General features: G+C 39.2%; 52 protein-coding genes, 2 pseudogenes and 1 other annotated feature (1 of these 55 running past the window's edge). Of the genes and pseudogenes, 12 read left to right on the top strand and 42 right to left on the bottom strand.

Annotation, left to right across the window (positions count from 1 at the left end):
- Together J7E38_RS00270 and J7E38_RS00265 are read left to right on the top strand one after the other, a co-directional pair.
- A protein-coding gene (locus J7E38_RS00270) for a response regulator transcription factor (RefSeq protein WP_214704611.1) crosses the window boundary here: on the top strand, nt 1-602 show its 3' portion. The gene continues 70 nt to the left of window position 1, outside the view; 602 of the gene's 672 nt are visible here — the last part of the coding sequence; its start codon lies off the left edge, out of view; the stop codon is at nt 600-602.
- A gap of 78 nt (nt 603-680) precedes the next feature.
- A complete protein-coding gene (locus J7E38_RS00265) occupies nt 681-1,037 on the top strand; it encodes a group I truncated hemoglobin (RefSeq protein WP_214704612.1) in 357 nt (118 codons plus the stop codon).
- Nucleotides 1,038-1,067: 30 nt separating this feature from the next.
- Here J7E38_RS00265 and J7E38_RS00260 read toward each other — a convergent pair whose 3' ends face one another.
- From J7E38_RS00260 to J7E38_RS00245, 4 genes are all read right to left on the bottom strand, one after another.
- Nucleotides 1,068-1,628: a helical membrane plugin domain-containing protein gene (locus J7E38_RS00260; RefSeq protein WP_214704613.1), complete on the bottom strand. Its 561-nt coding sequence runs from the start codon at nt 1,626-1,628 to the stop codon at nt 1,068-1,070.
- Between the two features lie 14 nt (nt 1,629-1,642).
- Nucleotides 1,643-2,779 carry an NAD(P)/FAD-dependent oxidoreductase gene (locus J7E38_RS00255; protein ID WP_214704614.1) on the bottom strand — a complete coding sequence of 379 codons (1,137 nt, stop codon included), beginning with the start codon at nt 2,777-2,779 and terminating at the stop codon, nt 1,643-1,645.
- A gap of 111 nt (nt 2,780-2,890) precedes the next feature.
- On the bottom strand, nt 2,891-3,130 hold the full coding sequence (locus J7E38_RS00250) for a sulfurtransferase TusA family protein (protein ID WP_023627220.1): 240 nt from the start codon (nt 3,128-3,130) through the stop codon (nt 2,891-2,893).
- A gap of 119 nt (nt 3,131-3,249) precedes the next feature.
- Nucleotides 3,250-3,651, bottom strand: a complete 402-nt coding sequence (locus tag J7E38_RS00245) for a DsrE/DsrF/DrsH-like family protein (RefSeq protein ID WP_214704615.1) — start codon at nt 3,649-3,651, stop codon at nt 3,250-3,252.
- A gap of 273 nt (nt 3,652-3,924) precedes the next feature.
- Between J7E38_RS00245 and sigK the strand changes: the two genes are divergently transcribed.
- A complete protein-coding gene (sigK, locus tag J7E38_RS00240) occupies nt 3,925-4,647 on the top strand; it encodes an RNA polymerase sporulation sigma factor SigK (protein ID WP_144476121.1) in 723 nt (240 codons plus the stop codon).
- A 509-nt stretch (nt 4,648-5,156) separates the two neighbouring features.
- Here sigK and J7E38_RS00235 read toward each other — a convergent pair.
- The 3 genes from J7E38_RS00235 to J7E38_RS00225 all read right to left on the bottom strand — a co-directional run bounded on the left by J7E38_RS00235 (nt 5,157) and on the right by J7E38_RS00225 (nt 6,821).
- Entirely contained in the window at nt 5,157-5,294 is a 138-nt protein-coding gene (locus J7E38_RS00235; RefSeq protein WP_214704616.1) for a YrzI family small protein, read from the bottom strand.
- Nucleotides 5,295-5,687: 393 nt separating this feature from the next.
- Nucleotides 5,688-5,942 (bottom strand): YrhC family protein, encoded by a 255-nt coding sequence (locus J7E38_RS00230; RefSeq protein ID WP_214704617.1) that lies wholly within the window; start codon nt 5,940-5,942, stop codon nt 5,688-5,690.
- 174 nt (nt 5,943-6,116) lie between these two features.
- A complete protein-coding gene (locus tag J7E38_RS00225; RefSeq protein WP_214704618.1) occupies nt 6,117-6,821 on the bottom strand; it encodes a 5'-methylthioadenosine/adenosylhomocysteine nucleosidase in 705 nt (234 codons plus the stop codon).
- 184 nt (nt 6,822-7,005) lie between these two features.
- Here J7E38_RS00225 and J7E38_RS00220 point away from each other — a divergent pair, with 184 nt between their 5' ends.
- The gene (locus tag J7E38_RS00220) at nt 7,006-7,212 is read left to right on the top strand and encodes a YrzA family protein (protein ID WP_214704619.1); all 207 of its coding nucleotides are present in this window, start codon (nt 7,006-7,008) and stop codon (nt 7,210-7,212) included.
- Nucleotides 7,213-7,296: 84 nt separating this feature from the next.
- Here the strand turns inward: J7E38_RS00220 and J7E38_RS00215 are convergent, their stop codons facing one another.
- The 22 genes from J7E38_RS00215 to cymR form a co-directional block, all read right to left on the bottom strand.
- Entirely contained in the window at nt 7,297-8,448 is a 1,152-nt protein-coding gene (locus tag J7E38_RS00215; RefSeq protein ID WP_214704620.1) for an acyltransferase family protein, read from the bottom strand.
- A gap of 453 nt (nt 8,449-8,901) precedes the next feature.
- Nucleotides 8,902-9,573 (bottom strand): YrrS family protein, encoded by a 672-nt coding sequence (locus J7E38_RS00210; RefSeq protein ID WP_214704621.1) that lies wholly within the window; start codon nt 9,571-9,573, stop codon nt 8,902-8,904.
- An 85-nt stretch (nt 9,574-9,658) separates the two neighbouring features.
- Entirely contained in the window at nt 9,659-11,440 is a 1,782-nt protein-coding gene (locus J7E38_RS00205; protein ID WP_214704622.1) for a peptidoglycan D,D-transpeptidase FtsI family protein, read from the bottom strand.
- A gap of 57 nt (nt 11,441-11,497) precedes the next feature.
- Nucleotides 11,498-11,974 (bottom strand): transcription elongation factor GreA, encoded by a 477-nt coding sequence (gene greA, locus J7E38_RS00200; RefSeq protein WP_144476114.1) that lies wholly within the window; start codon nt 11,972-11,974, stop codon nt 11,498-11,500.
- 204 nt (nt 11,975-12,178) lie between these two features.
- A complete protein-coding gene (gene udk, locus J7E38_RS00195; RefSeq protein ID WP_214704623.1) occupies nt 12,179-12,814 on the bottom strand; it encodes a uridine kinase in 636 nt (211 codons plus the stop codon).
- A gap of 3 nt (nt 12,815-12,817) precedes the next feature.
- Nucleotides 12,818-14,086, bottom strand: coding sequence for a peptidase U32 family protein (locus tag J7E38_RS00190; protein WP_214704624.1), 1,269 nt, complete (start codon nt 14,084-14,086; stop codon nt 12,818-12,820).
- 27 nt (nt 14,087-14,113) lie between these two features.
- Nucleotides 14,114-15,043: a peptidase U32 family protein gene (locus J7E38_RS00185; protein WP_214704625.1), complete on the bottom strand. Its 930-nt coding sequence runs from the start codon at nt 15,041-15,043 to the stop codon at nt 14,114-14,116.
- Between the two features lie 5 nt (nt 15,044-15,048).
- A complete protein-coding gene (locus tag J7E38_RS00180) occupies nt 15,049-15,687 on the bottom strand; it encodes an O-methyltransferase (protein WP_214704626.1) in 639 nt (212 codons plus the stop codon).
- A gap of 284 nt (nt 15,688-15,971) precedes the next feature.
- Nucleotides 15,972-17,123 carry an endolytic transglycosylase MltG gene (mltG, locus tag J7E38_RS00175; protein WP_214704627.1) on the bottom strand — a complete coding sequence of 384 codons (1,152 nt, stop codon included), beginning with the start codon at nt 17,121-17,123 and terminating at the stop codon, nt 15,972-15,974.
- A 752-nt stretch (nt 17,124-17,875) separates the two neighbouring features.
- Nucleotides 17,876-18,163: a DUF1292 domain-containing protein gene (locus J7E38_RS00170; RefSeq protein ID WP_023627201.1), complete on the bottom strand. Its 288-nt coding sequence runs from the start codon at nt 18,161-18,163 to the stop codon at nt 17,876-17,878.
- Nucleotides 18,164-18,178: 15 nt separating this feature from the next.
- Nucleotides 18,179-18,595 carry a Holliday junction resolvase RuvX gene (gene ruvX, locus J7E38_RS00165; protein WP_214704628.1) on the bottom strand — a complete coding sequence of 139 codons (417 nt, stop codon included), beginning with the start codon at nt 18,593-18,595 and terminating at the stop codon, nt 18,179-18,181.
- A gap of 1 nt (nt 18,596) precedes the next feature.
- Nucleotides 18,597-18,866, bottom strand: coding sequence for an IreB family regulatory phosphoprotein (locus J7E38_RS00160; RefSeq protein WP_023627198.1), 270 nt, complete (start codon nt 18,864-18,866; stop codon nt 18,597-18,599).
- Between the two features lie 80 nt (nt 18,867-18,946).
- Nucleotides 18,947-21,580, bottom strand: coding sequence for an alanine--tRNA ligase (alaS, locus tag J7E38_RS00155; RefSeq protein ID WP_214704629.1), 2,634 nt, complete (start codon nt 21,578-21,580; stop codon nt 18,947-18,949).
- A 75-nt stretch (nt 21,581-21,655) separates the two neighbouring features.
- Nucleotides 21,656-21,867: a binding site (T-box leader), on the bottom strand.
- A 65-nt stretch (nt 21,868-21,932) separates the two neighbouring features.
- Nucleotides 21,933-23,012 (bottom strand): AI-2E family transporter, encoded by a 1,080-nt coding sequence (locus tag J7E38_RS00150; protein WP_215038102.1) that lies wholly within the window; start codon nt 23,010-23,012, stop codon nt 21,933-21,935.
- A gap of 238 nt (nt 23,013-23,250) precedes the next feature.
- Entirely contained in the window at nt 23,251-23,385 is a 135-nt protein-coding gene (locus J7E38_RS00145) for a YrzQ family protein (protein ID WP_144476107.1), read from the bottom strand.
- Nucleotides 23,386-23,408: 23 nt separating this feature from the next.
- Nucleotides 23,409-23,600 (bottom strand): hypothetical protein, encoded by a 192-nt coding sequence (locus J7E38_RS00140; protein ID WP_144476106.1) that lies wholly within the window; start codon nt 23,598-23,600, stop codon nt 23,409-23,411.
- A gap of 9 nt (nt 23,601-23,609) precedes the next feature.
- Nucleotides 23,610-24,086 (bottom strand): PRC-barrel domain-containing protein, encoded by a 477-nt coding sequence (locus J7E38_RS00135; RefSeq protein WP_214704631.1) that lies wholly within the window; start codon nt 24,084-24,086, stop codon nt 23,610-23,612.
- Between the two features lie 126 nt (nt 24,087-24,212).
- Entirely contained in the window at nt 24,213-26,651 is a 2,439-nt protein-coding gene (gene recD2, locus J7E38_RS00130) for an SF1B family DNA helicase RecD2 (RefSeq protein WP_214704632.1), read from the bottom strand.
- Nucleotides 26,652-26,684: 33 nt separating this feature from the next.
- Nucleotides 26,685-27,344, bottom strand: coding sequence for a tetratricopeptide repeat protein (locus J7E38_RS00125; RefSeq protein WP_214704633.1), 660 nt, complete (start codon nt 27,342-27,344; stop codon nt 26,685-26,687).
- 397 nt (nt 27,345-27,741) lie between these two features.
- Nucleotides 27,742-28,857: a tRNA 2-thiouridine(34) synthase MnmA gene (gene mnmA, locus J7E38_RS00120; protein ID WP_214704634.1), complete on the bottom strand. Its 1,116-nt coding sequence runs from the start codon at nt 28,855-28,857 to the stop codon at nt 27,742-27,744.
- A 39-nt stretch (nt 28,858-28,896) separates the two neighbouring features.
- Entirely contained in the window at nt 28,897-30,051 is a 1,155-nt protein-coding gene (locus J7E38_RS00115) for a cysteine desulfurase family protein (protein ID WP_215038042.1), read from the bottom strand.
- Nucleotides 30,052-30,106: 55 nt separating this feature from the next.
- Entirely contained in the window at nt 30,107-30,529 is a 423-nt protein-coding gene (gene cymR, locus J7E38_RS00110) for a cysteine metabolism transcriptional regulator CymR (protein ID WP_214704635.1), read from the bottom strand.
- A 218-nt stretch (nt 30,530-30,747) separates the two neighbouring features.
- On the opposite strand from cymR, the pseudogene J7E38_RS00105 reads away from it, so the two are divergent.
- Nucleotides 30,748-31,530, top strand: a pseudogene (locus J7E38_RS00105) (AAA family ATPase); the annotation flags it as partial.
- Nucleotides 31,531-31,661: 131 nt separating this feature from the next.
- Here the strand turns inward: J7E38_RS00105 and J7E38_RS00100 are convergent.
- The 5 genes from J7E38_RS00100 to J7E38_RS00080 all read right to left on the bottom strand — a co-directional run bounded on the left by J7E38_RS00100 (nt 31,662) and on the right by J7E38_RS00080 (nt 39,408).
- On the bottom strand, nt 31,662-32,396 hold the full coding sequence (locus tag J7E38_RS00100; RefSeq protein WP_214704637.1) for a hypothetical protein: 735 nt from the start codon (nt 32,394-32,396) through the stop codon (nt 31,662-31,664).
- Nucleotides 32,389-34,146, bottom strand: a complete 1,758-nt coding sequence (locus tag J7E38_RS00095; protein ID WP_214704638.1) for a hypothetical protein — start codon at nt 34,144-34,146, stop codon at nt 32,389-32,391. The genes J7E38_RS00100 and J7E38_RS00095 overlap by 8 nt, the downstream gene beginning before the upstream one ends.
- A gap of 2 nt (nt 34,147-34,148) precedes the next feature.
- On the bottom strand, nt 34,149-37,112 hold the full coding sequence (locus J7E38_RS00090) for a hypothetical protein (protein ID WP_214704639.1): 2,964 nt from the start codon (nt 37,110-37,112) through the stop codon (nt 34,149-34,151).
- Between the two features lie 2 nt (nt 37,113-37,114).
- A complete protein-coding gene (locus J7E38_RS00085) occupies nt 37,115-38,479 on the bottom strand; it encodes a site-specific integrase (protein WP_214704640.1) in 1,365 nt (454 codons plus the stop codon).
- Nucleotides 38,480-38,556: 77 nt separating this feature from the next.
- Complete coding sequence (locus tag J7E38_RS00080; protein ID WP_214704641.1) at nt 38,557-39,408, bottom strand: hypothetical protein; 852 nt, start codon at nt 39,406-39,408, stop codon at nt 38,557-38,559.
- Between the two features lie 202 nt (nt 39,409-39,610).
- Here J7E38_RS00080 and J7E38_RS00075 point away from each other — a divergent pair, with 202 nt between their 5' ends.
- A complete protein-coding gene (locus J7E38_RS00075; protein ID WP_214704642.1) occupies nt 39,611-40,198 on the top strand; it encodes a hypothetical protein in 588 nt (195 codons plus the stop codon).
- Nucleotides 40,199-40,295: 97 nt separating this feature from the next.
- Here the strand turns inward: J7E38_RS00075 and J7E38_RS00070 are convergent, their stop codons facing one another.
- Nucleotides 40,296-42,983, bottom strand: a complete 2,688-nt coding sequence (locus J7E38_RS00070; protein WP_214704643.1) for a DEAD/DEAH box helicase family protein — start codon at nt 42,981-42,983, stop codon at nt 40,296-40,298.
- Nucleotides 42,980-44,704: a site-specific DNA-methyltransferase gene (locus J7E38_RS00065; RefSeq protein ID WP_214704644.1), complete on the bottom strand. Its 1,725-nt coding sequence runs from the start codon at nt 44,702-44,704 to the stop codon at nt 42,980-42,982. Before J7E38_RS00065 ends, J7E38_RS00070 begins: the two co-directional genes overlap by 4 nt.
- Before the next feature lie 630 nt (nt 44,705-45,334).
- Between J7E38_RS00065 and J7E38_RS00060 the strand changes: the two genes are divergently transcribed.
- Nucleotides 45,335-46,177 carry a DNA-methyltransferase gene (locus J7E38_RS00060; protein WP_214704645.1) on the top strand — a complete coding sequence of 281 codons (843 nt, stop codon included), beginning with the start codon at nt 45,335-45,337 and terminating at the stop codon, nt 46,175-46,177.
- Nucleotides 46,178-46,282: 105 nt separating this feature from the next.
- Here J7E38_RS00060 and J7E38_RS00055 read toward each other — a convergent pair whose 3' ends face one another.
- Entirely contained in the window at nt 46,283-47,896 is a 1,614-nt protein-coding gene (locus J7E38_RS00055; RefSeq protein WP_214704646.1) for an ATP-binding protein, read from the bottom strand.
- Complete coding sequence (locus tag J7E38_RS00050) at nt 47,874-49,268, bottom strand: SIR2 family protein (protein ID WP_214704647.1); 1,395 nt, start codon at nt 49,266-49,268, stop codon at nt 47,874-47,876. Before J7E38_RS00050 ends, J7E38_RS00055 begins: the two co-directional genes overlap by 23 nt.
- 147 nt (nt 49,269-49,415) lie before the next feature.
- On the opposite strand from J7E38_RS00050, the gene J7E38_RS00045 reads away from it, so the two are divergent.
- Complete coding sequence (locus tag J7E38_RS00045) at nt 49,416-49,985, top strand: lasso peptide biosynthesis protein (protein ID WP_214704648.1); 570 nt, start codon at nt 49,416-49,418, stop codon at nt 49,983-49,985.
- Nucleotides 49,986-50,343: 358 nt separating this feature from the next.
- A complete protein-coding gene (locus J7E38_RS00040) occupies nt 50,344-51,051 on the top strand; it encodes a hypothetical protein (RefSeq protein WP_214704649.1) in 708 nt (235 codons plus the stop codon).
- A 246-nt stretch (nt 51,052-51,297) separates the two neighbouring features.
- Here the strand turns inward: J7E38_RS00040 and J7E38_RS00035 are convergent, their stop codons facing one another.
- Nucleotides 51,298-52,110, bottom strand: a complete 813-nt coding sequence (locus J7E38_RS00035) for an ATP-dependent DNA ligase (protein ID WP_215038100.1) — start codon at nt 52,108-52,110, stop codon at nt 51,298-51,300.
- A gap of 149 nt (nt 52,111-52,259) precedes the next feature.
- Here J7E38_RS00035 and J7E38_RS00030 point away from each other — a divergent pair, with 149 nt between their 5' ends.
- Both J7E38_RS00030 and J7E38_RS00025 read left to right on the top strand, forming a co-directional pair.
- A complete protein-coding gene (locus tag J7E38_RS00030) occupies nt 52,260-52,463 on the top strand; it encodes a hypothetical protein (RefSeq protein WP_214704651.1) in 204 nt (67 codons plus the stop codon).
- Nucleotides 52,464-52,581: 118 nt separating this feature from the next.
- Nucleotides 52,582-52,848 (top strand): hypothetical protein, encoded by a 267-nt coding sequence (locus J7E38_RS00025; RefSeq protein WP_214704652.1) that lies wholly within the window; start codon nt 52,582-52,584, stop codon nt 52,846-52,848.
- 35 nt (nt 52,849-52,883) lie between these two features.
- Here J7E38_RS00025 and J7E38_RS00020 read toward each other — a convergent pair whose 3' ends face one another.
- A complete protein-coding gene (locus J7E38_RS00020) occupies nt 52,884-53,930 on the bottom strand; it encodes a hypothetical protein (RefSeq protein ID WP_214704653.1) in 1,047 nt (348 codons plus the stop codon).
- A gap of 124 nt (nt 53,931-54,054) precedes the next feature.
- Nucleotides 54,055-55,359 carry a replication-associated recombination protein A gene (locus tag J7E38_RS00015; protein ID WP_483297152.1) on the bottom strand — a complete coding sequence of 435 codons (1,305 nt, stop codon included), beginning with the start codon at nt 55,357-55,359 and terminating at the stop codon, nt 54,055-54,057.
- 423 nt (nt 55,360-55,782) lie between these two features.
- Here J7E38_RS00015 and J7E38_RS00010 point away from each other — a divergent pair.
- Nucleotides 55,783-56,286 (top strand): annotated as a pseudogene (locus J7E38_RS00010) (AAA family ATPase); the annotation flags it as partial.
- Between the two features lie 55 nt (nt 56,287-56,341).
- Here J7E38_RS00010 and J7E38_RS00005 read toward each other — a convergent pair.
- On the bottom strand, nt 56,342-57,103 hold the full coding sequence (locus tag J7E38_RS00005) for a tRNA threonylcarbamoyladenosine dehydratase (RefSeq protein ID WP_214704655.1): 762 nt from the start codon (nt 57,101-57,103) through the stop codon (nt 56,342-56,344).
- Nucleotides 57,104-57,671: the final 568 nt, after the last annotated feature.

Here is a 57,671-nt window from a genome sequence, read left to right as displayed (position 1 = left end):
CCGGCCATAAATGCATCAAGAAGACATCCGCCAATGAAGCTATTGAATTCCTCGAGAATCATGGAGCTGACCTTGTTATACTCGATCTCATGATGCCCGAGATGGATGGCTGGGAGGCATGCGGCGTAATTCGGAAACACTGGGACATCCCGATTATCATGCTGAGCGCGAGGAGCGAAAAACCGGATATCGTCAAAGGTTTAAAAATCGGAGCAGATGACTATATCACCAAGCCTTTTGATGAAGAAGAACTTCTTGCAAGAATCGAAGCATTGCTGAGAAGACATTCTTCCAAAAGCCAAATGCTTACATTCAAAGGACTTAATCTTAATATGGATTCGTATGAAGTACAACATGACGGTATCCTGATTCCTCTGACACCAAAGGAGTTTTCATTATTAAGCCTTTTTTTGCAAAACAAAAATAAGGTTTTCACAAGGGAACATCTGATTTCAACAATATGGGGATATGGTGTCGCAACGGAAGACCGTACGATTGATTCACATGTAAGGAATCTGAGGGACAAGCTTCGCAAAGCTGGATTTGCCGCTGATGAATACCTCGCTACCGTCTGGGGAGTCGGCTATAAGTGGATTGAATAAGGAAAAAAGTTTCATTCATATTCTTATGGATAAAAAGAGATAATAAGCAAGTCATTCTCAAAAGGGAGGAATATTTGAATGGAAACTTTATACGACCGCCTTGGAGGACAAGATGCAATTACGAAAGTTGTTGATGTTTTTTACGAAAAGGTGCTTGCTGATGAAACGGTCAACCAGTTTTTCAAGGAAACAGACATGGAAAAACAGCGGCGTCACCAGTCTTTATTCATCAGCTGGGCATTGGGAGGACCGAACCAGTATTCCGGAAGAAGCATGGAGCTGGCGCACAAAGGCATGAACCTTAATGATGAACATTTTGGCGCGATCGCCAATCACCTTGCAGAAAGCCTAAGGGAATTCAATGTCTCGGAACAAGATATCGATGGGGTTCTCACAAAACTGACAGAAATGAAAAATGACATCCTTTATAAATAGAAAAAGAGAAGGGATGCCCCTTCTCTTTTTCTATTTATTCAATTGCTTTGGCAGGTTTTGCAGGAAGGAGATCATCAGGGTCATGCCTTCCCTTGTTTCTTTCTGCGTGACAGCCTTCATCAGCTGCATGGAGGATAGAGGCTCTTTATCTTTTGTTTCCTCCTGAGCATGATGGAATGCAGTCAGCATACCGTCAACGAGGTCGATGGCACCAAGCTGGATGAAGGAATCTGCTAGTTCTACACCTTTGATTGCCTTCTCAACCATATCGGTTACCATTGGCCCTGTCATCGCTCCCTTCATGGCAGCAGCCATATCCGCAAGCTGCATAAGCGATTTCAGGACACCTGTTTCTTCCATGCGTTTTACTTCCATTAAAGTCCGCTCGAGGTTCTCGGCTACTTCAGGCAGTGCCTTTAAAAGTGAGAGCGTTTCAGGCTGAAGCAGATCATCGGCCATCTCGACCATCTTGACACCTGTTTCGCCAATGGTCGAGACCATTTCCCCGGTTACTGCATTCATGGCTGCATCCGTAAAGCCGACGAGCTTATGTTGTTCGTTTTTTTGTACTTGAGGTGTTTCTGTAGCCATCTCAACCACCCCTTCTATAAAATCCCTTTGGCATTTAACCAGTAAAGCTCGTTGTATACTGCTTTGAACCAGTGCAGCAGGTCAGAAGTCTCTGCTGGCTGCGGCGGGTTATTGTAGTCAAACGTAATCATGCTGGCATCTTCAAGGCTGTTTTCAAGGAAGCAGGCCACCTTGCCGTTATAGACAGCGGTTTCCGGACGGCCGGATAATCTGCTGATGATATTGGCAACCAGGGATTCAGATTGATAGTGTGCAGTTGATCCTGCTTTGCTGATTGGCAGGTTGGTTGCATCACCAATTACATAGACATCGTCCTGGCCAATCATTTTCAACGTTGTCCGGTTTGTCGGAATGAAGCCGGATTCATCGCCAATGCCGGAATCAATCACAGCTTTTGCGCCAGTATGCGCCGGAATCGTAATGAGCATGTCATACTCATGTTCAGAGCCGTCCATTGTAATTGCGACTTTGCGCTTTGGATCCACTTCTTCCAGATTGAAGAATGTTTCATATTTGATATCCCGTTTTTCAAACTGCGGCAGTCCCCATTCTGCCACTGGAACCAGTGAATGGATCCGTCCGATCGGATAGGCGTATTTGATTTCAATATCCTTGCGTCTGCCATTCTTGCGATAATAGTCATCCAGCATCAATGCCAGTTCAAGTGGAGCAGCTGGACATTTGTGCGGCACATCGATGGTGATCAGGATTTTCCCTTTTTCCATCGCTGCCAGGTCATCACGAAGGCGTTCTGCTCCTTCAAGTGTATAGAAGTTATGCGCACCTTCCCTCAAACCTGGAACACTGTCAAAGTCAGGATGGGATCCTGTTGCGATGACTAGATAGTCATATTGATACTGCTTTTTGCCTTTGACCGTCTTCTTCTCTACATCGATTTTCTCAACATCATCATAAACAAGATTCACATGTCTGTGGACAAGAGTATCCTGCTTCCTGATAAAATGCTCAGACGGTTTTTCATTAAAAGCGATGAATAGGTATCCTGGCTGGTAAATATGCTTTTCTGTATTGGAAATCAAAGTGACTTCGACTTCTCGCTTTTTAATTTCTTCGCCAAGCTGGCGGGCTAGCCTGTTTGCAACCATTGTACCCGCACTGCCGGCTCCAAGAACCACGATTTTTTTTGTCATTTCGTCCACCTCTTTACTGGATTCTTTGATCAAGGCTGTTGTTTTGTTCTGGACTTTTTTACGGCTTGAACTCGTAGTTACCGTAAAGAGCCTGTGTCAAACAGCGATCAATTATTTTACTTTTTTAACTGCGATCTTGAATTCATCGCCTTCATTTTCGAGGTAGGCAATTTCGTGGCCCATTTTATTAACCCATTCAGGGATATCAACTGCTGAACCTTTATCAGTGGAAAGGACTTCCACTACATCTCCAACTTGTGCTGTTTTAATGCCTTTTACCAATTCCATTAATGGTCCAGGGCAATATGCTCCTCTTGCATCGATTGATTTTGTTACTTGTACTTCACTCATGATTTATTCCTCCTGTAAGTTAATGTTTTATGTTAAAATAAGAAAAGATTTTTTATTTTTGCATGAAGGGGAAAGTGTGAAAGGCCTGCACGCCGAATCACTTTTCCTGCTTCTGCAGTTTACATTGTAATGACTGTTGCTCCCTGGGTCATTCCCAGGAATTTCGTTACCCCGATGACGCCATCGAATACATCCAGCATATCTTCTTCTTTCCAATCCATGATGTCCATTGCTAATGCGCATCCGTAAATATTCAACTCACCCATTTCTTTGCCTTCCTGCAATAATGCATCGAATAATGGAATTTTCTTCGCAAGCATTTCCTTGCCGATTGTTCCTGTAATAAAGTCTGTGTTTTCGAAGCTGTCTTTACGGAAAGACTTTAGAGCATTCATTGTCACGAAAACATTGACTGTCATTCCTGACATGGATGCGACTGATCCAACAAGGGCCCCAGCATGCAATTTTTCAAGATCTTCAGATAATAAAATAACCGCTAAAGATGGTGTTTGCTGTTCCATAATTTATTGCCTCCTAATAAATTGATTCGATTGATTTACCTTACACCTGAATTATACCCATACCCCTATAACTATGTCTGTTTCTTTTATGTGAACGTTGTTGGTCTAAAAAGTGACAAAACAAAGTGTTCATAGGGTTATCTATTCCTTCTTAAAAGCAAACTTGTGGTATTAATTTCCAAAACAAAATATTTATTGGGACAGACACAATCCCTTTCATACAGACATAGGAATTTATTATAGGCGAAAGCCTAAAAAAGCGGGGGTGGAAACATGTCTGGCATACTGACAGCACTCGGGTATCTAGTAAAAGAAGTCATCCTTCTTGTTTCGTATGTTAAAAACAATGCATTTCCTCAACCGTTATCTGCTGCTGATGAGCGAAAGTACTTAAGGTTGATGGCAAATGGCGACCCACACGCAAGGAACATGCTGATTGAACACAATCTGAGACTTGTCGCGCATATCGTGAAAAAATTCGAAAACACCGGCGAGGATTCTGAGGATTTGATTTCAATCGGAACAATCGGCCTGATTAAGGCCATCGAAAGTTATTCGGAAGGAAAGGGCACCAAGCTTGCCACCTATGCTGCACGATGTATAGAGAATGAGATTCTCATGCATTTGAGAGCATTGAAGAAAACAAAAAAAGATGTTTCATTGCATGACCCGATTGGCCAGGACAAAGAAGGAAACGAAATCTCGCTCATCGACGTCCTGAAGTCTGAATCGGAGGATGTCATTGACACGATCCAGCTCAATATGGAGCTTGAAAAAGTGAAAGAATATATCGATGTCCTCGATGACCGTGAAAAAGAGGTCATTGTTGGCCGTTTTGGCCTTGATTTGAAGAAGGAGAAAACACAGCGGGAAATTGCCAAGGAACTCGGAATCTCGAGAAGTTATGTATCAAGGATCGAAAAACGGGCGTTGATGAAAATGTTCCATGAATTTTACCGCGCGGAAAAGGAGAAGAAAAAGAATAAAGGCCAATGAGGAAAAACCCGGACTGTTGATCCGGGTTTTCTTAATGTGAAAAACGGCTTCTGGTTTTAGAGATGATCCGATTCGGAAGTCTCTTTGAAAAGGCCCCAAGCTATCACATAAATAAAGAGGGTGCCCAAAAGTTTTATGCATTTGGAACACCCTCTTTTGACCTTCTATTCCACGCTCACTTCTGCAGCAACAACCAAACCGACAGCACCACAGATCACCAATCCCATGACGATTAAGAACATGCCCATCACCCCTTTAACAGACCCATTATTACACCAAATTTATCACATAAATACGGTGTTAAAAGGGTGGGGTTGTGAACATTTTGTTAACGATGGGATTTCTTTTTCCTGAAAACAAGCGTTAACAACAGTATATGCAAAGACATAAATTTACCTCCCAACTCCTTCGTTAGGTGGTGTCCTTCTCCACCCATAAGCTAGCCAGTCTTCTTTGAATTAAATAAATCATTTTCTTTCCACCTTTCTTCGTTAAATTATTCAAATGAATTAAAACAGGCGCAGCATTGATTGACGTGTTTTGTTTTCTTCAACCATCTTATCAACCATTTCATTATGGCGAATTTCTTCTAGAGACATTTGACGTTTGTTAATCGTAATTGTGAAAAACAAGATATTTAAGGTCATAATTGGGTTCACCTCCTTTTGATTCCACCCCAAAAAGCCGCAAGGATTCCTCCCCTGCGGCCTAAATGGGCACAAAAAAGCCACAGGGCACGATTCTCCCTGCGGCCTTGGATGTATTAGTCAATAAAGCAACTTAAATAATCCAGTCCGATCCGGTCGAATGCGCATTACGATATGAAGTTTGTGCGTTTTTCCAGTATCCATTCATGATCATTTCACTCGACCTCCTTCTGAATTATTAACTCACATTGGTAAGTATATCCACTGTTCCATAGTTTGTAAACCTTTTTTGGCCTTTTTTTCCAAAAAAGCGTTCGCCAAATTTCAACAAAAAAACTGCATTCCAAGTTATCGGATTAATCCAATAACCGGAATGCAGTTCAGCAAGCCGATTTATTTCTTCATCAATAATTCCTGGCCTTCCTCTGATTCAATCAGCTGGTTGCGGTATTTTTTCGCAAAAGCAAAGAGTAAGATCGAACCAGCAAGGAATCCCATGGATGCGCCTATAGCAATATATATATCTGTCATCACTTTCGTTTCTGACGGAATGATCGTCCCAAGATAAAAGAAAACTCCCACTGCAAGCAGGATGGTTGCAAACTGTTTGTAATCAACCATTTTTTCATAGAGTTGTTTAGCCTTCATTTTATATCACCTGCATTTATTAGACTTAACCACATCCCTACTTTAACATGTTTTAAACATTTTATTGGTATGTAAATATTGGAAATAGTTTATTCAGATTCTTACTCTATCCTTGATAACACAAAAATAGCGTGGAATGAACGTCCACGCTAATCTCGTATTTGAATTCGGAAATCAAAGCTTCCAGTTCTTCACCATTTCATTGACGATTTCAAAAGAATTCTTTGATGCAAGCTTTGTAAATTCCAGGAAGTTTACGTCTGCTGAACCGTCGGCCTGGTCGGACATCGAACGGATGATCACGAACGGGATGTTGTTCATGCTGCATACCTGTCCGACCGCTGCTCCTTCCATTTCTGTGCAATAACCATTAAGCTCCTCATGAAGGAATTTCACTTTTTCGCGGTCTGCGATGAATTGGTCACCTGATAAAATCCTGCCGCTGACGATTTTCTTATCTTCTACGATTTCTTTGCTTGCTGCTATCGCCAAGTCAATTAATTGCTTATCGGCTTTAAAGACCGAGACTTCTGTATAAGGGATTTCCCCTAGCTTAAAACCCAGTGCCCGAACATCCATATCATGCTGCACACAATCAGTTGAGATGACGATATCGCCAATTCTTAAATCAGGATTCACCGCTCCCGCTACGCCTGTAAAAACGATATTAGAAGCAGCGAATTCATCAATCAGGATTTGAGTGCATACACTCGCGTTCACTTTCCCTACACCTGACTTGCAAAGTACAACATCATATCCGTTAAATGTGCCGATATAAAAAGTAATGCCCGCTTTCTTTTTCTCATCATAATCCTTCATTGCATCAAGAATATGCTCTATTTCTTCATCCATTGCACCAATAATACCAATTCTGCTCATATCTGCGTCCTCCCAAGAATTTTCTCCTATGTATAAAACTTTTACGCATATGCATTACTAGAGTTCGGTGTTCTCCACCCAAATATGCCTGTCGTTTTAATTTATCAAAAAAAGTATCATTTTTATAGAGAATTTGCTATTTTATTGTGTATAGAATATGTGTACGCAAAAGGAGAAAAAATCTATGGATTTCCAATTTGAACTTATTGAAGATAAAGTTGAATTTTTCGAAGCGGTCGATTTGAAAACCCTTGAACAAAAAATCAATAAACAAATCGAGATCAATAAAGCGATCATGCTAACTGTCCATCATGTGTCCCATCAGATGCATTTAGATGATAAAGGCAGGCTGTTCTATTCTGCAGTGGTCCATTTTAAGGCGAAAAAGTAACGGAGCAACCAAGACTCTACATATGCACGAACACCAATAAGCACAAGAAAAAGCTTGGGATATCCCAAGCTTTTTCTACTGCATCTATAATTTAATCGTCTCAGTAGTCTCTCTTCTTATCTCGATTACTTTTAATCCAAACAGAAGCCGGAGAAAGTTAACTCGCTTAATTATAAAATGGTAAATGCACATGATGAGGGCAAATGATGAGGAAACTAATACTATGACCTTTAGCGGTATGGGCCAGTCTATACTATATATGAAATACCCTATTAGAATAATCATCGGTTGATGAAGAACATAAAACGGCATAGAAGCTTCACTTGCATATTTTAATATTGAATTAGAGAAGTTCAAATATTTATCTCCCAGAAAAAGAATAAAGAACAGCGTATTCCATACCAATAAGACACGAACAATCATAAAGATCGCCCAACTCACTCCTGGAACCATCGGAAACCCATAGAAGATAACCCAGGAAAGATAGACCGCTGTGAAAAGGATGCTCAGCGCACCTGCTAAAAGTCCTGTTTTACGGACAAACTGCCTTAATGTTATTCTAGCGAAAAAATAAAACCCTGAAATAAACAACAGTAAATAAAAGATGATTCCCCAACTTCCTAAATTCACAATACTGTTAACAGTTAAGGCAGCGATTGATAGAGCAATAGGAATGAGTAAATACTGTAGGATACTAAATTCCTTTCGCTCTGCTTCCCGCCTTGCTTTCAGAAAAAATGGCAGCGTGATGCCTGAAAAAAGCAGCAGCATTAAAAGATACCAAAGATGATGTCCAAAAAAAGCGAAATTGCCAGTTCCGCCTATTTCCAAATAGAGTCCATCAAAGTAATGGGGAATGAACTTTATGAATGACCCTTTAAATTGATGATTCGTGATTCTTTCAATATACACTTGTGGTGGTGACAATAGAAAGACTCCAAAAAGTAAGGGGATTCCCAATCGTAATAGTCTTTCTTTCATGAAACTTTTAGAATTTCTTCTTTTTAATGCATAATAAGCAGACATTCCTGAAAGCACAAAAAAAATTGGCATAATCCAATTTCCTGCTAAGAGTGAAAAAAACTCAATATATGTATGATTGATTGTGTTGTTCTTTATATGCCAGTCAAATGAATTAAAAAACATTGAACAATGATAAAGAAACACGACCATCATTGCCAATACCTTTATCCAGTCTAAATAATGATGTCTGATTGCTACCGTTTCCTCTTCCATAAATTCCCTCCCTATGTGTTAACTATATAACTTTTCGAAGGAAAATGCACAAAAAAATTAGCACTCTAATACAAAGTGACAACTTCCATTGTCAGGTTGTGTATTAGAGTGCTAATGATTAGCCCTTTTAAAAATTGGCTCTGTTAAAATAGACTGTTGATTTTCGTTCCAGGCGCTTCGCTTTCCGCGGGAAGAATAATGAAAAAGCCCAACACTGCCGGCTTTTTCAAAAGGCAATTCTTCCTGGCTGGCGCTGAGCCTCCTCGTCGCTTTGGTCCTGCGGGGTCTCACCTGACCATCTGCTCCCGCAGGACATTGATTAGCTTCCTGAATCAGCCCACGCACGATGGAAATGCGTTAGCATTTTCGGAGGAGTCTACGCGCCTTCCACTACAATCAGCAGGTGTAAAAACAACATTGGACTTAACAGAGCCTTTAAAAATAATACTGTCTTTATCGTTTATCATTTTGGATCAATTCTTCTACCTTGACCGGTTTCCAGCCTTCGCCATCCACCCATTGAATCGAGACCCTGAATGTCTGGTCGCTGCCTTTTTCAGAAATCGTTCCGACTGCTGAATTGGGCTCGCTGCCTCTTTCATTCCACCATACCGTCATGTTATTTTGATCGATTCCTGTTGCATAGGAATAGGCAAGAATCATTTCCTGCCAATCCACCGCATTTTGGTCGAATACAGGAGTGTGTTCTCCGGATTGGGTCGTGCCAACCGGTTTCCATTCAGGATTTTCAATCGTTTGTTTCACGTTGGCATCACTGCCGCCCTCTGTCACGATTGGTTCTGTCTGTTCATCTGCAGATTCATCTGTTTCTTCCGAATCAGAATGATCTTCTGCGTTTTTTTCGGAGTCATTATCGTCTTTTGAGCCAGCAGCTTTGCTGTCATCTTTTTTCTTTGAAGAGTTTGCGGCCTGGTCCTTTTCTGCAGCTACATCGTTTTGGTCAGCTGCGCCTTCATCATTGCTGAAAAAGATATTAAACGAAACAATGCCAATTAACAAAATCACAATAACAATCAAGCTATTTAAAATAAGGTTCGTTTTTCTGCGCTTCGCCCTTTGCTGTGAGCGCATCCCCTCATTTATGTTGTCATAATCATTCTTCAAAATCTTTCCCTCCCTTTTAAGGTTGTCAACATTCTACCATGACTCGGGGCAAACTTGAAGGATTTTATATTCATCTAATGTGGTCTCAATCGTTTTCAGGACCTTCAGCGGATGTTCCATGGTTGAATTTATAGACCTCCTTTACTATATCTGCAAAAAGAGGGTTCACTCCGCCTTCATCCTCGAAGACCCCTAAATTGACCGTCACAAGTGCATACTTCGGCTTTTCAAAAGGAAAATATCCGGCGAACCATTTATTATGCAATTGCTTTTTGCTCTCATATATCCCCGTTTCAGCAGTACCTGATTTTCCCGCAACATCATATGGCAAGTCCCGGAACCATCTTCCAGTGCCCTCTTCATTCACAACGACCTCTCGTAAAAGCTTTTGCAGCTTCATGGCAGTATAAGGGGAGATCTGATCACCTGGAAGTTTATCTTTCGGGAATTCAGTCATTTTTGTACCATTTTGATATTGAATCGACAGCACGGCCCTGACCATATCTTTTTCACCACCTCTGGCGATTGACGCCATCATGTTGGCGACAGCAAGCGGAGAGACCCTGACTTCATGCTGGCCAATTCCAGACAATGCGGCAAAATTCCTATCCTTCCGAGCTTCATCTGACATGAAAATTCGTCCCTTTTCCTCGTCCTGAAGCTGTCTGAAATCCTCCAAATGAAAAATATTCCCCGTCCATCCTGTACCGCCTGTCATTGAGAGCATTTCTGCATACCTCTCCAAAATATGAGGATCATCTTTTTGTAATTCTTGCGCCACTTCTCCAAATGTCCGGTTACAGCTTACTGCGAAGCTATCTTGGAAATTGAGCATTCCATGTTGATATTTCTTATCTGCCTCCCCATTGATGGTCTTGCTGCAATCAAACTTCCTGGCCGGGTCATCAAGACCCTTATCAATCGCAGCCGCAGCAACCACCGTTTTGAACACCGATCCCGGAATATGCTGCTTGACCATCATATTTTCAACCCCTTCATCCGTATAGGGTTTGGATGGATTTATGACGGGCCTCGAAACCATTGCCAAAATGCTGTTTGTTTCAATATCCAGAAGAACGACTCCGCCTTTTTTAATTTTATGCTGATCCACCTTTTCCTCAAGAATCATTTGTAAATCCTTATCAATCGATGTCTGCAGATTGATTGGATAGAAGGGATTGGCTGGTTCAATATATTTCACATTGATTCCGAATAATGGAGCCCCTTCTCCATCTACATGGTAAACAAGCTTTGACTTCCCTTCCGCTACGAGGAACTCATCGAAGCTTTTTTCCAGACCTGAAACGCCAATCAAGGTCCTGGGCAGAAACTCCTTCTCGCCATACCTCGATTTCAGGGCAGCTTCGTTTTCGCCTATTATACCCACAAGCTGCGCAGCCGGCACTTTTTCCATAGGGTATTTCCGCTCAACAGCAAATACACCGGGAATTTCCAATCCGTTGATGATGTCCATTTGGCGCTTTGTCAAAATCACCGGATCAGGGCTGCCAAAAGCAAACGGTTCCTTGGAATCTTCCACTGCAGTTTTCAATGCGTATTCAGAGACACCAATGGATTGTGCAACCTTATCAGCTTCCCAGTCCATCTTCTTTAAAAACGGAAACAGGACCAACACTGACGCGGTCTCATAGGAGAGTGGTTCACCTTTGCGGTCCAGGAAATTTCCTCTGCCGTTATCCACCACCATTTCCTGTGACCTTTGTTTGACGCTTGCTTCGATTAAATTGATCTCATGCTTTGAAAATGATTCGGTATCGATCAGCTGCAGCTGAGCCAGCCGAAAAATCAACAGGCCAAAGCCTGCAAGACAGATGGAAACCCAGGCCACCATTCTTTTTTTACGCATAAAAAACACCTCGTCAAAAGTGTTGACGAGGTGCGTGAGTTTCAAACATATGGATCATTACTTAATGGAAGTGATGCGGACGCTCATTTCACCGCCAGGAGTTTGGACAGCCACTTGATCGCCCACTTTTTTGCCCATTAGACTCTTCGCAATCGGAGAGTCATTTGATATCTTGCCCTCAAACGGATCTGCTTCTGCACTTCCAACGATTGTATAAGATTCTTCATCGCCATCAGGAAGCTCGACAAAAGTGACCGTGCGGCCAAGGCTTACAGCATCTGTGCTCAACTCATCTTCCTGGATGATTTTTGCGTTGCGGATCATATTTTCAAGAGTCGTGATACGGCCTTCAACAAAAGCTTGTTCCTCTTTTGCAGAATCGTACTCAGAGTTCTCTGAAAGGTCGCCAAAGCTGCGAGCGATCTTGATTCTCTCAACCACTTCTTTTCGTTTGACAGTCTTTAATTGTTCCAATTCTTGTTCCAGCTTTTCTTTCCCTGCCTGTGTCATAGGAAAAACTTTTTCTGTAGCCAAAATACTTCACTCCTTCTAGTCTTCACAAATCCCCAAAATAGATTGTGTAATATTATATTATGTATCCTGAAAAATATACAGGAGCGCGTCCTATATGAGGGCGCGCGATTTAAACAGGGCCATTTCAGGCCATTTATTTCTCTCTGGACAAAAGGAAGCACTTTTTGCAAGTACTTCCATGTCCATATTATCTATGCTATTGTGTCACAAAAATGATTTTTGTTCAAGAATTGTTTGAATTTTTGTTACCATCAGGTCAATCGCAACATGGTTGTGGCCGCCCTCCGGAATGATCACATCAGCATAACGCTTGGTCGGTTCGATGAACTGGTTATGCATCGGCCTGACAACATTCACGTACTGTTCAATGACTGAATCCATTGAGCGTCCGCGCTCCTTGATGTCACGCAGGAGCCTGCGGATAATCCGCAGATCTGCATCGGTGTCGACATAGAGTTTGATATCCATCAGATCGCGCAATCTCTCGTCCTCGAGAATCAAAATTCCTTCAAGAATGATAACATCCTTCGGTTCAACATGGATGACTTCGTTGGAGCGAGTGTGAATTGCATAATCGTAAACCGGCTTCTCAACCGCCTCGTGTTGAAGCAGCTTCTGGATATGTTCTATCAAAAGATCATTGTCAAATGCAAGTGGATGGTCGTAGTTTGTCTTTAATCGCTCTTCCATTGGCAGGTGGCTCTGGTCTTTGTAATAGTAGTCTTGCTCAATCATAAGAATTGATTGACTCTTAAAGCTATCATAAATAGCTTTTGTGACGCTTGTCTTTCCTGAGCCGGAGCCGCCGGCTACACCAATTACAACAGGTTTGCGGTCCATTTCTTACTTCTCCTTCCGCATCATGTTATTTGGGTAGACAGGCTTGTCCATCTTGAACTTGACGATTTGCAGAGGATGGCGGGCAACATCAAGTTCATTGCCATCTTCATCCCAAATCTTTTCAATCACATGAGTGAAGTACTCGATTTCAGGTCCAAAGAATTCAACCTCGTCGCCAGGCTTGAAGTAGTTCCTTTGCTGAAGTGTGACCATTTGAGTCTCAGCATCATAATCAAGCACAAGGCCGGCAAAATCGAAAGTTGTCTTTTTGCTATGGTTTCCAAACATTTGCTCTTTATACCCAGGAACTCCCTCAAAGAAAGCAGTTGCTGTCTCGCGGTTCGCACATTTGTCCAATTCTTCAAGCCATTCCTGCTTGATGACGAAGTTTTCAGGGTCCGCACAATACGCATCAATCACTTTGCGGTAGACGCTGACTACTGTTGCGATATAGTGGATCGACTTCATGCGGCCTTCGATTTTCAGGCTGTCGATTCCAGTTTCGATCATACGGGGAATTGATTCAATAAGCTTAAGGTCTTTAGGGCTCATTGCAAACGGAGCATCACCATCATTGAACAATGGGTTCTCATCGCTTCCTTCGAGCTTATACAAGTCATAGTCCCAGCGGCAAGACTGGCAGCAGCCGCCGCGGTTTGAATCACGTGCTGTCATGTGATTGCTCAGCGTACAACGTCCGGAATAGGCAATACACATTGCTCCGTGGACAAAGGTTTCAATTTCAATGTCAACCTTTTCCTTCATTAACTTGATTTCTTCCGCACCCGTTTCACGCGCCAGTACGACACGCTCAAGTCCTTCTTCCTTCCAGAACTGGACTGCTTTCCAGTTTGATAGGGATTGCTGAGTGCTTAAGTGGACCTCAATTTCAGGAGCTACCCTGCGGCAAGTTTCGATGATGAGCGGATCAGCCACGATGATTCCGTGTACCCCAGCTTCCTTCAACCCCATCATATAGTCTTCTAGTCCATCAATATTCTCATTATGGGCGAAAATATTTGTTGTGACATATATTTTTGCGCCGTATTTCTTGGCGAACTCGACACCTTCCTTCATTTCTTCAAAGGTGAAATTATCCGCATTAGAACGCAAACCATATTCCTGTCCGCCGATGAAGACGGCATCTGCACCGTAGTGGACGGCAATCTTAAGTTTTTCAAGATTTCCGGCCGGCGCTAGCAGTTCTGGTTTTTTCACGATGACACGTTTGCCATCGACAATTTGCGAAATTTTATCTGCTACTGCTGCCATTACGCAACCTCCTCATAGTTCTTCCTGTTAATAAACCGTCTCTTTGAAAAAGAATCCTGTATCCAGCGGGCGATTAGGCGGCTGCAGTTCTTCTGCCGCTTCCAGCAAGCTGTCTTTTTCTTCGTCGTATTGGTCAGGATCTTCCACTGCCAAATCAATGGCTTTGCGGTATAGCTTTGTAACTTCCAATATATATTCTGGGCTCTTAAGGATGCCGTCGATTTTAAGAGAATCGATCCCTGCTTCCACAAGCTCCGTCAGTTCATCAATAATGCAAATATCATTAGGACTCATGATGTGCGTGCCATTTTCGTCTTCGAAAATAGGATATTTATTCTCACGCTCTTTATCGTGAAGGAACATATCACGTTCCTGCTTACGATTTTCTACTTCCAGTGCCTTGCCTTGATATTCAAAATAATGGCCAAGAAGCGGGCGCTTTGACTGGAACATATTCATCATCCCGTGAACCTGGACCTCGATTTCAACCTCGGCATTTTCCTTGATTTCAACGATGGCATCCATATTGATTTCCCTGGCCAGGACAGCGCGCTTTGCCCCTTTCCTGCCCCAATAGTTGCACGTATACCAGTTCGTTCCTGTTGTTTCAGTGCTCCAATGAAGCTTCATGCCGGGAGTATATTCCTTCGCGGCCATCAAAACAGCGGGATCACCAAAAGTGACTCCATCCGCTTTTACATCCTGAAGGAATGTAAGATATTCGCCCAGCAAGTCCACTTTTTCGTTGTGGAACAAAGCGTTCATGGCTACATATACTTTTTTGCCTTTCGAGTGTGCCAATTCAATCGCCTGTTTTACATCTTCACGATTGAACTCACCAGCAAGACGAAGGCCGAACTTTTGCTCTCCAATCAGGAACGCATCTGCTCCAGCCTCTGTCAATGGGATAATATCATTTACACTAGTTGGCGTTACCAATAATTCAGGTTTCTTCATTCCGTTCACCTCTTCTTACTAACCGCTACCCCATCGCCAATCGGAAGGATGATTGTGTCATACTCCTCATTGGCTGCAAGCCAGCGGTTGAATTCGTCTATTTTTTTTACCAGGCTGCGGACTCTTCTGCTTTCTGCTTCCTGGTTATATACAAGCCCCTTAAAAAGGATGTTATCCGTGATGATCATTCCCCCGGGTTTTAAATACCTTGAGTATAGTTCGAAAAAGCGTTTGTACTGCCCTTTTGCCGCATCAATGAAAATAGCGTCAAATGGAGCATGGGCAGCGACTTCCGCTTCAAGCTCAAGCGCATCCCCTTTGATCTGGGTGATCCGCTCCTGCAGGCCGGCCCTTTTAATATACTCGACTGCAAGCTCGTACCGGTCTTCATCACGCTCGAGTGTGATGATTTGAGCCTGCGGCAGTGCGAATGCCATTCTCATTGCGGAGTAGCCGATTGCTGTTCCGACTTCCAGGATTGTGTCCGGCTGCTGGATTCTTAGAAGCTGGAGCATCGTTTCTATGCCAGCCGGCTCCATAATCGGAACACCGTTAAGCTCCGCATACTCTTCCATCTCGGAAAGAATGCCATCCCTGGGCTGTATGAGAGAATCTATATAATTCTGCAGCTCTTCGTTCAGCAAGCTGCCTCACCTCTATTCAAAGGCCTGAAGAAAGCCAGAGTAGATTTTCGCATGACTGTGCAGGCATGAAAAAAATAGCGTTCACAGGTCAAGAGAGAAAACCAAACAGGTCCATTAGCTAAAAAGCTTCAACTCCTTCATCTGCAATGCACGCTATCGAATAAAACCTGATGCCCAAATAGAGCATCCGCCAGACAGTAACATGACTATAAAAAAACACTTGAATTATTTTATCACAATAAGAAGGGAAATGCTAACCTTTCTGCATTTCCCTTTAATTGCTGTTATTTTTTATTGGTGATATGTTCGTTCACTTTTCGATTGTGCTCATCCAGAGTCTTCGAGAAGAGCACCTCTCCTGTGGAGGTCGCAATGAAATACATATCATCCGTGTCAGCTGGAGCCAGAGCGGCTTCAATTGACATGACCCCAGGATTGGCGATAGGGCCAGGTGGCAGCCCCTGAATTTTATAGGTATTATAAGGGTCATCGATTTCAAGATCCTTGAAATACACACGTTCTTTATGTTCGCCGTGTGCATACAGGACAGTTGGGTCTGTCTGCAGCATCATTCCGTCTTCCAGGCGATTGTAGAAGACGCTGGCGATTTTATCGCGGTCAGCTTTCTCAGTTGCTTCCTCTTCAATGAGAGATGCCATCGTCATTAATTGATGAGTCGACATTTCCTTTTCTTCCATCTGCCCTCTAAAATCCCCTAGCACTTCTTTTGTCTTTGTCAGCATGACGGTGACAATTTCCTCAATCGTCGGTTTTTCAGAGTAGAATGGGTATGTCGCCGGGAACAGATAACCCTCAAGTGGGTACTTCACATTTTCTTTTAGGATTTCGTCAGTAAGGACATCCGGATATTTTTCCATCATTTTTTTGATGAATTCCTGATCGTTCAGCTGCTTGAAAACAACTTCCTCGTCCTGCTGTGTTTTTTCAGCAATGATTCCGGCAATTTGTTTAAGCTGTTTGCCCTCAGGAATTGTGATTTTCATGACCACATCCTGCATGACCTTACCTGTTTTCAAGCTTGTGATGATTTCAGGCAGCGTCATTGACGGTTTCATTTTATAATCACCAGCCATAAAGCCGGCTTCATTTTTGAACTTCACATAATACTTGAAGACTCGGGCATCCCTTATGACCCCTTTATCCTCAAGAATCTGCCCGATACCTGTTGTAGAAGAACCAATCGGGATCGTGACATCGATTGTTTTCTTGCTGTTTTCCTCGACTGGTTTCATGGCTTCTTTTATGTAGTAATAACCGCCGCCGCCGATTGCCCCGATGAGCAAGATGGCCACGATTGCAGTAATGAAAACAATCTTCCTCACAATTTTCGCTTCTTTCTGCTGCTCAATCAGCTTTTCAGTAATCAAATGTTTCTTATCTTTTTTTGGATCCTGTATATTCTTTTCGTCAGACATAAGTTCCCCCTCCAGATCACAAAACTTACTTCCTGGATACTCTCTATTATCACATCTCGCACCATTATACTATATTTTCTATTTCTATTTGCAAATAATTACGAAAAAATACCTTGAACGACAAACAAACCAATAATTCGACAACCGCATTGGGCGTGTGATAACAAACAAGATAGTACTTTTTAATGGGAGGGTGCTGAAATATCGTTTGCATATTTTATGATTCATCTCTGTATCGGACACTCTTCAGGATTTTTCACCTTTTTTATCCGATAGCGCCCTTCTATTGGACACTTCTCCGGGATTTTTCTCCCTCTTTGTCCGTAGGGCGCTTCTATTGGACACTTCTCCAGGATTCTTCTCCCTTTTTGTCCGATAGGGCCCTTCTATTGGACACTTCTTTAGGATTCTTTTTCCTTTTTGTCCGATAGGGCCCTTCTATTGGACACTTCTTTAGGATTCTTTTTCCTTTTTGTCCGATAGAGCCCTTCTATTGGACACTTCTTTAGGATTCTTTTTCCTTTTTGTCCGATAGAGCCCTTCTATCGGACATTTCTCCAGGATTCTTCTCCCTTTTTGTCCGATAGGTTCCTTCTATTGGACACTTCTTTAGGATTCTTCTCCCTATTTGACCGATAGAGCCCTTCTATCGGACACTTACCTAAGACTCATGCCTCTCTAATTGTCCATTAGCTGTTTTCGGGCAAAAATAAAGGACCAGGCTTCATTCGCCTGGTCCAGATTATTCATTCCTATTCTTCGTCTTGCTCTGCAAGGAAGGTTTCGAGCATTTCTTCAATCATGTCCCACTCTTCATCTGTTTCGATTGGCATAAGTTCGCCATCTTCATTATCTTCTGTTGGTGTGAAAGCAGATGCGTGGATTTCGATTTCCTCGTCATCGTTATCCTCTGCACCGACTGGATAATAAAGCACATATGATTTTCCGAACTCTTCGGAATCAAATGTGAAAAGGACTTCGCATAATTGTTCGTTGCCGTTTTCGTCTACTACTGTAATGTTGTTTTCGCCGTGATCCATTGTAGTCACCTCAATTTAATTTTGGCTGTTCAAATAGCCTTGTAAGATCATTACTGCGGCCATCTTATCGATGACCTTCTTTCTTTTTTTGCGGCTTACGTCTGCCTCAAGCAAAACTCTCTCGGCAGCCACCGTCGTCAGACGCTCGTCCCATAAAATCGTTTGAACGCCAAACCGTTTTTCCAGCTCACGGGCAAAGAACTGGCTTGCTTCGCCGCGCGGGCCAATCGTCCCGTTCATATTCTTTGGCAAACCTACGACTACTTTGCCGACTGCGTTCTCTTTTATTATTTTACCAATTTCATCGAAACCAAACACATTTTCTTCTTCGTTGATTTTCAATGTTTCAAGTCCCTGAGCCGTCCAGCCGAATTCATCACTCAGGGCAATGCCGACTGTTTTCGAGCCGACATCGAGTCCCATGATCCGCAATTTATTTCCCCTCTCGATGGTTCCTTAAGTAGGATTTAACCAGTTCCTCGATAATTTCATCCCGCTCCAGCTTGCGGATGATGTTGCGGGCATCCCGATGGCGGGGAATATAGGCCGGGTCGCCAGAGAGCAAATATCCGACAATCTGGTTGATCGGGTTATATCCCTTTTCCTGCAGCGCTTCGTACACCTGCAGCAGGACTTCATTGGCATCATGCTCAAAAGGCTCTTCGGGAAAATTAAATCTCATCGTTTTATCAAAAGAGCTCATCGAATGCACCTCACTTTTAAGAAATGGCAGGTAAAATTTTCTTTCATGATACCTTCATTCTACACTACTTTACTTTTATATCAAATTGATTTTACCCATTCTTCGGCAAATTGAAGCGCATTGTCGAGTTTTGATGGGTCTTTTCCGCCAGCCTGGGCCATATCTGGACGGCCTCCGCCGCCTCCGCCGCAAATCGCTGCTGCTTCCTTGATCAGTTTTCCAGCTTGATAGCCTTTCTTGATCAAATCATCTGTCACAGCCGCAATCAGGTTCACTTTGCTGCCATCTGTCATGCCAAGCAGGATTACTGCAGAACCAAGTTTTTGCTTTAAGTCATCTGCCATATTTCGCAGGTTGTTCATGTCAGAAGCCTGGACTCGTGCAGCAAGCAGTTGGACACCATTGATTTCTTTTACCTGTGATGTAAGGCTCCCTGCTTCAATATTTCCCAATTTAGCAGCAAGAGATTCATTTTCGCGCTGCAGCTGCTTCATTTCTGTGAGCAGTGAGTCGATCCGGTTCGCCACTTCCTTCGGTGAAGTCTTCAGCTTGCCAGCAGCCTCCTTCAGGATGCCGATCTGGTCATTCAGTACCTTGTAAGCCGCCTCGCCTGTTACAGCCTCAATCCTTCTTGTTCCGGCACCAATGCCGCCTTCGGATACAATCTTGAACAGCCCGATGACAGATGTATTTGGAACATGGCATCCGCCGCAAAGCTCAAGGCTGTAGTCGCCAACTTTTACGACACGGACAATGTCACCATATTTTTCGCCAAACAATGCCATCGCACCCATTGCTTTCGCTTCAGCAATCGGCTTAAAGTTCGTCTCCACCTGGATGCTTCTCCAGATTTTTTCGTTGACGATTGCTTCTACCTGCTCAAGTTCTTCAGCAGTCACCTGGCCGAAGTGGGAGAAGTCGAAACGGAGCCTGTCTGGTTCGACGAGGGATCCTGCCTGATTGACGTGCGTGCCCAGGACATCCTTCAACGCCTGGTGCAGCAAATGTGTTGCAGTATGGTTCTTGATGATTCTTGCACGGTTATCCTGGTCGACTTTTGCAGTGACTTCAAGACCTTTGGAAACCGTTCCTTCCACGACTACTGCACTGTGAAGGTTTTGGCCGTTCGGAGCTTTCTTTACATCCTTAACTGAAAGCTTCACTCCGCTTGCTTCGACTGTACCTTTATCGGCAATCTGTCCGCCGCTTTCTGCGTAGAAAGGTGTAACATCAAGGATGAAATGGACTTCATCGCCAGCATTTGCTTCCTCAACAAGCTCGCCTTCCTTGATTAATGCTACGATTTTGCTGTTCGTTTCAAAATTATCATAACCGACGAACTCGCTGCTTTCTTTAATGTCGCCAAGAACACCGCCCTGAACCTGCATGGAACCAACATCCTGGCGTGCCGCACGAGCTCTTTCACGCTGGAGCTCCATTTCTTTTTCAAAGCCTTCGTGGTCGACCTTCAAGCCTTCTTCTTCGGCATACTCTTCCGTCAGTTCCACCGGGAATCCATATGTGTCATATAATCTGAAGACATCCTCACCCTGGATTTTGCCGCTGCCTTTTTCCTTTTCCTTCTTGATCAGTTCAGAAAGGATTGCCAGGCCTTCATGCAGCGTTTCATGGAAGCGGTCTTCTTCATTTTTGATGACCTTTTGGATAAAGTCGGTCTTTTCTTTTACTTCCGGGTAGAAATCATGCATGATTTCGCCCACTACCGGCACCAATTCAAACATGAATGGCCGATTGATGTTCAGCTTCTTTGCATAACGTACAGCGCGGCGCAATAAACGGCGAAGTACATATCCGCGGCCTTCGTTGGATGGAAGTGCACCGTCACCGACAGCAAAAGCTACAGTACGGATGTGGTCAGCAATAACTTTGAATGCTTCATCCTTCTCTTTGGACTGTCCGTATTTTTCACCTGAGATTTCTTCAGTCGCATTGATGATCGGCATGAACAAATCTGTTTCAAAGTTTGTCGGAACATCCTGGACAACGGAGGCCATACGCTCCAGTCCCATGCCGGTATCAATATTTTTCTTCGGAAGCGGCGTGTATGTGCCATCCGGATTATGATTGAATTCAGAGAACACAAGGTTCCAGACTTCGAGGTAACGGTCATTTTCACCGCCAGGATATAGCTCTGGATCTTCAGGATCGTTACCGTATCCAGGCCCTCTATCATAGAAAATCTCTGTGTTCGGACCGCTTGGGCCTTCACCGATATCCCAGAAGTTCCCCTCCAGACGGATGATCCGCTCTTCCGGAATGCCGATTTTCTCTCTCCAGATGTTGAATGCTTCATCATCTTCAGGGTGAATTGTCACAGATAATTTCTCTGGGTCAAAACCGATCCACTTTTCGCTCGTAAGGAATTCCCAAGCAAATTCGATTGCTTCTACTTTGAAGTAGTCACCGATCGAAAAGTTGCCGAGCATTTCAAAGAATGTATGGTGGCGTGCTGTCTTGCCGACATTTTCAATATCGTTTGTACGGATGGATTTCTGTGCATTTGTGATTCGCGGGTTTGCCGGAATAACACGGCCATCAAAATACTTTTTTAAAGTCGCTACACCGCTGTTGATCCAAAGAAGGGACGGATCATCGTGTGGAACTAGCGATGCACTTGGTTCGATGGCATGACCTTGTTCCTTAAAATATTCGAGAAACATTCTTCTGATTTCTGCACCTGTCAGTTTTTTCATTTTAGTAACCTCCTAAATCCTTATGAAATTTTAGCTTTCAGGGATTTTAGGCAACAAAAAAAGCCCTCATCCCTGGACAGGGACGAGAGCTTGCTCGCGGTACCACCCTGATTATGGACGCAAAAACGCACGCCCATCTCTCAATGACGCTTTAACGCAGCTGCTACGGCAGGTTTTGCCTGCACTCCGGAATAGCCTTCTGTTATCCTTCACCGGGAATTCTTTCAGCCTGGGAATCCCTCTCTGGACGATGGTCTATAACATACTCGTTCCTTCTACATTTTTCGAATTATTAATCTATAGCCGAATTATATATAGCTGTATTGCGTTTGTCAAACGACTCGGCAAAATTTTATGTCGGACGTGCTTTTTTTCTTTCAAGAATGATATGGTCTTTGGCGTGGATCAGTGCCGCCCTTAAAACAACCAGGACAGGAACGGCCAAAATCAGCCCCAGGATGCCGCCTACTTCTTCACCTGCCAGCAGCGCGAACATGATCATCAAAGGATGCATATGCAGGCTTTTGCCGACAATCAGCGGGGACAGGATGTTGCCTTCAAGAAATTGCAGCGAAAAGACGATCACAAGTGACAGCAGCACCATTTTCACGGACATTGTCGCAGCGATGATAACGGCCGGTATAGCCCCAATAATCGGACCAAAATACGGGATCACATTCGTGATACCGACAATGGCTCCTAAAAGGAGCGAATACTTAATACCCGCAAGCCAGAAAAACAATGATGAAAGCACGCCGATGATCAGGCAAATGAGAAGCTGGCCGCGTATATAACTACCGAGCGACTTGTCGACATCATGGAGGAATCTGGCACCCGGCTGCCTCCATTGCCTGGGGGTCATGTACCACGCGGCTTTTTTCATGGCATCGAAGTCCTTCAGCATGTAAAAGGCAATGAACGGAATCACCGCTATCGTCAAAATGGAATTGATGATTTCCATCAAAAAAGACATCGTTCCTGCAAGCACACCGTCAAGCCATTGCTCCATACTGTTGATTCCATCCTCAATTCTTTCGTGTATTCCTGCCGGCCATGTCGAGGTCTGGTCAACCACATTGTTGACCATCTGTTTATATTGTTCGGCGAAATATGGCGCGTTTTCCGTCAGGTCACGCAGCTGGCGGATCAAAGCAGGAATGCCCTTATAAAAGGCAAAACCGGCACCGCCAAAAAATAAAATATAAATGATCAAAATCGATACTCCCCGGTGAAGGCCCCTTTGGTGAAGGGATTCAACAATCGGGTGAAGCAAATATGTAATGAAAGCCGCTACCGAAAAAGGAATCAGCAAGGATATCAGTATTTGCAGCACCGGTACCCATAAGGATTGCAGCTTGATAAAAACAAACAGAACAATAAACAAAAGGAGAAGAAATCCAAGCCGGTAGTACCATTTCATTTGGATATTCACCATTTTCGCCCTCCCTCCTGTTTATTCTTGAAAGAAAGGAGGCGGATTATACCTTTTATTGGGTACCAGGTCGGGATTTTTTAAAATGAAAGTAACGATCGTTTACTTTTTATAGCGACTTTTTCTTTTTTATAGCGACTTTCGCCATATTATAGCGAACTGGAAATTCAACTTAATTTTTTCCATTTTTCACATTAGAAAATCCCCTGCAAATTACTACAGGGGATTGGTTCCATTTTTAAAGAAATGCTTTTGTCATTTTTCTGCCTAGCTTCTTCATTTTCCTGCCAGACATCATATTGTTGTTGGAAGCATAGTTATAGGCTGCCATACCAGCGCCAAATGCGATAACGGAGGTTAACATTTTGTTCATGTGTTTCACCTCTTCGGTTTATTTTACATGCCGTATTGACGTTGATCTTCGTCGAATAAGTCGTCAAGGGAGCTCAATGTTCCATCTTCTTCGACTTGATGGGTATGGATCAGACCTTTATTCAAAGACAGCTCTATGAAGCAATTCCAGCAGTAATATTGGTTGATGCCAATTTTGCCAATATCCTTGCTTCTGCAATTGGGACAACTTAACATAAGGACACCTCATCTCGGTTTAACTGTCACGATGATGGCATCCTTTCCGATTGCAGGCGGACCGGTGGTCTTGACTACACGCTTTCCATTCATGATATCCGAAAAAAAGCCATCCGTTAGTTCGTACCCTACAATCGTGCCCAATTCCTCCATGAAATATACGTCTTCCAACAAACCTAGCTGTTCGCCATCCCTTGATAACAGGATTTTGCCAGCCAGTCCCTCATTATGTTCAAACGTATATTCTGGCTCTGCCTCCAAAGGCTCCAGCGCTGTCTTGTCCTTTACCATTACACCATTCCAGCCAAAGGATTCAACTTGACCTATCTTGACCTGAAACGTCTTCTTGATGAATGCACCCTTTTTTACAAGTAAGCCTACAACGCTTCCATTGCTTGAAATGCTTACATCACAAACTTCGCCCAGTTTTTGACCACTCGTCAATTCGTATACAGGCAGTCCCTTTAAAAGTGAAAATGTCCGCAAAAGTGTGTCCCGCCTTTCCGAACACTCTTAGTTTCCACCGTCTCTGGCAATTCATGTGGTGTAAGGTTTTCCAAAGCCTCTCCTTGCCCGGAAAAATAAATAAGAATCCACAACTGCTGTGGATTCTTAGGCTTCATTCTCTTCCAAAAAATCATAAGGAGTCAGCGTCCCCATTCCGATCATTGGGTCTGCATTCTTGATTAATTCCAGATAGTCGGTTTGCTTACTGTCCTCTTTTTCAGCGGGTAAATGTTCCTTCTTCTCTGTCTCTTTACCGCTTAAATCAGGAAGCATCTCGACAAGCTTTTCAACAAGTGTTGTATTCCGCTCTGTATCTTCTCCGCGTTCAATGCCCATCTTCAGGGCATCCTCTTCGCCAACGAGAATCAAGAATTGCTTGCTCCTTGTAATCGCCGTATAGATCAAATTCCTGCGCAGCATTCTGTAATAACTTTTTACCACCGGAAGGACGACAATCGGAAATTCACTTCCCTGTGATTTATGGACGGAACAGCAGTATGCGTGTGTAATTTGCGAGAGGTCCGGGCGATTATAGGTGACCTCAATTCCGTCAAATGACACAATTAGCTGGTCCTGTTTTTCCGTATTTTCCTTCGCGTAAAAAATGGCGACGACCTCACCCATATCCCCGTTGAACACATTCGCTTCCGGCTGGTTGACCAGTTGGAGGACCTTGTCGCCGATCCGATATTTTATATCGCCGAAGGCAAGCTCTTTACGAGTTCCGTCTGCATTCGGATTGAATAAGTTCTGCAATAGCTCGTTTAGCCGGTCAATCCCCGCAGGACCCCGGTACATTGGGGCAAGAACCTGGATATTCCTTGGTGAATACCCTTTCTTCTTGGCATTTGCCACAACCTTTTCAACTACTTGGGGAATCTGGTTTGTTGTACACCTTATAAAAGATCGGTCAGGCTGTTGGGCAGAAATGTCTTCAGGCAGATGCCCTTTTTTGATTTGGTGGGCCAGTTCAATGATGGATGAGCCTTCTGCCTGCCTGTAAATATCGGTCAACCTCACTGTCGGGACCCTGCCGGAATCAAGCAGATCCTTCAATACCTGGCCTGGGCCTACGGAAGGAAGCTGGTCTTCATCTCCCACAATGATGACCTGGATATTGTCAGGCAGGGATTTGAACAATTGATGGGCCAGCCAGATATCGACCATTGAAGTCTCATCAATAATCAGGATTTTCCCTTCAAGCGGCTGATCCTCATTATGTTCAAAGCCTTCAGCCCCATTCCAGCGGAGCAGCCGGTGAATGGTCACAGCAGGCAGACCAGTGGACTCGGTCATTCGTTTTGCGGCCCTCCCGGTAGGAGCTGCCAGCAAAAACGGGTATGGTTCTTCCTTTTTATAATCTTTGGGATCTAAGGAACAGCCATGGAGTTCTCCGTATAATTCCACGATTCCTTTGATGACGGTCGTTTTCCCTGTACCAGGTCCGCCTGTAAGGAGCATCATTGGCGACATCAGCGCTGTCTGGATGGCTTCTTTTTGGCTAGGGGCATATTGGACATCAAGTCGCTCCTCAAGATTCCCGAGCGCCAGGAGGAATTCTGATTCAGGAAATTGATCTTCATACTCGGTCTGCTCAAGGATTCTTTTGATATTCGCTACAAGTCCCTTTTCAGAATAATAAAGCGACGGCAAATAAATCCTCTGCTCTTCGGCAATCAGCTTTCCTTCTTCACCGAGCTTGATGATTTCCCTTGAGATATCCGTAAATTCAATCTGGAAATTTTGACTGTCTTCAAGCAGTTTTTTCACATCCACAAGCAGTGATTCTGCCTCCATGAAGACATGTCCGCCCTGTATGCTTGAAGCCTCCAGGGTATAAAGGCAGGCAGCCTTGATCCGGTCAGGATGGTTCCCCGTCAGTCCAAGCTGGCTTCCAAGTTCATCCGCCCTGCCAAAACCAATGCCCTCAATGTCTTCCACGAGCTTATAGGGATTATTTTGGATCACTTCAATAGCCTGTTCCTTATATACCTGATATATTTTCATCGACAGCTGCGGGCCGAAACCATATTCATTCAAAGCAACCATGACCTGCTCAAGGCCCTGATGCTCCATCAAAGTATCATACAAGTCCTTCGCCTTTTCGGGTGCCAGTTTCGGAATCTGGTCAAGAACAGAGGAATTCTCGATGATTCTCGTGATGGCTTTCTCACCAAGAGTCTCAACGATTTTTTCAGCTGTTTTCTTTCCGATTCCTTTAAAAAGATCACTGGATAGATAACTGATGATTCCCTGTTTTGACTGGGGCAGGTCTTTCCTGAAATGCGTTGCATGGAATTGGGCGCCAAACTTGGGGTGTTCTTTTACTTCACCAAAGAAAATATATGTCTCCTGCTCATGAATCCTGGGGAAGTACCCGGTTATGACTGCCTCTTTGTCGTCATATTGTTCATTCGTTTCCTCGACCCTGATTCTCAGTACGGTGTACAGGTTTTGTTCATTATGAAAAATGGTGACTAAATGCTTCCCTTTCATGAACTTCCCCTGCTCTGAAAACAAATCAAGCGAGTCCTGCTTATCCAAAGTCCCTTCCCCCTTTCTGCTGATTCACTATATTTAATGGTTATCTTGTCCCTCGATCAATTTCTTTCCGTGGCCGGCCAGCAGGTGGTCAGGCTGGACTTCCAATGCTCGATTGAACAATTCAAGCGCTTTGTCGCCATCTTCTTTGAAACCATAAGCCACGCCAAGATTATAAAGCGCATCGGCATGTTCAGGATCAAACATGACTGCCTTTTCCAGCGCAATTATGGCTTCATCAATGAAGTTTTCCCTCGCAAGGCAGAGCCCGTATTGGAAATGTGCTTCAGCATCATCCTCAAGAAGTTCGGTGCTGCGCTGCAGGTATGGCAATGCCAGCTTGCTGTTTTCCATATTCGCAAGGCTCATCCCAAGCATGAAAAAATTATCCCCGGTTTCGAGACCCTTCTTCAGGGCAAGTTCAAACATATTTTTCGCCTGAGCAAAATTTTGCTGGTCATAATAAACGTTACCCTTGCTGTAATAGGCAGCAGGGGCATTTTCATCAAGATTGATTGCCTTATCGTAAAAATTCATTGCTCTTTCGGTATCGCCTACTGCTGTAAGGACGTTCCCGAAATTTATGTATGCAACAGGATCCTTCGGCTGTTCCTCGATCGCTTCAGCGAAAGCCTTGGCAGCCTCATCCCATTTTCCTTCTCTCATTAATTCAATACCATTCTGGTTTTTATCCATTTTAAACACTCCATTCTCCATGCAAGTATACCATAATCATGTACCTCAAACTCATAACAAAAAGCGCAAGCGCCTCGTTCAGCCCCGACAAGCGCTGGAGGGCCGACCGGTGAAGTCGTTCTTTGACTTCATTGGGCGGACCGAAATAGAAATGTATAGCCGACTGCCCAGAAACGCAGAAACTGGAGACTCCGACAAAGAAGCGCTTTTTGCTTCTGCCGGCGGAGTTGAAGTTTCGGAGTTTCTAGGAGGCGACACTAGACAAGCGACTCGAGGGGCTAGGTGCTGGAGCTGGATTAAGAAAACTACATGTATTTATCCACAATTATATCATGTATAATTTCCTATAAAATAAAATAATCCCCGGCGAAGCAGGCCCGCCGGGGATCAGTCAGAATTAACCGACATATGTCAATTTGCTTCCGTTTTTAAAAATCTCATCAATCGTTCCGCCGCCAAGACACTCATCTCCATCATAGAAAACTACAGCTTGTCCAGGAGTGACAGCGCGGATTGGTTCTTTGAAGATCACTTTTGCGGTCCCGTCGTCCTGAAGCTCAACCGTTACAGCATTATCAGGCTGGCGGTAGCGGAATTTTGCAGTGCACTCAAAGGTCTTTGGCTTCGGCTTGTCGGATACGAAGCTGATATTCACAGCCGTAATGCTGTCCGAATAGAGCAGATCATTATGGAATCCTTGTTCAACTAGCAATACATTGCGCTCAAGGTCCTTTCCTACAACGAACCATGGTTCGCCTGCACCGCCAATCCCAAGTCCCTGTCTCTGGCCGATCGTATAATACATCAGACCGTCATGCTTGCCTTTTACTTCACCACTCATGGTCTCCATATTACCCGGCTGGGCTGGAAGGTAATTCCCAAGGAACTCCTTGAAATTCCTTTCGCCAATGAAGCAAATGCCTGTGCTGTCTTTTTTCGTTGCAGTGGCCAGATTTGCTTCCTTTGCCAGTTCCCTCACCCGTGATTTTTCCATATCGCCGATCGGGAACAGTACTTTTTCCAACTGACTCTGATTCAGCTGATTCAAGAAGTACGTCTGGTCCTTATTTTCGTCGAGTCCGCGAAGCATTTTTCGCTCTCCGTCCCGGTCTTCCACCCGGGCATAATGGCCTGTCGCAAGATAATCCGCTCCAAGATTGATCGCGTGCTCAAGGAATGCTTTGAATTTGATTTCCTTATTGCACATGACATCAGGGTTTGGCGTCCTGCCTGCTTTATATTCATCCAGGAAATAAGTGAACACTTTATCCCAGTATTGTTTCTCAAAATTGACTGCATAATATGGAATGCCGATCTGGTTGCACACGCGGATGACGTCTTCATAATCCTCCGTGGCTGTGCAGACTCCGTTTTCATCGGTGTCGTCCCAGTTCTTCATGAAGATGCCGATCACGTCATAGCCCTGTTCCTTAAGGACCAGCGCAGCGACAGACGAGTCGACTCCCCCTGACATTCCTACCACCACTCTAGTATCCTTCGGTGATTTTTCCATTATGCTTCACCTCACTCTTCCTTTAAAACTAGTGTTCCCTTAAGCCCGGTTGTTTTTCATGAGCCTCTGGACAATTTTAGCTGTATCTGCAGCTGCTTTGTCAATCTGTTCTAATGTATTGTTTAATCCGAAACTGAAACGGATTGAGTTTGTCAGCTTTTCAGACTTTTTTCCGTACATCGCAACAAGCACATGTGACGGGTCAATGGAACCTGCTGTGCATGCTGAACCACTTGATGCCGCGATTCCAGCCAGGTCGAGATTGACAAGCATGGCTTCGACATTTGTCCCAGGAAAGCTTAAGTTTAAAATATGAGGCAGTGAATTATCAAGCAATCCGTTCAGCTGGAAAGAGATTCCGCTATCTTCAAGTGTGACGATGAACCGGTTCTGTAAATCCCGATAGAAACCGCGCTTGCTCTCTAGCTCTTGTTGGGATAGCTGAACCGCTTTCCGGAATCCGGCGATGGCTGCGACATTCTCAGTACCTGCGCGTCGTTTCCTCTCCTGTTCACCGCCGAAAAGCTGGCGCGCCAGTTTAATTCCATCACGGATATAAAGAAAACCGATTCCTTTTGGTCCGTTAATTTTATGGGCCGAAACAGAAAGCAAATCCACGTTCAATTCTTCAACACTGAATTTTTCGATCCCATAAGCCTGGACTGCATCACTGTGGAAAACGGCTTGATGTCCGTCAAGACGTTTCCTTATTTCTGCGATTGGCTGAATGGTTCCCACTTCATTGTTTCCGTACATGATGGTCACAAGAATCGTATCATCCCGCAATGCGTCTTCAAAAGATTTCATGGAAACGAGGCCATTTTCATCAACAGGAAGATACGTGACTTCAAAGCCCCTCTTTTCCAGTTCTTCACAGCTATGCAGGACAGCATGGTGTTCAACCTGTGTTGTGATGATATGCTGTCCTTTTGAGCGGTTTTGTTCGGCATAGCCAATAATAGCAAGGTTATCCGCTTCTGTACCGCCGCTTGTGAAAATGATATTATTCCCTTTTGTCCCGATGCTCTTTGCTAGTTCATCACGAGTATCATCCAGGATTTTTCTGGCTTCCCGCCCGAAATGGTGGATGCTTGAAGGATTCCCAAACTCCGATTCCATTACTTTTACCATTTCAGCCAGGACTTCTGGATGCATCGGTGTTGTGGCCGCATGGTCCAAATAGATTCTATCCAAAGTATTACCCTCTCTTCAGAAGATTTTAGTTTAATAAGCTTCATTCAAACAGCTTTTATATATAAAACATATAAGCATCTGACTCGCCAAAATGATCGGTGTGGTTGGCGAGGTCTTCAATCGTGGTATTGTCCAGCACATCTTTTACTGCATCCCTGATCCGTGTCCACAGTTCGCGCTTTGCAGGTTCTTCATCCTCGATGCCTTCGACAATACTGATTGGGCCTTCGAGGACCCTGATGATATCGCCTGCGGAGATCTGCGAAGGCTCAGAACCAAGAATATATCCTCCATACGCTCCTCGGATGCTTTTTACCAATCCGGCATTCCTGAGGGGAGCCACCAGCTGTTCTAAATAGTGTTCTGATAAATCATTCGTTTGCGCGATCGACTTCAATGAAGTTGGCCCTTCGCCATATTTTTTGGCAAGCTCAATCATGATGGTCAGTCCATAGCGCCCTTTCGTGGAAATTTTCATACTGCACCTCTATTCCATAATTCTTTAAATTGGGTTGATTTTTATATGATATATTCATAATGCCCCATATGGCATTCTCACACTATAAATTTTAACAAAATCCTTAGTCAATAGGTAGGCTTTTGACATTATAGCATAAATTGCATGTACAATGCGCAAGTCCCCTGTTCGTGTTATTGTATATATACACGAAACTGCGTTTTATTGGAGCGATGAGCATGAACCTTAAACCTCTTGCTTTCAGGATGAGGCCGCGGTCGATCGAGGAAGTGATTGGCCAGTCCCATCTGGTAGCTGAAGGAAAAATCATAAACAGAATGGTCAAGTCGAGACAATTATCGTCAATGATTCTATATGGACCGCCTGGCATCGGGAAAACTTCGATTGCAAGTGCGATCGCCGGAAGCACGAATTTTGCTTTCAGGACACTGAATGCCGTCACGAATAATAAAAAGGATATGGAAGTAGTGGCTGCAGAAGCGAAGATGTCAGGCAAAGTCATCCTGCTGCTTGATGAGGTTCACAGGCTTGATAAAGCAAAACAGGATTTCCTGCTTCCCTATCTGGAAAACGGGATGATCGTCCTGATTGGCGCCACAACGAGCAATCCGTACCACGCGATCAATCCTGCCATCAGGTCAAGATGCCAGATTTTCGAATTGAAGCCGCTTGAACCGGAGGATATAAAAACGGCTTTGCGAAGGGCTATTGCCGATGAAGAAAGAGGCCTTGGCAACTTAAAGATTGAGCTGACAGAAGAAGCTCTCACCCATTTTGCCACAGCCTCTGGCGGAGATGTGAGAAGCTCCTTGAATGCCCTGGAGCTTGCTGTCCTATCCACTGAACCTGATGAAGACGGGGTCATCCATATCAATGAGAGCGCAGCAGAAGAATGCATGCAGAAAAAGAGTCTCTCCCACGATAAAGATGGTGATGCCCACTATGATGTCCTGTCAGGTTTCCAGAAATCTATCCGGGGCAGCGATGTGAATGCGGTTATCTTAAAATGAATATTGTTAAAAATACTCAAAATGCTGAGGATAAAGGAATATCTTATTTTTTAACAGTAGATACTGATAAAAATTCAAATAAAAAAGGCTCTCATGAGCCAGTAATTCTTAGCAAATATAAATTAAAAGGAAAAATCGTCAAATGCACTTTGTTGCTTTTTCTCTTGAAGGTTAATTATATTTGAATTAGCTGCCTGTTCTGAACCTGATTTTCCTCTCAACCAATTATCAAAAAACTCTGGTTTTATGTCTCCTAGGCTATATTTCAGGAGAGAAACAACCATTGGGCTTCTTTCCTCACCTACATCAAGAATATTTTCGATTTTTGAGCGTTTTTTGGTACTTGCTAAGGTGACATCAAATAAAGCTTCTTCTAACCGTTCGACCTCAATTTGTTTTTGATTTAACAAATTCTCCACTTCAGCTAATCGCTCTTTAAGTTCTTTATTTTGCTTCCCTAATTTTTCCGTCTGCCCTTCGTAGTATTTGCCTGTACTTTCATTTAGTTTTAGTTTCTTAATAATAGCTTTAGTTAATATGCCATCTCCTGATTGTAAAAGAGCCTCAGTATTGTAGAAACCTCTCTTTTGATTTTTTTCACTCTCTTTACTAGCTTTCAATGTATCATTCCAATGGTCAATTAAATCCCTACCCATTTGCCCCTTACTTCTCCAAAAGCTCGAAGCATACTCACCCTCTAGCTCGCTTTTAATACTTTCCGCAAAAGTAAAAACAGCATACGGTCGAATTTCGTGAATGTTGGAGAACTCCTTTAGATATCTTTTTATGATTTCTTCAACTTCATTTTTATTTCTTTCTGAAGAAGGTCTGCCCCTTTTCTTTTTTTTATTATTCATTGTTTAACACTCCAGATTCAGTTAGATTTTTTATTGCAACGTCATACCTACTCATTTCACTACTTATATAACGATTTATTTTATTTATTTCATGCCGATGAATGATATTATCTTCTTTGTAATCATAAGAATTAAAATATTCTTTAAGTGCAACAGTGTGTAGGTTAAATAAGGAGTCTAAAAATCCTTTTACCTTATCTCTAGAATCATTTAATTCTTTTGCTATAAGCTCTTTCTTTTCTGTAAATTCATCATTACTTATTTTCCAATAAGGGCAAAAAATATGAGTTTCACTTACTATCGATGAACATCTTTTTAGTTTATCTATACAATAACCAACATTAAGAGGGTCCTTAAATTCTTTTCTCTCAATAACATCAATCTTTTCAGCAATAAATGAATTAGGAATTCTCGTTGAGGAGTTTGTTTTACTTTTTATACTAAATTTATCTTTAAGATAATCACCAATCTTGATTAATTCAAAATCATAGTACAAATCGTCATGGGCTTGATAGGGATTTTGCGCATTTAAGCTTGTGTGACCTGCTAAACGCGCCATTTCCACGCTATGGTATCCCTGTCGCAACAAGTTCATCATCGCAAAATGCCTTGTATCTCCAGGTCTAACCCTGCGAAAAACTGTTTTTTTCTTATCATCGGAAGATAGGTTCCGAGTCTGATAATACTTGTTAACAAAATCGTTAACGAAAAATCCTTTTTCATTTTGAACAATATGATAGTAGAAGCTTTCCAGTAGAACAGCTAGATTCGTTGAACTAAAGACCCTTGGGTTAACTTTTAATGCTGATGTAAAATGCTCTGGATGTGATGAGTAAGCAGGGTAAGAAATTAGTGTGTTAGTTTGACCATATTTATCACTAACATTTACATATTCAGTAATTTTTTTAGCTAAATGTTCAGGAATAAAGATTTGGTCAATTATCTGTACTCTTGCCTTGTTTTTTTTCTGCTTTTTTCTCGGTAACTGTAGATAATCCTTTCCTTTAATAATGCTTAATGCTTTACGTGGAATATGACAAAACTCACTTGGGCGAATAGGAATAACGCAAGTAATATTCCACCATAAATATAATGGAAAATATCTTAAATAATTTTCACTACCAACTTCTAGTTTTGGAACATAATCCATCAATGTCGTATGAAAAATTTTCAAATCCTCAAAACTTGGTATATTACGGTTGTTCATCTGTGAACTAACCTTTCGTTTAACTTTCTTTAATGTATTAAAATAATCGGGGATGACAGCTTCTGGGTAAAAGTTAAAAAAGTTTAATACTGAGGCACAAAGACTGGATTGAGATTTATCTCTATTTTCGAACTCAGTTTCAAGTTTGACTTTAAAATCTTCTAAGTAATCAATATCCACTCCGTTGGTCCACTCGAAAAATGTTTTTAATTTTCTAACACTCGACTGTATAGTTGTTGAAAATACATTTTGTTCAATAAGAGAAATAACCCAACATTTAACAGCCAATATTAAATCAAATGGTAGGTTCCAATTGGTTGATTCTTCCCTTAGTTTGCGAAAATCTATCTCAACATGAGTTTCAAGAAGTTCATTCTTTAATATCCAGTTATCCTTGTCTATGGACCCATCAACAAGAATTTGAGACTCTAAAAGAATATTATTATAATAATCTTTATCAAAATCTAAGTTGTATTCATAATCATTCCAAGTTGAAATTTCCTCCCCAATATCCCCAATGTTTAATAAAGCAGTGTTGTACATAATTATTCCTCCCACGATATTTTGTCTATTTCCACTAGCATCTTTTTATAGCGAGATACAGAAGGAATTGCCCTTAAACTTTCCCTCGCAGTATTCAGTCCATCTTTAAAGAACATAGAAACGACATCTTCTCCAAATTCCGCAACAGCTTCTTTTAATCTGTAGGTATATATTGCTAAAAGGCGTGTTAATCTAAGCCGTTCCGCATCTGGAACATCTTCTTTATATTTCGTAAAATTGCCCACTTCATTTAATCGTTGAAATTTCAGTTCACACTGAATGATTAACTTTGAGAAGTCCCTAGCTAAAACTGTTAAAGTGTGAAAATTCATTGTCATAAAAGGGCAACTAATACAGTCTTGTTCTAACTGTTTATAAACACAATCACTAAAAACGCACATAAAACCTTCATCTTTAGCATGATTTAAACCCATTTTCATTTTTTTATTTAGTTCAATCAATTCTTCTTCGGACATGCTATTAATCAAATCTTTTGCAATTATTTCGTTATTAGATAGAAGTTTAAATGTACGCACTAATTCTTCGATTTTTAACCAGTCTCCAAAAATTCGGGATATTTCCTTTGAAAAATTTGCTTTATCAACAGAAATTAAATTTTTGTCAATATTGTCTTTTCCTTCAAAAATGTTACTTAATTGTGTATGAACAAAACCAAAAGGTCCGGAATTAAATAAATTGTTAGAAATTTCGGTGAGCCGTTCTTCCGAAATGGACAAATAAATATTTGTAGACTGGTCTAAGTTGTGGTTACGGAAGGAACGTATAACATCCATTACAGCCTCATTTCCCAAGCGTCTGGAAGTTTGAAATCCTAAAGAACTTAAAGTAGCATTCATTTTTAACGACTTGAAATTCAAGTTCTTTTCTTCAAAATCGGAAAAGAAGTACCTTTCGTTCCTTTCAGGTAGTTGCCTACTTTTTGAATGAAAGTCAATAAGGTATTCAGTTTCGAAATTATCCAATTTACATCGAATCTCACAAAGTATAATCGCAGTCGCTAATGCTAAGGATGTTGTTTCTGTCCAAGTAAAATCTCGTTCCCCTTTATTCTTGTTGTGAATCGTTATAAACGCTTTCAATTTGTTTGCAATATATTCAACATCGCTCTTTTCCAAGTCATGTTTTTTTAAATAATTCAAGGCAGCCTTATAATTCATGTTGAATCTCTTTATGATGTTAGTATTTGAAATATCATCGCCAAGCGGCGGAAAAATCGTTACTTCATACCGTCTCCACTTATTATTTAGATGAATAAGGACATATAACCATGTTGAAGCATAACCTAGGTATTTTTTTCTATTCCCTTCTAAAAGGACCTCTATATCTTCAATCGCCTTTAGTTTGTGTTTTTCTATTTGGTTGACGTAATCAAGAAATGCACCATATTCATCTTTTGAGTAGACTTCTTTAATTCTGGACTGGTTTTCAGGGCGAGCAGGGTTCTCAAAGACATCTAATTTATATAACACTTTTTTTCCTTGACCCACATAATAGGATTGTAAATTGTAAAGAAACGAATACATTATTGCTTGTTGGTACACTTTCACGTTTTTATTAAAAACAGCTACCTTTATTTCTTTATTTGTCAGAAAAGCTACGTCTTTTTTGGTTGCTGAGAGTAACTTTGTCAGGAACTTCGCAGTCTGAACATGGTCTCGAATAGCCCTTAAAAGGGTTCTTTCATTATCTCTTCTTTCAAGAGTGATTTTTACAAAAGAATTCCACAAATCCTCAGTTTCTTTACTTCCTTCTGGAAATGTCACATTACAATGTTTAATTGTTTCTTGATATGCAATTAACGGTTGTGCCAACATTGTTTCACTAATCGCAACATAATCCCTTTCGAATTTCATATCTTGAATAAAATTGTCTATAATTTCTTTACGATAAAGAAAGTTAACTCCTTTAAAATTTCTCCCATCCTTTTCAATCCTTATAATTTCCGGAACAGAGATTTTTGATAAATTATCATTTTGATATTTTTCAAAATAGCTGTTAGAAAAAACTTCACGAGATGGAGAATTAATATGCAACTCATTTTCAACTAATTCGTCAACCTCTTTGGAAGTATAATAATTTTCTGTATAAAACACCCATTCTCTTTTTTGTTCCCTTTTTAATAATGGCAGTGTATCGGGAGTATAGAATTTTCTGCCTTGAAAATTTCTTTTACTTTTTTGATTTTTAATCTCTCCTACAACTGTTTGAGGCTGAATATTAAAAACCTTCAGGACTTTTTGGATGGCTTTTTGAGTTAAACCCAGAGAGTTCCCTAAACTTTTTTCTGATATTAGTTCTTGGGAATACGTCAAGAAGTTGCTCATGTAATTCTCGAAGTCTTTTTTTTTCACAAATCTATATGAATAATATTTCCCTATATTTAGAATAGAAATTTTCCCTTCAATATCGGAAAGTTTACTATGGAGTGTTTCAAAGGATAAACCTTTTTCTTTCGAAATGTTCGCAAGACTTATATAGTCATTAAAAAAGATATCTGTGTGCAACCTTGTAATGAATTTATCTTTCTTACCTAAAGAATCTATGGGACTAAGCTGAATGACTTCTATTAAGCCTAATAAGGAAAGTTTTTCAATTATTTGATGATATAGCTTCGAAACACCCTTTGATACTTTAGAGTTGTTCATATCAAAAAAGTCGGTAAAGTAATAAAACTTATCAGCAATAATTTCTTGTTGTATAAAATATTTCGCTAAATCATAAACTGAGTATTTAACATTTCCATCAATTGATTGTGTTCGAATACGCCCAGCATCAATTAATGTATTAAGCTTGGTAATTGGTAATACATAGCTTTCTATACTTTTAGCTTTATCCAACTTTCTTTTACTTACAAAAACACCAACTAAATGTTCTATCTTGTCATAGACACCAGTTTCATTCCTAACTAATTTTACTGCCTCCTCTAGTGATGTATATTTTTCCATAATTATGTCTCCTTTCTAGAACGATAGGATTTAATAGCTTCATCTTGCATGGTAGATACTACTTCTTGTCTCTTTTTCTTCACGATTTTTCTATTCCAATATGCTTCTAGGGCATGCGGGCTTAAATCACCGCGTCGATTTTTCATTTGTTCCTTTGTGTAGCCTAAATCTATTCCTAAGTTTGTAAAGACTGCTCGGCAAAGGTGGGGGGTCATCTTAAAATCATTAGTATCTACATCCGTTAAATTTTCAAGAGTTTTCTTATCCCCATTTTCAACTAGGGTTTCAATAAATATTTCTCCAAGCTTTTTAAATTGATAATAGGCAGCATTGTATGTCAGAGGCACACCTTTATGAGTGCTATAAAAGAATGCAAAATTATTGTTGATTTTTTTCTCTCGCTCCAAATATTTGATATGGAGCTTATGGTCTTTGTAAACGTCCGAAACTAGGGGGATATCGATAACCTCTAATGCAGCAAATTTTGTTCTCCTTTTGACTTGGTTGTTTGATTTAGTTTTTTTTCCAGCAAACAATTCAGGATTATCTTCTACGTGTACTACAAATCCATCCTCACCAGTATCATCATCGTCATAAAAAACTGGTCTTATCAGGTTACTGCGCGTCATATTAACAACCTCTCCCAATCTTAAACCGCCGTAAAACATTAGGCACAAAGCAAATGCAATATCCTTATAATAATTTCTAGCTAAATTTATCATAAGTCTAATATTTTCTAACCTATCTTCAAAACTATCATCTGTGAAATCACGGACAGATTGAAAAACCATTTCATTTTTTGGGAAGGGGACATAATAGGTCCCTATTTGGCGAAAAGGATTATGAATGGTTTTAATTTTGTTTTTTTTTCGTTCAATTTCTAGAATTTTATTAACATTTTCATTAATAACTCCACAATCAAGTAAGTATTGATAAAATCTCAATAGGGGATATTCCATTTCTCCAACTGTATTTGGTTTTATTTCACCACTTTCAACTCGTGCCACCTGGTCCTGCAAAAATAAACATGCATGCCGAAATTTCATTTTAAATAGACCATCCTTTAAGTCGGCAAATTCCGTCTCATCTCTACTCACCATATATCTGCAATAGTTTAAGAAGGAACAAATTGTCCGCATATATTTTTTTTGAGTATTTAAAGCTGTATTATTTGACCAAAGTTCATCTTTTAAAAAACTATTTGTTAATGGGTCAATAACATACGCTCCGTCTATTTTGCGTTCTAGCTTAACAGCAATTACAGTCTTTTTATTTGTTATCTCATTTGTAGTAACTTTCATTATTTTCCTCTCTCGTTCAAAGACTTTGTAATTAAAATCCGTCTCAAAGAGAATCATGTTTTTCAAGGTACTTTACTCCTTCATTAGTTAATTAGTACAAGTAGCCTTTAATGTTAGAAAACTAACATTAAATACAAAAAAACTTAAGCTGTTAACATCATGAGAATCAACAGCTTATTTTCATCACTTTCAGGAATTTGTTCAATAAAAAATTCCTTAAGTGTAGCAATATTGGTTTCAATACTAACAATGTTATCGAGTTCAGCTCTATTATGACCTGCTAAAATTGCATTTTTAATTGACCATTCAACATTTGTTTTAATTTTATTCGTATCATTTTGTCTATATATCCTCATCTTAAATTGGATATTATTAACATGCTGGTTTATAAATTCGACCCATAATATTGTGGAAGAATTCGTTTCCCTAATCCGATAATTAGTAGCAAAAGTTTTCTTTTCATCAATAAACCAATCATAAGAAGGTAAGTTAATAACCTCTTTCGATATAGCTACATCTAGATTGGCTTTAAGGAACTCAATTGCTTCTTGAAATCCTTGCAAGAACCATTCGCTCTGTAATTTCCCACTAACTACCTTTACATTTGAGGCTCTGGTAATCGCCTCTTTTTTTAGACCTTCTATTAATTTTGTTTCTAAACTCGAGCCAAGTTTCACATCAATAAATTCCTTTAAATCATCTTTCGTAATTCGATATCCTTCTTTTTTACTTCGAATAGCAGCCTTTATTCCATAATTGGATGCGATAGTGTGGGCATATTCAGATGCCTTTTCATGACTATCTCCCTCAGTAATATAGCGATTATATTCATTTTGAAATATTTTATTATATTCTCTTATCCATAGTCTAACCTGTTGTTCACCTGTAGATATTTTTGATTGACCATTTTTATTTTTATTTACTCTATTATTCCTCCGAATTATTCCTTTAGACACGAGAATAGCAGCAACTTCTACCACAGTATATTCTTTCATCGACTTCCGCCTTTTTTAATATTAGTTTACTAACATTATTTAATACAATAATAAAAAAAACCAAAATAAAAATCAATCAATATCTATTTAATATTAATTAATATTGTTTTATTATTAATAATGTTGTAAATATAAAATATTACCAAATAGTGGATGGATGGTGGACAATGCCCAGAATTTCAATTTGGGGTAGGGGGAAAGTATGGAAAAAGGAGAAATTTTTAATGAGAAAGACATGTGTGTGGAGTCCAGTAGTATATGGGAATTAATTCTTAATCTAGATATACCAATGCTAGGACTAGTAATTGCTGCTATTTTAGTAGTAGTTTTCTTTATCGCACTTCCTTATAAGGCAGGGATTAAAGAGGCTAAATCATATTCCAAGGAACAAAAAAGATTACTTTGGCTTGCAGTTATTATCTTTATTGTATGTATTTTGCTATCTATGTTTGGAATACCGGTTGATAATGGGTTTGCTATATTAGTATCAATAGCTACTTTGTTTTGGTCATTAGGTGATGTGCAGCAACAGATGGCGGAGTTAGAGGGGAAATCAGGCGTTTTTGGAAGGTCACTTCAATTTGTTAGTATCTTGCTATTTATTTCATTAATTCCTTACTTAGTATGGGACTTATTTGGAAACCCCCGCTTATTTTGTGGTATTGATAGTAATAACTTCTCTGTAATAGCCTTAGCAGTAACTCTCATTTCAATTGTTATCAGTTCTGAAATCCAGCATCGAAAGATAATTAATGAAATAAAAAATGGAAACCCTTCAGAAAAAGAGTAAAAGAAGGTAAAAAAGTTAGGGACATAGCATGTAGTGCTTTGTCCCTTCTAATTTTCATCTAGATAAATATCCCCATAAATAGGAGGGAAGCAGCCAATCAATTATAACGATATCTAGCTGTTAATCCCTCAACTGTCATATTTTCATTAATGTCGTTATGAGGGATTAATAAATAAATCCATTCCTTGCCACCATGTTTCAGTTCATGTTCTGTTGCGTGGCTGCACCAATTTTGAACTGCCTTAGCTTTTTCTTGTACTACTTTATCGTTAATATCATCTTTTTTCTTAATCTCGCAAATATACTTTTTCGTTTTTGTTTCTACAATAAAATCCGGGTTATAAGTTTCACTATGTCCATAATAGATTTTAAATTGACCTAAAGCTGGCTTAAACCACTTCTCGACGGTATCATCACTTTCGCAAATAATTGCGTACCGCCTTTCGCTATCCGAATCAAATTTTTGGGTGCGATATAAACACTTTAAGAAACCGCTAAAAACATAGCTTTTTATATGTGATTTATCTTCAACTGGCTCTCTAAATTGCCGCTCTCCATTATCTATCATAGTAGTATAATGGACCGTCTTTAAGGTTTCAAATCCTTTACTTATAGTTACTTCGTAGGCAGTTGCTAACTCGTAATAGTTTTCCTTCATTTGTAGGTGAATTAATTCTGCTAACCTAACACGATTATACTGCAAGACATTTCGAACAGCACTTTCATCTGGAAGATAACTTTGTAGGTGACAGACTAATTGCCCAGTTAATTTATACAGTAAGTCAACATGTTCGTCGTAAGAAATATCGGAATATTCTATTAGTTCGTTAACTATATAGTCTTCTAATCGTTCTTCCTCATAATTTTGATAAATGCGTTGCAACGTTTCGCGTTCATGAGTTCGCAAATGTTGAATTAATATTTTTTCCCCAACAGGCTGTAAATTAATTCTACTTACATTAAGATTAAAGTCTTTATAACCCCAGGAAAAACCTCCAACTGGTTGAACTAAAATGCGCGGGATATCAATACTATGCTGAATATTCTTCTTTAAATAAGTTTCTACAACCTCTGTAACAAATTCCTGAGCTTCTTCTGGGAACAAATGAAGCTGTTTATTTTTATATTTACTTTGAACATCAACTATTATTTGTTTCTTAACTTGCTTCTCATTTAATTTTTTTGAGCTAGGAAGATGTTCTAGACTTTGAATCTTAGTTTGTATCAAATTAATAACCTTTTTAATTTCAACTGGAGTGAATGTTTCCTTTGTTTCAGGATTTAGCTCAGTAATTTTTTTTATAGTTGTTTCTTCGACCTCGTTAACAATTAAATCTTCAAGCACAGGTGGAGATGTAACTGCTTTCCTTTGTCCTTTAGCAACATCTTTACCAATAATAACTCCAGTACGTATTATTGAGTTTGGATTATTAGCTTCATCAACAATTTCTTGAAATTTATCATGAGCAATTATAGTTAAACGGTCTACAGTCTTTACACCCGTTCTTTTTCCATATGGTAAACGTAGACCACGACCAATAGATTGTTCTACTAATGTTTTTGAATTTGCTGCTCTCAAAGGAATAATTGTATAGAGGTTAGTAACGTCCCAACCTTCTTTTAACATATTAACATGGATTACAATCTCAGTTTCTGAGTTAGGGTCCTCAAGCGCCATCAATTCTTGAATTGTTTCGTCTTTTTCTTCGCCTCTTTGATTTGAGTGCACAGTTATTACTTTTCCTTTATAGCTACCATTAAAAAACTCATCTGATTGGAGAAAAATCGACAATTCTTCTGCATGCTTTGTATCTTGAGCAACTATAAGTACAAAGGGTTTAACAGGTTGCAAGTGGTTTTGTTTAGCATATACTTCGAGCTCTACTTTTGTTTCTTCATGAACTAAAATCCCATCTTCCAGCTTTATTTTTTCGAGTTCTTCCACATCTTTAGGAGGGGTAAAGTCTGGTCGGGTCGCAACAGCAGGTTCTTTTACAAATCCATCTTCCATTGCCTTGTATAATGGATAACTATAAATCACATTATTAAAAGGTATTGTTTTATTACTAGTCTCGATTTGTGGGGTAGCTGTCAATTCTATTCCTAAAACAGGATTCAATTCATTTAATACCTTTACTCCCGCTGAAGCACGATATCTATGGGATTCATCCATAAGTAAAACAAGGTCAGGTAAAGATGCAAGATATTCAAAGTAACTTTGACCAATATACTCACTTAATCGTTTAATTCTAGGTGATTTACCACCTCGTACCTCAGAATTAATTTTTGATATATTAAAAATATTAATATGGATTTCATCTTCTCCAAATAGACTTTGCTTTCGAACTCCAATACCTTCCTCGTAATTATCCCCTGTAATAATTCTTGGCTGATTAATAGCTAATTCAGATATTCCTTTAAAAACATACTTAGGGGTATGCGGGGTAAAGTCTTGAATTAATTTATTATAAATAGTTAGGTTGGGAGCCAGAACGAAAAAGTTTTTCATCCTTTTGGTGATATACAAATACGCTATAAAAGCACCCATTAACCGTGTTTTCCCAACCCCAGTAGCTAGAGCAAAACAAAGAGAGGGGAAATCCCTCTCAAAATCTGTAACAGAGGGATAAAGCTTCTTAAGTTTGATTAATTCATTTTTTAAGGATTCAGCACTTTGTTTCCCGAGTGCCATTCGTTCAAGGATATCAGATAAAATTTCAAGTGATTCCTTTTGGGGCTTTCTTAAACTTAAGCGAGCTGATATGTTATTTACATTACAATTCATTCTTCATCAACTTCCCCTTCAAAAATGTCGATTTGCTCATACATTTCAACCTTTGGAAGTCCCTCTATCTCTAAGCTGTAGTCATCTTTTCCAAATTCACAATTCTTTAATATTGAAGTTGGTATTTTTTCAAATGTAATGTTGGGATAGTCATTAGAATTTACTGTAAACGCCTTACAACAAATTATAAGTGTTTCTTCCTCTTTCATTTGTTCTTGTATCTGGTCTGCAATCTCTCTGTTTATTAGTTGTGTTGTAGTATAAATAAAATCATTTTCTGTTGAATACCCTTGTTTCCAGAATATCGTTTCAGATGGCAGATATTTAAAACCTTTGTGTTTACACATTGCCTCAGCCAACATAGCTGCATTATATTCTTTACTTATAATCCAATTCCCGTATTTGTCCTTTTCTAATAAACTAGGAGCTAGTCGATAGTATCGAAAACCTCCTCCGCCTTTCCAATTAACAATTCTAGTTATACCACTTTGGTCTTCTCCATCAATTACGCTTTTTAATCTAGGAATAATATGAGTATGACAATGGTCACCAAGTTCTACCATTATCCATTGTCGTCCCATTTTATGAGCGACAGCTCCAGTTGTCCCAGAACCTGCGAATGAATCCAAGACTATATCACCTGGATTAGTGGCAATTTCTAAGACTCTTTTTATAAGTGCTTCAGGTTTTTTACCTTTCGGGAAACTAACGCCACCTTCCTTGTGAAGGTTGTTTGATAACAAATCATCCCAAATATTTGTTATCTTTTCTCCAGTTACATAACTTCCATCAATAAGTTTTAATTTATCTTTATAAAACAAGATACGTTCGCCCCTAATTAAGAACATTGGAGGATGGTTTTCACGCTCAAGCAAAAAAACTTTATTTGGATGTTCTTTTGACCTATCAATTAATTCTCTTGCAGCTGCGCTTACATTATTATAATCTGGTCTGGCTAAACGGATAACTGAAGATGAATTTTCAAGTACAAAATTCTCAACGATTTCTTCATATTTATTTCCTAGCTGTTTTTTTACATTCTTTTGTTCCAAACCATATTTACTAGCAATTGCATCATTCAATGTGCAGATTTCCCATTGGTCGTAGGGCTTATCAATATTGGTAATATACTGTGCATACCTCTTGTCACGACTCTTAGGTACATATACATCATTAAATCTCCATTTGCTCTTATTCTTAGCATAAACTAGGATATAGTTCGAAATGGTTATTGGTCCTGGGTTAATAGCTTTATGCCCAGTAACTGAGCCTTGTTTAAAAGTAATAATAGAGATGCGGTTTTTTTCTCCCATAATTTCATCTAATAATACCAGCAATCTTCCTAGCTCATTATCATCAATATGTACAAATAACGTACCAGATTCGTTAAGTAAATTTCTCAAAATGATAAATCTATCTCTCATTAGACTTAACCATAATGAATGTTCTAAGCCATCTTCATAATGTTCAAACGCTTGCCCTGTATTGAAGGGAGGGTCCACATAAATACATTGCACCTTTTCATTGTATTCATCTTCTAACGCCTTTAAAGCCAATAAATTATCCCCAAAGATTAATCGATTATTAAATTGGTCGTTCTCGGATATTCTTGTTGAAGAATGATATGAATTATCGCTATCCTCTAATAAAATACGGGGTTCTAATTTTTGAGGTTTGTTTTTACCAACCCACGTTAGTTCTAATTTTTCAAATTTACTCATTGTACACCTCTTAAATTACTCTTTATTAATTTTTTCTTAGGAAACATTTTATTTATGCCCAGATTTTCTGTAATGTCTTAACATTTTTGCTTGCTCCCTTTAGTTAGAAATTGAATATGAACTCAATCGAATTATAATACCTCACTATAATCACTTGCTAGGATTCGCTATGAGTGCTATTTAATTACACCGAGGTTCCACTGCATAAGCATTGAAGATGGAACTACGAGGCGTTTTACCAACCACAACTTCGTCAGCTAAAAAAAGCCCCCATTTTTTTAAGAAGCACGATAGGAAATAAAGTTACCTTGGTAGGGATACAAGTTTACAATCGCATTTTTTAGGATGGTCAGAATCATCCAACTGTATTAGAAGGATACAGCTTTATAAATTAATATACGAATACTGGTTATGATACATACTTATTTCAAAACCGTCTATTCCTTTTCCTATATATTATTTTATCATTCTATAGATTGGGACGAAATTGCCAAATAGCAAAAGATTTTAATTAGAAGGGAAAATATTATTTGGTTTAACTCTATTTAATAGAAAGATATTAAGAGAATAACAATTATACCTTAAACATTTCGGGACATATCTAATTTTACAAGGTAAGGAGGTAATGTCTTGGATTTAACAATTTACAATAAAGATTCATCATGTATGGATGAAATACAAACTGGAACAATCGATTTAATTATTACTAGCCCACCTTATTGGAATTTAAAGAATTATGAACACCCTGAACAATTAGGCTTTAATGTCTCATATAAACAATACCTATACCAATTAAAAAAGCATTTTCATGAGTGCATGAGGGTGCTAAAAGAAGATTCCTTTATATGCATTAATGTTGGTGATATAAGAAGTGGGAAGTACAAAGAAACGGGGAGACCTAGGCTTTATTCCATACAATCTGACATTATTAGTTTCTTTACTGTTGAAATGGACTTTGATTTATTCCAACACTTTATTTGGGAAAAGTTTGGTGTTAAAAAGGGGGAGAAATCCAAACTTATTTATGGTTCAGTAGGAAAAGGAGAGTATAAGGATTTTGGAGTGCCTCCATTCTTATATAACGACTTATTAACAGAACATATTTTAGTCTTCAGAAAACCTGGAAACAGAAAAAGAGAGATTAATTACGAGCAACAAGCAGAAGCTCAAAATTTAATTCCAAAGGAAATCCTTAAAGATTGGCTGCACCCTATTTGGAAAATTAATCCGTCAAGGCACAATTTACATAAAGCTACTTTCCCTGATGAAATTGCGATGAGGTTAATTAGACTTTTTAGTCTTAAAAATGATATTGTATTAGACCCTTTTGCTGGGACTGGCACGACTCTAAGAAATGCTACTGAGCAAGGTAGAAACGCTATTGGATATGAGTTAAATACAAATTACATTAAAGATATAATTGATAGTAATAAATTAATTTTTGATGGTAATAAATACTCAAGTAGTATTTGATAAGTTTAATGTTTTAAAAGATATCAACCCGAAAACAAAAGGGTAATTATACTCAGACCCTTTTGTTTTCATCTTCTAAATCTAGAGGAGGAACTCTTAAGCAGCTTAGGATTCGCTATCAAATACCCATGAGCCAATAACATTAGGGTCTTCACTCTTGGGGACAGGAGAGGCTGTAGCTATCTTAACAATATCTGTATAACCAAATGCCTCACCAAAAACGATTGCATATTGCTTCTCTAAACCCGGAACAAATTTTATTAACTCTTGATTGTTACTGGTAAGATTTCGATTAATAAATTCTAAATCTAACTTATTGGTTATTCGATGAACGATAAATGAATTGCATTGAGAAATTATTGACTTAGTTAGTTCAGATGGTCTTTGACTCGAAACTATTAAGCTTATCCCAAATTTTCTTCCCTCACGCGCAAGTCTCTCTATGTAATAGGTACCTAATTTAAATTCATCTTGTTCCTCTTCGTTAATATATCGATGGGCTTCTTCAAAGAGAATAACTAAGCTGGTAATAGCTCTAGTCCTTCTGTTATTAACAGCCCACTCATAAACTAGTTTAGAGAAAAGGAACATAACAATATCAAGCTCATCCTTTTCAAAATCAGCTTCAATTAATATAATCTCATCATCAGATTCAACAATCTCTTCAATTGTATTTTTCATGCTTTCTTTCCATTCTATAATTGAAAAAATTCTTGAGTCATCTGTGATAGTTTGAATTCGATTTAACATTGTTGAACACCAGTTAAACCATTGACTTGCCTTAAAATTATCATATTCCCCTGTAAAATTGCCGTCTCTATCTTTCTTTCTAGCATTGTTCCATAACCATTTATTAATTTCTTGATGGAGGTCCTTGAAAAAGAATCCTTTTTCTTCGGTAGTATCATTTTTAACACGAAGTTCTTTTATACAATTCTTTAGGATTGGAGCCTGAACACCTAGACTTGCACCTAAAAAACGATAATACTCAGTAAAACTCAAATGGTAATGAGGCAGATACAGTTCCTCTTTTTTTATTTTTCTAACTTTGAATTCGGTGCCTTTAAATGCCTGTTCGTATTCATCATTCGAATCAAAAATGATTATTTTCGGTTTTGTGTTTATTAGATTGCCTTCTTTATCGCACAATCTTCTTTTTAGCCCTTGAATTAAAGAAGCTACAGTACAACTCTTTCCAGTTCCCGTATTACCAAACACCCCCATATGCTTACCAAAAAGAATATCTGGATTCGCTGATATTTCTAATTGGGTATCTTCATAACTATTACCTATAGGAAGACGGTATGAGGAATTAACGCTTACGACAGATTGATACATTTTTTGATTTATCGAAAAAACTTCACTCCCTATAATAGGGAAAGTATTAATGCCCGAATCAAAACTTCCTAAGAAATCATCATAGATACCAATAAAAGAAGCTTCCAAAACAAATGAATCTTGCTCTTGTGTAAAAATATCATCAGGATTCAAAGTGTTCCTATCATATATTTTTCCTATACGTGCAATTATTTTTTTCCCATTGGGCAATAAACTATAAATCATTTTATTAATTGACACTACATAATCATTTATCCCATATTTTAAAACAAGTTTATTGGCTATATCTTTTTCCATAATTTCAATATGAATTGAGAGACCCTCGATTTTTATAATTTTCCCTATCTTTACATCCCCATCAAACATTGTTTTCCATCTCACCTTTTAATCTCTTTATTGTGTCTAGAATAACCTTCTCGGTATTATCAGAGTTTGGATATGGCACAAGATAACTAGTGATATACTGAAAATCGCCTAAAAAATTTCCAAAGAACAATGATATTCTTGAATCTTCCATGCTTCTTTCTATCAATCCTTTTAAGTAAGGTGATATCCATTCATCTTCTTTTTTAGAATATGAAAAAACAATAAGATTAAAATCTGGATTGGATAACGCATTGGTTATAATATCATTTACATGTTCATCTAAGAAGCTATATCCCATCACCAATAAAGTTGAAGTAGGTTTATTACAGAATTCAATGAATTGCCGGAACATTTCACTATAAGGAAGGTCTAGGGAATAAGTTTTCTTTGATTGAACAGGGTATATAATGCAATCAGGGATGTTTGTTACCTCTCCCACGTCATAATTCTTCTTAAAATCAAACTGCGTTTCTGATATCCCATAAGGCGGTTTACTATTATCAAAAATCCATGATAATGACCCATGTAGTTTAAATAAGTTGATACCTTTAGTAAAAGTTCTGCCACCGTCAGAGTATTGAATATGTGTATCCAGATGAAATGAAGAAGGATTAAAGGAGCGATTATGAAAACCCACAAAACCATTATTCACATGGATACCTAATTCCTCAGCTGTTTTTTCAATTAGTAAATCATAATTAAGAGTAAAGATATTCGCCTTCTTAACCTTGGAACCTCTTGATACTAATTTCTTTAGAAATGTTTTATGCAAATGGTTTTGTTCATAATTAACTGTAAGCACAAAATTCTTAATAAAGACCCGTTTAAACTTCTCCACGAGAACTTCCAATTGACTATGGATGGTTTCATCCTGAAGGACATTCCGATAATAGGATACCATCTCATATAATCTATCAAGAGCTTGTTCAGGTCGTGCTCTAGCTAAATCGTGTATAACAGATTCGAGTTCAGTTTGATTATTAACAGTCTTTGTAAAATTAAACTCCTCAAGCAACGTCGTATGTTCTTGTTTGTCATTCGTATTTATTGCTTTTGAGCCGGCATACATTGAACACCCATTGCTCATCAACACATGGAGGTTTTCACTTTGTAAATATTTATTTAATATATCGTTTCTAATGGTTTGTGTCTTTTTTTTAAGCAAGTCCCTAATATTAGACAAGACATTTTCATTATCGTTTACTGTTAATGAATTAAAAAAATCGTGATAGAGCGTTCCCTTAATTATATCAGTTAAATGTACATGGAACCCTTCTAACTCTTCTGTTGTAACCTGGTCAGGGCTTTCTTTAGAAAAAAATTCTTGTATCTCATTTTTACTAAAAGAAATTGAATGATTTATTTGATTGTAAATATAATCATGCATCTTAATCCCTCCACTGTCTAATATCCCAATTTCCGATTCCATTCGACAAAAGCGAAGAAATACCCTTTAATATCGATGGGATTTTTTACAAAAACATTTATCACTTGGTATAATTATAGAATAATATTTTTTATTTGGGGTGTAATTATGAACCAGACAAAATCATTTCGAGTTGTAGCTGACGAAATACCTTATGAACATGAACAAAAAAGTAAGATTTACAAAACATTTTTTGCAATATCTGATTATTACAAGAAAAGACCTAATCCTGGCGCATGCCATTTAATCTCTAGTGTTTTTCATGTTTTATTGAAGGAACAGGGTATAGAAAATGACTTGTGTATTGGTGAAGTTTTAGATGAAAAGCGCTTGTTTTTTGACCATTCTTGGATTGAGATAGATGGAAGAGTCTTTGATATTGCAATTCAGCTTACTTTGCAAAATGAAATAAATCCCCCGGTTTATGCAGGATATGATTTATATACCGAACAAATAGCATATAGAGTATATGGAGTAGATTCTCCGTCTGGATTTGATTCGGATGCAAAAAAAGTTCTTGAAACCCCATTTCTAAAATATATGAATGGTTATGGTAATTTTAAAGAAGATGCTTGGCAGCTCGTTAAAATAATCGGAAAAGACCTCCGGTTGAAATTTGATTTAAAAGAACTTCCGAAGCGTTATGCCAATACTCAAAGAAAATTAATATCTAGATGACGAGGGGAAGATGTACTTTAATTGTAAAGATAGCACACGAAGACAAGCAGACATACCGTTTCGAAAACACGTTTTATATTAGTAGCAATTATGTCTCTAATTGGTCGATGACAACTTTCCAATATAATTAGAAAAGAAAAACAGAGTAGAATAAAACTAACTGGTTCGGTTTTCGAGTACAAAAACTTAATTCGCATATAAATTAGCAGTCCAATTCTTAACTGAATTGGACTGTATTTTTTTGTTGATATATCAAGGTTTTCTTTGTATTTATTGATGTTTTAGCACTCAAATTCGCAACCTTTTTAGCGGAGTTACAGAAATTATTGTCAGTATGCTAATTGCTATGCGATTTGGTATGCTGAAAATGGTAAGCGGATTTCTGGATATTTATGTTAAAATGATAGCGGAATACTTTAATAAGACTTTACCAAAAAATGCTATTTTTCAGTATAATGAATATAAGAATAATAAGAAGGAGATTAAGACATTGAGAAAACTTGTAGGTATTTTAGTATCTTTGGTCATTGTTTTAGTGGGAGTAATAACTTTCGGTTATTTTAAATATGAAAACAGGCAGGTAGTCAACCCAGAGGGACAATCTCTTGAGACGAATAGAGATGGTTATCAATTTAGAGATATAGAGAGTATGGATAAAGCTAAAACGGTAGGAGATGCCATTGATATATTTTTTGGCGATGAGCGGTTGGTTATCACTGATAGTAATAAAGAGATGTACGAGCAATATTATCAAGAGGAACTTGCAACATCCTTGGTTTTAGTTCCATTTTACATGATTCCGGCTTCTGATAGCCGAAAGGAAATGATAGACTTTTTACATTTTATTCAACACAGCGAGCTTTTTGAGAATCAAAGGGGAGACCCTTATCAAATCCAAATGAACGTTAATCAGCCAATCAAGCCCGGAATGAATCTTCCAAGCCCACATCAAAAATGGATTGTAAGTACAGAGAATCTTAAATTAATGGATTTTAGTGATAAAGAGACAATGGTTTGGGAGATACAGCAGTACGGACATTTTGAGGGGTATAATCCGTCACAATGAAATAGTTTTTATTTTATCATTATTGTGCTACCGGGTGCTTATGTACAACAATGTGCTATTTATAAAGAAGGCTCAGAGCATAATGGCTCCGAGCTTTTTTGTGTGCTAAATTCACTGCTAAAGAGTCTGAGAATTACACTGCGAAAAGCACTGCTAATTCGCACTTTGTACTTCAAAACCGAACCCGTTATGCTTTTAACCACTGCTGTTCCTTTATATGAGTATGCAAATTTGTTTAGAATAAAGCTAGAAAATTGGAGACTTTAATGAAGGTATTCTTAACAAGCCTGCTTTCGTAAGATTCCTATATTTAACCTTACAACTAATTGGTTCGATTAAAACGTATTTATCGGTTTCATCCAGTTTCTTAATCAAACTATACAACTTTCTTTTCTCTGATGAATTCATAAACTCCATAATACCAGCGTACTTTCCATCCTCAAAGGATAAAACAGCCCCAAACTTATCTTTCCTAATTCCTGAAATAAATACCTCCGCATATTGATAGTTAATTACTTTTAACCAGTCATTGCTACGTTTATTTATTTGGTATTTAGAGTGTTTCCTTTTTAAGACAATTCCCTCTAATTCTTGTTGTTTAATTAAATTGAAATACTCAACACCATAACCCTCAATGAATCGAGTTAATACTATATTATCAGCAGGCTCAAGAACATTAGCTAATAACTCTTTTCTATTAACCAATGGAAGTGAGGTTACTCTTTCACCGTTAAATTGGATGATATCAAATACACAGTATTGAATGAAATTCTGATTATTATTTGAGCTAAAACGCTCCATCATCTTTTCAAAATCAGGTTTATTACCATTATCGGGCACAATAATCTCACCGTCTAGAATGGTTCCATTAGGTAAATTGATGTTGTGTATTTCAGGAAATTTGGAGGTTACATCGTTGTTGTGACGTGTATATAAACGAACCTTGTCATTAACTTTAGTCCACAGAACCCTAATCCCATCAAGCTTAAGCTCAGTAATATAGGAATCATCATTAAAAGGCTGTTCTACTTTATGAAGCAGCATTGGCGATACGAACATATCCATTTCACCCCACCCTAAATGATAATATAAATAATTTGTTAAATGTTTAGGAGAGTAAAGGAACATTTGGAACTATTTATCTTATTAGCTTTATGATATTTTATTTAATATATGGATTGATATTTATTGGTATTGGAGTGAAGGTCTTGGAAAAACAATGGGTAGTAGAATGTTGGGGAGACTTAGGGGAAACCGATATATTCTATACCGAAAAAGAAGCAAGAGCCTACTTTAACAGCATAAGAAATAGATTAGATAGCAGTAAATATATAATTACGAAAACAAGCATTGTTGAAATAGAAAATAACGAAAATGCAGTGTATTTGACCAACTTGAGGGAATTATCCTAATTAATGTTATTAAATAAGCATTCCTCTTCTAATTGTGAAATAAATATGTATTTTATTTGATTTCCCAACCCAAACCCTCCTAGGTATTGTATGTTTTTAGTAGGAGAGGAGGAGAGTAATGACAAGGGAAAAGCTTCAACCACATTGTGTAGTATGCCTTAAACCTTTTAAAAGAACAGACCAGGTACATACGGATACTTTTGGAATGCAAATTCAACATGCCAAGTGTTTCATGTGGAAACCAGAGTTTATAAATGATACCGGCACATACGAAGAAGTTGTAAATAAATATCCAGATTATAAAAAATCGTTCATTGTATCTGATAACCCTGTTACAAACTTACCACTTGTTGCAGCGCATAAAGTTCGAAAAAAAACGAAATGACAGTGAAGCCTTTAGCTTCCTGTCATTTTTCCGTATCAACCAACACACTCTCCATTTTTATATTGGTCCAATACATATTCAAGAATTTTAATATAATCAACCTCTTTAACATTTACAGAGACCTGCTGAGTAAAGACATAATAGAGAATTGGGTGAACTATATCCGGAAGTTCAGAGTACATCTCTCTTAAATTAATATTACATTTCCAATTATTAATTTTCCTGAATTCAAAAATCTTTGACCATTGTTTGTTTCCATCAGATTCATTTTTCCAGAGGGGAGTGTGAATCGGAATACCTTTTATATTGCAAAAGTCACTTCTATCCATTAATGGTGTTGTAACCTCCCCAATATATAATTCGGTAATAAACCAATCTGGGTAGATACTTTTGTGCGATTTCCAATAATCTTGAACAAGTTGGCTTAGCCTGAATTCTTTACCAAACTTTAAAAACAATATCTTATCCCCAGTTGCAATGTCATACTTAGTTAAACTAGTGTCTTTAGGGCACCAAAGACCGCTTTCGGAAGCAGGTTGTATATTCATCTTTTTATAACCTTTATAAAAATTAGGAGCTTGGCTCATAATCCAAATATTAAAAGGCTTGCCATCTCTGCTTAACAGTTGTTTGTGAAACAATCTATCGAAATTTTCTTTAACATACTGTTCAAAATCTAGTTTATCTAATTCATAAACATCGATATCAGGATACTTTTCAATGAGACCTAATGGTAAATTGTCATTTCGTAAAACAATAATACATCCTAACTTCTCCATAAAGTTATGGAATCTATCAATGTCATCCCTGTGGTATTTAAATTCCGAAGTCAGAAATTTAATCTCACCTGGTCTGCCTTCTTTATTTTTATCCCCTTTTAAAACAATCCTCTCTACATCTGGAAAAGTTGTATCAATAATCTCAAGATAAGAGACTGATACAACGCTAGGATTATGTAATAATTTACCGTGTCTAATAACATGTCTCATGGTTAAATTATTTTTGGAAAATCGAAACATCATATATTCATAAATGATTCGCTCATGAATAAAAGCTTTAGCATTTGACTTTAAATTCACCAAAATTAACACCTCTTTAAATAAAGTTCCATTAAGAGGTGGATTTTATTCTTTAGTTTTTAACTGAATATTTATCCATGAGAAACAATAAGTGTAAAATCAACAATTTGATTTTACACTTTGTTTACTATTGATTATTTAGGTTATTTTTTAGTCCATTCAGTTTTTCATAAACTTGACTATAATGTTTCTCATAACCATTTTGTTTTGGCTGATAATATTTTTTATCCTTTAAGCTCTCAGGTAAGTATTGTTGGTTAACCCAAGAGTTTGGATAATCGTGCGGATATTTATATCCACTTCCATGACCTAATATTTTTGCTCCACTATAATGTGCGTCCTTTAAATGTATTGGAATTTCCCCAACATTACCGTTTCTAACATCTTCTAGTGCAAGGTCTAAAGCCGTATAAGCACTATTGGTTTTTGGAGAAAGACATTGTTCTACTACTATATTTGCTAACGGAATTCTACCTTCGGGAAGACCTAGACGCTCTACTGCTTGAATAGCAGCCAATGTTCTGAATCCTATTTCTGGAGCAGCAATCGAAATATCTTCATATGCAATTACAAGTAATCGGCGGCATATTGAAATTAAATCGCCTCCTTCAATAAGCCTTGCCAAGTAATGAAGAGCAGAATTGACATCACTGCCTCTTATGGATTTTTGTAAACATGACAAAAGGGAATAGTGAAGGTCTCCATCTTTGTCATGTGTAAACCCTTTGTTTTGTACACACTCCTTGACAATTTCTTTTTCTACAGTAATACAATTTGCCTTATCATCTTTTGAAGCAATGATAACCTCTTCTAATACATTTAGCGCTGAGCGAGCATCTCCGTTTGTAGAAGAGCAAATTAAGTCAATTGAATCTTTTGTAATTTGAATTTTTTCTTTACCAAAACCTCTTTCTTTATCAGACAATGCACGCATTAATAATTCTTTGATGTCCTCTTTTAAAAGTGGCTTCAACTCCTTAATTTGACCACATCTGCTTCTTATTGCAGGGTTAACATCATGAAAGGGATTTTCGGTGGTAGCTCCTATTAAAGTAATTAACCCTTTTTCTACATGGGGTAATAGATAATCTTGTTGTGCTTTATTAAACCGATGCACTTCATCGATAAATAAAATTAAATTCCCTTCGATTTTTGCTTCTTCAACTGCATTTTCAATATCTTTTTTACCAGCTATTGTTGCGTTTATCGATACAAACGGTCTATTAACTGTTCCTGCTATTGCTCTTGCAATAGAAGTTTTGCCAACCCCAGGTGGACCGTAAAGTAAAATTGAAGGGACATGTCCATTTATTATCATTTTGTAAAGAGCAGTTTCTTTTCCAATAATATGTTTTTGCCCCACTACTTCATCAATATTTTGAGGTCTCATTCTATATGATAAAGGTGACTCGATTAATGAATCAAATAGCAAAATATCCCCCTCCTTTAGAAAAACCTTTCAATCATATAATTAGCCTTGTATAAGCCTTCATATAGCCTCTTTAAGCGTTTAACTCATTTTAAAGTAAATTATATATAAGATTACTTTCTACTGCTTATATGCCAAACTGTAGACAATAACACCTATTCTATTTGTGATATGCAATATAATGTGTTTCCTGAATTAATTTTAGATATTTTAAAGCAAACATAACTTAAGTTTAAATAAAACTCACAACCAGTTACTTTTACGCCTCCCGCTAAGGGCTACGTCCCCTAATAGAAACACATTAATAATATTAAATATTTTATTATCAATAGCTATTTTACACTGATAAAAAATAAATTCAATGATACTAACCCATAGCCTAACATTTATTGGCTATCCTATATTTTTATCTCGAATTTTAAGATAAATGCCGCTCTCCACTATCTTGGAAGATTGATTGAAGCAGGCGATCTTGTCAGCATCAATCGCAGACTTCTAGTGATTGCCTATGAAGACATCGGATTGGCAAGTCCTCAAGCAGGACAAAGGACACTGGCAGCCATTGAAGCAGCAGAAAGAGTCGGTTTCCCGGAGGCAAGGATTCCACTGGCCAATGCGGTGATCGAGTTATGTCTGTCCCCTAAATCGAATTCTGCTTATGCGGCTATTGATTCAGCACTGGCTGATATCCGCTCGGGCATCAGCGGAGAAGTGCCAGATCATTTGAAGGATGCCCATTACAAAGGAGCCAAAGACCTTGGCCGCGGCGTGGACTACCTGTACCCGCATGACTACGAAGGCGGCTGGGTCAAACAGCAGTATCTTCCTGACAGGATCAAAAACAAGGTATATTATAAACCTAAGAAAACCGGTAAGTTCGAACAGGCTATTGCCTCCATCTATGAAAAAATCACCGGACATAAAAAATAAGCGGCAGGACCCTTTTAGAGGTCCTTGCCGCTTTTTCTGCTTATTTACACGTTTTTTAGCTGTTCACACGCTCAATTTCGATGTCTTTTAATAGTTCTCTGACGACATAGCTGGCCATGATGAGCCCTGCTACAGACGGAACGAACGCATTGGAAGACGGAGGCATTTTCGCTTTGCGGATTTCCGCATTGTCATTGCCAACCTCTTTCCGGACATCCTCCCTGATGACAATCGGGCTTTCGTCAGAAAAGACGACAGGAATTCCTTTTTTTACTCCTTCTTTTCGCAGGCGAGTACGGATGACCTTCGCGAGTGGATCTGTGTGCGTCTTGAAAATATCAGCAATCTGGAACCGCGTAGGGTCCATTTTATTAGCCGCACCCATGCTTGAAATCATCGGTATGCCTCGGTTGATGGATTCCTTGATCAAATGGATTTTGTAAGAAATTGTATCCGAAGCATCGACGATAAAATCAAGGTCGTAGCCAAAAATCTCTTCATACGTTTCTTCCGTATAGAACATTTTCAGTGCGACAACTTCGCATTCAGGATTGATATCCATGATCCTGTCACGCATCACTTCGACCTTTTGCTTGCCGACTGTCGAAAGCAGCGCAATCAGCTGGCGGTTGACATTCGTGATATCGACATCATCCTTGTCGATCAAAATAAGCTTCCCTACACCAGACCGTGCCAGCGCTTCTGCCGCGAATGAACCGACACCGCCGATTCCCAATACGGCTACAGTACTGTTTTTCATTATATCAAGGCCCTCTTTGCCGATGGCCAGTTCATTTCTAGAAAATTGATGAAGCATCCAGACTCACTCCAAATATAAGATTGGTGTTACTATCTATACCCGCTTTCGAATATAACATACCTATCGTTAAATTCAAGTATTTTTATAGGAATTAATGTGTATTGGAGCGATGAATAAAAGAGTTCTATTAAATATACGGCTTTTCTTGCGGACAAACGCAGGTCCAAAACCCGGATAACTGTCCGTTAGACCCTCTCTATCGGACAAACGCAGGTCCATAACCCGGATAACTGTCCGTTAGACCTGCTCTATCGGACAAACTCAGACCCAAAACCCTAATTACTGTCCGTTAGACCCTCTCTATCGGACAAACCCAGACCCAAAACCCTGATTACTGTCCGTTAGACCCTCTCTATCGGACAAACCCAGACCCAAAACCCTGATTACTGTCCGTTAGACCCTCTCTATCGGACAAACCCAGACCCAAAACCCTGATTACTGTCCGTTAGACGCTCTCTATCGGACAAACCCAGACCCAAAACCCTGATTACTGTCCGTTAGACCCTCTCTATCGAACAAAACCAAATCAAAAACCCGAATGACTGTACGTTAGACGAGCTATGTG

The sequence above is a fragment of the Bacillus sp. ISL-35 genome, from assembly GCF_018613355.1.
Lineage (GTDB): Bacteria > Bacillota > Bacilli > Bacillales > Cytobacillaceae > Mesobacillus.
The sequence above is the reverse complement of the archived record's forward strand: the minus strand, read 5'-3'. Positions and strand labels throughout refer to the sequence as shown.

Bases quoted from the DNA above. Each gene is read 5' to 3' on its own strand.
- J7E38_RS00095 (WP_214704638.1), bottom strand. From the start codon at position 34,146: ATGTACAACACTGCTTTATTAAACATTGGGGATATTGGGGAGGAAATT.
- J7E38_RS00160 (WP_023627198.1), bottom strand. From the start codon at position 18,866: ATGAGCTCTTTTGATAAAACGATGAGATTTAATTTTCCCGAAGAGCCT.
- sigK (WP_144476121.1), top strand. From the start codon at position 3,925: ATGTCTGGCATACTGACAGCACTCGGGTATCTAGTAAAAGAAGTCATC.
- J7E38_RS00005 (WP_214704655.1), bottom strand. From the start codon at position 57,103: ATGCTTCATCAATTTTCTAGAAATGAACTGGCCATCGGCAAAGAGGGC.
- J7E38_RS00035 (WP_215038100.1), bottom strand. From the start codon at position 52,110: ATGTTCGTATCGCCAATGCTGCTTCATAAAGTAGAACAGCCTTTTAAT.
- J7E38_RS00040 (WP_214704649.1), top strand. From the start codon at position 50,344: ATGCTGAAAATGGTAAGCGGATTTCTGGATATTTATGTTAAAATGATA.
- J7E38_RS00140 (WP_144476106.1), bottom strand. From the start codon at position 23,600: ATGTTAAGTTGTCCCAATTGCAGAAGCAAGGATATTGGCAAAATTGGC.
- J7E38_RS00205 (WP_214704622.1), bottom strand. From the start codon at position 11,440: ATGCGTAAAAAAAGAATGGTGGCCTGGGTTTCCATCTGTCTTGCAGGC.
- J7E38_RS00145 (WP_144476107.1), bottom strand. From the start codon at position 23,385: ATGAACAAAATGTTAACCTCCGTTATCGCATTTGGCGCTGGTATGGCA.
- J7E38_RS00215 (WP_214704620.1), bottom strand. From the start codon at position 8,448: ATGGAAGAGGAAACGGTAGCAATCAGACATCATTATTTAGACTGGATA.
- J7E38_RS00080 (WP_214704641.1), bottom strand. From the start codon at position 39,408: ATGAAAGAATATACTGTGGTAGAAGTTGCTGCTATTCTCGTGTCTAAA.
- J7E38_RS00230 (WP_214704617.1), bottom strand. From the start codon at position 5,942: ATGAAGGCTAAACAACTCTATGAAAAAATGGTTGATTACAAACAGTTT.
- J7E38_RS00025 (WP_214704652.1), top strand. From the start codon at position 52,582: ATGACAAGGGAAAAGCTTCAACCACATTGTGTAGTATGCCTTAAACCT.
- J7E38_RS00220 (WP_214704619.1), top strand. From the start codon at position 7,006: ATGGATTTCCAATTTGAACTTATTGAAGATAAAGTTGAATTTTTCGAA.
- J7E38_RS00170 (WP_023627201.1), bottom strand. From the start codon at position 18,163: ATGGATCACGGCGAAAACAACATTACAGTAGTAGACGAAAACGGCAAC.
- J7E38_RS00250 (WP_023627220.1), bottom strand. From the start codon at position 3,130: ATGAGTGAAGTACAAGTAACAAAATCAATCGATGCAAGAGGAGCATAT.
- J7E38_RS00245 (WP_214704615.1), bottom strand. From the start codon at position 3,651: ATGGAACAGCAAACACCATCTTTAGCGGTTATTTTATTATCTGAAGAT.
- J7E38_RS00090 (WP_214704639.1), bottom strand. From the start codon at position 37,112: ATGGAAAAATATACATCACTAGAGGAGGCAGTAAAATTAGTTAGGAAT.
- J7E38_RS00255 (WP_214704614.1), bottom strand. From the start codon at position 2,779: ATGACAAAAAAAATCGTGGTTCTTGGAGCCGGCAGTGCGGGTACAATG.
- J7E38_RS00190 (WP_214704624.1), bottom strand. From the start codon at position 14,086: ATGGCAGCAGTAGCAGATAAAATTTCGCAAATTGTCGATGGCAAACGT.
- J7E38_RS00100 (WP_214704637.1), bottom strand. From the start codon at position 32,396: ATGAATAATAAAAAAAAGAAAAGGGGCAGACCTTCTTCAGAAAGAAAT.
- J7E38_RS00260 (WP_214704613.1), bottom strand. From the start codon at position 1,628: ATGGCTACAGAAACACCTCAAGTACAAAAAAACGAACAACATAAGCTC.
- J7E38_RS00225 (WP_214704618.1), bottom strand. From the start codon at position 6,821: ATGAGCAGAATTGGTATTATTGGTGCAATGGATGAAGAAATAGAGCAT.
- mnmA (WP_214704634.1), bottom strand. From the start codon at position 28,857: ATGGAAAAATCACCGAAGGATACTAGAGTGGTGGTAGGAATGTCAGGG.
- J7E38_RS00070 (WP_214704643.1), bottom strand. From the start codon at position 42,983: ATGAATTGTAATGTAAATAACATATCAGCTCGCTTAAGTTTAAGAAAG.
- J7E38_RS00265 (WP_214704612.1), top strand. From the start codon at position 681: ATGGAAACTTTATACGACCGCCTTGGAGGACAAGATGCAATTACGAAA.
- mltG (WP_214704627.1), bottom strand. From the start codon at position 17,123: ATGTCTGACGAAAAGAATATACAGGATCCAAAAAAAGATAAGAAACAT.
- J7E38_RS00045 (WP_214704648.1), top strand. From the start codon at position 49,416: ATGAACCAGACAAAATCATTTCGAGTTGTAGCTGACGAAATACCTTAT.
- cymR (WP_214704635.1), bottom strand. From the start codon at position 30,529: ATGAAAATTTCCACGAAAGGGCGCTATGGACTGACCATCATGATTGAG.
- udk (WP_214704623.1), bottom strand. From the start codon at position 12,814: ATGGACCGCAAACCTGTTGTAATTGGTGTAGCCGGCGGCTCCGGCTCA.
- J7E38_RS00075 (WP_214704642.1), top strand. From the start codon at position 39,611: ATGGAAAAAGGAGAAATTTTTAATGAGAAAGACATGTGTGTGGAGTCC.
- J7E38_RS00125 (WP_214704633.1), bottom strand. From the start codon at position 27,344: ATGGATAAAAACCAGAATGGTATTGAATTAATGAGAGAAGGAAAATGG.
- alaS (WP_214704629.1), bottom strand. From the start codon at position 21,580: ATGAAAAAACTGACAGGTGCAGAAATCAGAAGAATGTTTCTCGAATAT.
- J7E38_RS00235 (WP_214704616.1), bottom strand. From the start codon at position 5,294: ATGACCTTAAATATCTTGTTTTTCACAATTACGATTAACAAACGTCAA.
- J7E38_RS00050 (WP_214704647.1), bottom strand. From the start codon at position 49,268: ATGCATGATTATATTTACAATCAAATAAATCATTCAATTTCTTTTAGT.
- J7E38_RS00185 (WP_214704625.1), bottom strand. From the start codon at position 15,043: ATGAAGAAACCTGAATTATTGGTAACGCCAACTAGTGTAAATGATATT.
- J7E38_RS00065 (WP_214704644.1), bottom strand. From the start codon at position 44,704: ATGAGTAAATTTGAAAAATTAGAACTAACGTGGGTTGGTAAAAACAAA.